The sequence below is a fragment of the Streptococcus sanguinis SK1 = NCTC 7863 genome (genome assembly GCF_000194945.1).
Classification (GTDB): Bacteria; Bacillota; Bacilli; order Lactobacillales; family Streptococcaceae; genus Streptococcus; species Streptococcus sanguinis.
Genome location: NZ_GL878507.1, coordinates 499981 through 557227 on the forward strand (window position 1 = coordinate 499981; position 57247 = coordinate 557227).

Below are 57247 nucleotides of genomic sequence, written 5' to 3' on the forward strand. Positions count from 1 at the left end.
TCTAGTATTTTTTACTACTTTTTAAAGCTTATTCATTTCTGTAAATAAAAACCCATAATAAAGAAATGCATAAACAGATTCTTTGATTCTTAAAACAAACTTAAGATAAGCTTAAAAAAGGCTTAAGATAAGCTTAAAATAAACTTAAATAAAAAATCGAAATGAGAGGGTGAGAAGTTTTTATAAATAAACAATAAAAATAATTTACACCATGTAAACCAAATTATAAACATTTTTCTATTATTTTGGTTCGTTAAAAAGAACATTTTATAGATTTTTAAAGCTAAAAAACAGGAAAATAAACAAAAAGACGAACTATAAAAAATTACCCATAAAAATAATTTACACCTTGTTAACTAAAATGCTTGCATTCAAAAATTTCTTGTGCTATAATTCGTCTTGAGGGTGAGATATGCATAAAAAAGTATTTTCAAGCATATTGACTTCTTTCTTTCTAAATCAAATGCTATAAAAACATTTATGTGCAACCTTTAATCGGGTGGATTCACTAACTAGTGATTCGTTTTTTTGCGTTTGATAATGATGGAGTAGTCAACTGTCGGCTGACAGTATTTTCGTGAAATTCTTTTTTATGAAGTTGTGCACAAAAAATAAATTCCCCCCACAAAAAAATAAAGTGATGTTGGTCACTTTGGAGGTTTAATTAATATGAACAATCGTTTCAGACTCTTATCAAGATCTGTTGTAGCGGCTGCGGCTATTATTCCAGCAATTGCTGTTGCGAATAATGCTCAGGCTCAAGATTATGGCTATAACTACTATCAACCAGGTTATAATTACTGGAATGGTGGTTACAACAATTATAGCTATGGTTATAACAACTATAATTACCGTAACAATCGCAACTACCGTTACAATAACTACAACTATGGTTACAACAATTATAACTATGGTTACAATAACTACAATTATGGCTATAATAACTATAACTATGGTTACAATGGCTATAATTATGACTATGGTTATAATAACTATTATCCAGGCTATAACAACTGGAATTATAACTATAGCAACAACTACGGATATAATGGTTGGAATAACTACAACAATCTGGCAAATGATGAGAATTATATTTACTGGAATGGTAACCATTACTACCGTATGACAGATGGTTCTTACCGTATCTATCGTGATGGTGAGTGGAAGCCATTGACAAATACTAACAATAACAGCACATCCAATAACAACCTGGAAAACGATCCACATTATCGTTATGAAAATGGTTATCATTACTATGTATTGGATAATGGCGACTATTACTACTATCAAAATGGTAAGTGGGTGTTTGTTAAGGATTCTGCTGATAACTCAACTAATCCAACAACTCCAAGCCAGCCGGAAGAACCAAAACCAGAAGTTCCAACTCCGACTCCAGCGGAACCAGAACAACCAACGCCAGCTCCTACTGATAAACCAGATGAGCCTACTACACCAGCAGAACCAAAACCAGAGGTACCAAGTGTTGATTTGCCAGAAAATCCTCCAATTAACGGTGCAGAAGGCGACCTCAATCCATTTGCTCCGAAACCAGAGCAACCAGCAGAACCAAAACCAGAAACTCCAACAAGACCTGATGTACCAGAGACTCCTGGTTTGGTAACAACTGATAAACCAAGTGAAGATCAAATCCCGCCGTATGTTGAAAAACCAGCAGAAGGTCTTGAACATTTGACATGGGCACCGAATGGACGAGCTCCAAAAATCATCTACCCAACTGGAAAACCAGGTGACAAGGCTCTCGAGTCAGATCCTAACTATTACTTTGATGGTTCAACCCATTATTACCGTATACCATCTGACTCAGAAGCAAATGGATACTCTCCATATTGGAAATGGTTTGGTGACAAATGGAAACTTCAAGGTATGACTGATCCAAACGATCCAGCTCTTGATCCAAAACTTCATGAAAACACTGCTGATGATGAATACATGTACAGTGATAAAGACTCTAGCGTGAAATTGTACTCAACTAACCTAGTGACAACTGCTAAAGCTGGTCAGCCGCTTCCATTCAAGAACGTTGAAGAGTTCAAGAACTACGTTATCGAAAAGATGAATCCTAAGTTCCTTGATAACGCAGGATGGGATGCCAAAGTTGAATGGGAAATCGAAGATCCAGAAATCTTTGAAAAAACCAAAGAAAACCCATATGCTAAGGATTATGTCTTGATTGCAAACCTTAAGAGTGGTGTTGAGGATAAGAAATACAGTGATGTAGAATTTGGTTATGTTAAGTTTGTTTACCGTGTTGAAGCAACAAACGATACAAACTATGACTATGTTTCAAAAGCTAAAGAAGCTTTCGCTAAAATCAATGAAGAGCGTAAAGCTCAAGGCTTGAAAGAGTTGACTTGGTCAGAAGACATTTATCAAAATCAAGCACTTCCAAAAGTAAATGAAATCTCACGTCAATATGATAGCTCAGGCTTTGTTGGACGTCGTGATGAAGATCCATCTGTTGTCGTTAAGAAATGGGCTAACAGCGGTCTGAGAGAATTGCTTCTTGATCCTAACGTAACTGAAGGGGCAGTAGCGACAGTTGTAGACGGAAACGGTGTTTACTACTGGGCATACAGCTATAAATAATAAGGAATTTTATTCTTAAACATCTGTGTTCTTAATCTTTGGTTGCATATAAACCATACTCCAAAAGTTAGATTTTCATCGTCTGACTTTTGGAGTTTTTTTGTTGAATTAACTAGGAAGCAAAAGTAGCGGTTGTGGATAGATTTTAAAGTTTAAAAAGGCGAAAAGAAATTTTGAGTACAAAAAAAGCACCGATTGGTGCTTATGATTATTTGAGACCGTATTTTTTGTTGAAACGATCCACACGTCCATCTGCTTGAGTGAACTTTTGACGTCCAGTGTAGAATGGGTGTGAGTCTGATGAAATTTCTACACGGATCAATGGGTAAGTTTCCCCTTCAAATTCAACTGTTTCGTTTGAACGCTTAGTTGAACCACTAAGGAACTGGTAGCCGGTAGAAGTGTCCATGAAGACAACTGGGCGGTATTCTGGATGAATATCTTTTCTCATTTTACAAAAATTTCCTTTCTGCCATGGTCTCTTTGCGAGCCATAGATTAGTTACTTTGATAGTTTATCAAATTCTGATTGATTTGACAAGACTTTTAGACTAATTTCTTACTTTTTTGCCAATTCTTTCATCTCGGTGTAGATTTGCTCTATTTCTGCCTTTGAAAATGCATTGGCTCCGCTGGCTAAGGGGTGTCCACCGCCGTGATGATTTTTAGCAATACCGTTGATAGGAATAACCTTGCTGCGCATGCGGACACGATAGTGCCCGTCTGGTTGCTCAACAAAGATAGCCCACAGACCGACTTCCTCGATTCGTCCAGGTGCCCCGACGATGGCTGCTGTATCAGCATCGGTTAGTTGATAGGCTTGTAAAACTTTCTGAGGCAGAATGACCCGCGCAGTTCCATTTTCATCTATTTCCAACTGCTCATATACGTAGCCCTGCAGTTTAGCGACTTGGCGGCTGATAGAGTCCATTTTGCGGGACAAGGCTGATAAGTCGAAATCGTACTGGCGCAGCTTGGCAGCTACTTCGAATGTGCGGGCGCTCGTAGAAGGATAAAGGAAGCGGCCAGTGTCGCCGATGATACCAGCATAGAGGAGTTCAGCAGCTTCCTTGCTCAAGTCTAAGTTATTTTCAAAGGCAAAGAGAGCAATCATCTCACTGGCACTGCTAGAGCTTGTATCTACCAGAGAAATATCTCCGTAAACCTCATCATCAGGATGATGATCAATTTTGATGAGGAAATCGCCTGTCGTGTAGCGTTGGTCGTCAATGCGAGCTGTATTAGCAGTGTCACAGACGATAACTAAGGCCTCTTGGTAATCTTCGTCTGCGACTTGGTCCATTTGTGCTAGCCACATGAGATTGGGCTCATCGTAGCCAGTCGCTTTGATTGTTTTTTCTGGGAAGTGGTACTGAAGCAGCTTTTTCAGTCCGACCTGACTGCCAAGAGCATCAGGATCTGGCCGCATATGGCGATGGATGATAATAGTATCGTATTCTTTGATCTTACTTAAAATATCATGATAAAGAGTCATAAATAACCTCGTCAACTTTCTTTACCCATTGTAGCATAAGAGTTTTTATTTTTAAAATAAAAAAGATATGATATAATGAGAGCAGATTAGAATTTGGAGGAAGATATGACCTTAGCGAAAATTGTATTTGCCAGCATGACTGGAAACACCGAGGAAATTGCTGATATTGTGGCGGATAAGCTAAGAGAACTGGATGTAGAAGTTGAAGTGGACGAGTGCACCACTGTCGATGCAGAAGATTTCTTGGAAGCAGATATTGCGATTGTAGCGACCTATACCTATGGTGATGGTGAGCTACCTGATGAAATGATGGACTTCTACGAAGACTTGTCTAGTTTGGATTTGTCTGGCAAGGTCTATGGGGTGGTCGGTTCAGGCGATACTTTCTATGATGAATTCTGCAAGGCTGTCGATGACTTTGATGCTGCTTTTGCTGCTACAGGAGCAGTGAAGGGTGCAGAAAGCGTTAAAGTGGATCTATCTGCGGAAGATGATGATATTGCACGCTTGGAAGCTTTTGCGGAAGGCTTGGTTAATAAAGTTTAAAGTGATAGATAAATGAAACGGCTGCGGCCGTTTTTGTTTTGCTAAAGTGTTATTTTCTGACAATTCTCATGATTAGGAGTATAATATAGGTAAGCGCTATCCATCAGATAAAGGAGAAGTTCCAATGAAAGAACGTGACTATGCTTTTGGCTTTCATGATGATGTCAAGCCGCTATTTTCGACTGGTAAAGGCCTGTCAGAAGAAGTTGTTCGAGAAATCTCAGAAATCAAGAATGAGCCCCAGTGGATGCTGGACTATCGTCTGCGCTCCTTGGAACTCTTTCATAAACTGCCCATGCCCGACTTTGGCCCTGATTTGTCAGGGATTCGCTTTGATGATGTTATCTACTACCAGAAGCTAAGCGGAGATCGGGCTCGCAGTTGGGATGAAGTTCCAGAAGAGATTAAGAAAACCTTTGACCGCTTGGGAATTCCAGAAGCTGAGAAGCAGTTCCTATCTGGAGCTGTTGCACAGTATGAATCTGAGGTGGTTTATCATAATATGAAGGAAGAGTTTGCCAAGCTGGGGATTATTTTCACCGATACGGATACGGCTGTCCAGGAATATCCGGACTTGGTCAAGCAGTATTTTGGTACTGTGATTTCAAATGCTGAGCATAAATTTTCTGCTCTTAATAGTGCAGTTTGGTCTGGCGGAACCTTTATCTATGTGCCCAAGAACGTCCAGTGCCAAGTTCCTGTTCAGACCTATTTTCGAATCAATGGCGAAAATGCCGGCCAGTTTGAGCGCTCTTTGATGATTATCGAGGAAGGCGGTTCTATCCAGTATATCGAGGGCTGTACAGCACCGACTTACACAAGCAATAGTCTTCATGCGGCAAATGTCGAAATCATTGTCAAAAAGGATGCCTTTTTCCGTTACACGACCATTCAAAACTGGTCGGACAATGTCTATAACCTCGTAACCGAGCGGGGGATTGTTGAGGAGGGTGGCACCTTAGAGTGGATTGATGGTAACTTAGGCAGCAAGGTTAACATGAAATATCCTTGCAGTATTCTCAACGGCCGTAACGCAAGGACTTCTGTCCTCTCTATGTCCTTTGCCAACTATGGCCAGCACTTGGACGCGGGCTGCAAGGTCTTTCATAATGCGCCCAAGACTTCCAGTACCTTAATTTCTAAATCAGTGGCCAAGGATGGTGGTAAGACAGACTATCGTGGTCAGGTTCGCTTTGGCAAGAATAGTGCAGGCTCCAAATCTCATATCGAGTGTGATACCATTCTGATGGATGGTGAGTCTAGTTCTGATACCATTCCTTTTAATGAAATCCATAATTCAAATGTCGCGCTAGAGCATGAAGCCAAGGTTTCCAAAGTATCTGAGGACCAGCTCTACTACCTAATGAGCCGAGGAATAAGCGAAGAAGAAGCCACAGCTATGATTATCAACGGATTTATGGAACCCATTACCAAAGAACTTCCAATGGAATACGCCGTCGAACTCAACCAACTCATCAATATGAGCATGGAAGGCTCAGTTGGTTAAAAAGGTTCGGGGAACCTTTTTAATCTGCGGATAAAAACTCGCTTTTGCGAGTTCTCCTTAATCCAAGGTTCGGTGGACTTTTTTAATCTGCGGATGAGAACCGACGGTAGTCGGTTTACCCTGAGACAAGCCTAACGGGTATTTTTAGGTTGTGGCTAAGCACTCGGTTAAGCGAGTGCTCTTTAATAAGGTTCGGGGAACCTTTTTAATCTGTAGATAGGGGCTCGCCTTTGCGAGTTCCCTTTAATCTGAGGTCCGAGGGACTGTTTTAGGTTGCGGATAAGAACCGACGGTAGTCGGTTTACCCTGAGACAAGCCTAACGGGTATTTTTAGGTTGTGGCTAAGCACTCGGTTAAGCGAGTGCTCTTTAATAAGGTTCGGGGAACCTTTTTAATCTATAGATAGGAGCTGTTTTAGGTTGCAGATAAAAACTCGCCCTTACGAGTCCCCTTTAATCATGGTCCATTGGACCTTTTTATTTAGAATTTAACTAGAAAATTTTACTATTTTTTGATATGATAGATAGAATATAAGGAGGAAGTAGATGACGTTAGAAGAAATCAGACAGGAAATTGATCAAGTTGATGATGCAATCGTTGCCCTGCTGGAGCAACGCATGAATCTGGTTGGCCAAGTCGTGGCTTTAAAGAAATTAACAGGCACAGCTGTCTTGGATAGCAAGAGAGAAGATGTGATTTTTGCCAGAGTGGCGGATAAGGTTGAAAATAAGGACTACAAGGAAACTGTTGTTGCGACCTTTTCTGACATTTTAAAACGTTCGCGTGAATTTCAGAATAAAAATATCTAATGAAAGAAGTACAGAATTCGATAGCTGTGGCTTTATCTGCGATGGTAGGCGGATGGCTGCGTTATCAGATAGCTCTTTTATTAGTTGTTGCTGACTCATTTCCGCTAGCTACCTTACTGGTCAATTATTTGGGAACTTTTTTGTTGGTCTATATTATCAAGGGCTATCTTAGCAGTAAAGTTAAGTCCCAGCGTCTAATTCTAGCGCTTTCGACCGGTTTTTGCGGAGGTTTGACGACTTTTTCTGGTCTTCTGCTAGACAGTATCAAACTAGCAGATTCAGGGCGTTATACGGAGCTTCTTATCTATCTAGTTTTAAGTGTAGGTGGTGGCCTTGCAATCGCCTTATGGGCTGGAAAGCAGGTGAAGGCATGATGTGGGCGATGTTAATCTGCTGTGTCGCTGGTGCTCTTGTGCGTTATGTTTTCTCCAAGGTCAATAGCAGAGCATCTCTTCCGATTGGGACTTTGGCGGCAAACCTTCTAGGTGCTTTTCTCATTGGATATTTTTATAATCATATAGAAGACAAGCAACTTTATGTCATTTTAGCAACAGGCTTCTGTGGTGGCCTGACGACCTTTTCCACCTTGAATGATGAGCTGGCAGAGCTCTTTTCGGAGCGAAAGAAATTTGTTCTCTATTTGGGTTTGACTTATATCCTCGGATTTTTAGCGATTCTTTTAGGAATTTTCGTTTAAACATCTTTACATTTTTAGAAATTTTGATATAATATAGTTTGTGCCTAATGGAAGCACAAAAAACGGCTAATCCGCTGCGGTCTTGAACCTTAAGATTAGTAAGATAGGAGTAGAAAAAATGAATCCATTAATCCAAAGTTTGACTGAAGGTCAACTTCGTACTGACATCCCTGCATTCCGTCCTGGTGACACTGTCCGCGTTCACGCGAAAGTTGTCGAAGGAAGTCGCGAACGTATCCAGATCTTTGAAGGTGTGGTTATCGCTCGTAAAGGTGCTGGTATCTCAGAAACTTACACCGTTCGTAAAATCTCTAACGGTATCGGTGTTGAACGTACTTTCCCAATCCACACTCCACGTGTTGACAAGATTGAAGTCGTTCGTTACGGTAAAGTCCGTCGTGCTAAATTGTACTACCTTCGTGCATTGCAAGGTAAGGCAGCGCGTATTAAAGAAATTCGCCGTTAATCTTAGAAAGACTCTGTCGTTGGGCAGAGTTTTTCTCTAAGTCCCCTTAGTTCAATGGATATAACAACTCCCTCCTAAGGAGTAGTTGCTGGTTCGATTCCAGCAGGGGACATTCTAAAAGCCTGTCTAAGGCTTTTTTCAATGCTCTCAGGAGGAAAAGAGATGGCTTATTACTTTATTGGCGGTCTGGGATGCAATGTTTATTACCCACAAGACTTTTTAACAGCTCTAGAGCTCCCTATTGTATATCTGGATTTATATTGTCGAGAAATTCGCCAAGAAGCAGATTTGGAAGAGTGGTTTGCTCTGCAAGTTGATTTGACTCAAGAAATGACTCTGATTGCACATTCTCTAGGTGCTGATTTCGCGGTCTATCTAGCTTCTGTCTTTCCTTCTGTTAAGAAATTAATTCTGCTGGATGGTGGTTTCTTAGATTTAGAAAAAATCTGCAGTTTAGAAGAGGAAATTACAGATGCAAAACTTTATTTAGAAAACACCAGCTACGTTAGCATAGATGAAGCTATTTCTTCAGAAAGAAAGGAAGCCAAGCATTGGTCACAAAACTATGCTAAGGCAGTCAAAGAAAATTTTATATTTGATGAAAAAGATCAGGTCTGGAAGTTGGGGGTGTCAGAGCAAGTAGTGACGAACTTGCTCAGGCTTCGGAGGTGTATTTACGGACATTTGACCAATCTCGGTGACCGCCAAATTAATTTATTTATTCCTAAAGCAACTGAAGTTGCTCCGAATTGGAAAGATCAGGCTTTGAAAGAATTACCTGATTATGTTCAGTTAATTGAAGTTGAAGATTGTGGCCACAATATTTATGTAGACAATCCTTTGGGGCTGGCTAAGATGGTAAGGTCTGTTTTAGATTGAGGGTTGGAATACTCTTCTTGATTTAAAGCCATAATTAATGACTTTGAAGAATTAAAATATTGCATTCGAAAAGAGACCTAAATTTTAGGTCTCTTGTTCTCTATTTCCCAAAGCAAAGTTGGTTAGGTATGCTTTATTTTTACTCTAGTTGTTTGATGATTTGGCTTTTTCTATAATCGCGTCAATATCAGCAGTTCCAGAAACTCCAAATTTTGCATAGACGTCATTAACTGGACCAGGATCAACATCAATGCTATTGATATTTCTACCTTCTGATGTGATAGACATATATTGTCCATCAGTTCTAATCATTACCCAAAGGCCTTGCGAAGCGAATAGATAGCCATCATCTTTCTTTACAACCTTTCCGATTTCAGGAAAAGTGATAAAAGCACCTTCGGAAGTAATAGAAACTTCCTTGCCATCTACTATAGTAGAGCTTGAGCTACTGTTAGTGCTTGGAATGCTGCTGGAGTCAGAAGATGAACTGGATGACGAAGAGCTATCAGATTTACTAGATGATTTAGAACTGACCTTACTGCTAGAGGATGATTTTTTGGAAGTTTTAGCCTTATCACTTGATTGAGGTGGCTTCTTTGATTGAGATTGGGCACAAGCGGCCAAACTTAATAGACTAGCTGCAAGTAAGAATACTTGATAGGTTTTTTTCATGGAGAATCTCCTTTTTGATATGATAGAATTATTTTATATGAATTTGAAGATTTTAGCAATAGTTTTAATTAGAGTGCAATGGAACTTGATGGAACTAGGGACAGTAGTTCAAGTGTAAGTTTGGAAATGACAGGTATTTATTGTTTCTCTATTTCCCCAAGCAAAATTGGCTGAAGAGTTGGGTGATGAGTTCGTCTGGTGCGGCGTCACCAGTGATTTCGCCGAGGATTTCCCAAGTGCGGGTCATATCGACTTGGAGAAGGTCAACCGGCATACCCATTTCCAAGCCTTGGTTGACGGCTTGCAGGCTTTCTAGGGCCTTTTCAATCAAGGAGATATGGCGAGCGTTGGACAGGTAGGTAGCGTCTTGCTCGACGATGCCAGCATTTTCAAAGAAGAGCTGATTGATGCGTTCTTCAATTTTATCAATATTTTGATTGTGGAGGACGGAAATCTTGATAGCATCAGTTGGCAGCTGGTCCAGCTCAATCTTCTCTTCAAGGTCAGTCTTGTTAAGCAGGACGATGCGATTACTGTCTTGGCTGATTTCCAGCAATTGTCTGTCTTGGTCTGTCAGAGGCTCGCTGGCATTGAGAACTAAGAGGACCAAGTCGGCTTCCTGCAGGGCTTTTTTAGAGCGCTCAACTCCAATCTGTTCTACAAGGTCGTCGGTTTCCCGAATGCCTGCGGTATCGATGAGCTTGAGCGGCACGCCCTTGATATTGACATACTCCTCGATCACATCACGAGTCGTTCCCTCGATATCAGTCACAATGGCCTTGTCCTCGCGCAGGAGATTGTTGAGCAGGCTGGACTTGCCAACATTAGGCCGTCCGATGATAGCAGTGGAAATACCTTCACGTAAAATTTTTCCTCGTCGTGCAGTATCGAGAAGATTGCTCAGCAGAGCCTCGAACTCAGCTGTTTTTTCTCGCATAAGCTGGGTCGTCATCTCTTCCACGTCGTCGTACTCGGGATAGTCAATATTGACTTCGACCTGAGCCAGTGTGTTGAGGAGTTCCTGACGGGTATTGTTGATAAGGTTGGAGAGGGAGCCATCCAGCTGCTTGACAGCATTGTTCATGGCTTTATCGGTCTTGGCGCGGATGATGTCCATAACGGCCTCGGCCTGAGTCAAATCTACGCGCCCATTGAGAAAGGCCCGCTTGGTAAACTCACCAGGCTCAGCCATTCTAGCGCCCTCGCGGATAGCAAGCTGCAGGATTTCATTAGTAACCGCAATCCCACCGTGAGTGTTAATCTCGATAATATCCTCGCGCGTGAAGGTCTTGGGAGAGCGCATAGCACCAAGCATGACCTCGTCTAGAATTTCCTGATTTTGAGGGTCAACGATATGGCCGTAGTTGAGCGTGTGGCTTTCTACTTCGCTTAGATTTTTCCCTTTGAAGATTTTTTGGGCAATAGCAAAGCTGTCAGTCCCGCTCAGTCTAACGATTCCGATAGCCCCTTCGCCAAGAGGCGTAGAAATCGCAGCGATTGTATCAAATTCTCTGGTAATCATACTGTATTTTTCCTTGTGTTTTAAAATCAATTACCCTAATTGTAACGCAAAAATTAAGGAGGAGCAAGGCTTTCGATTATCAAGCGGAAGGAATGCAATTTAAGTCTGGCAAAGAAAACACTTTCATGTTAGTGAGAATCATGATATAATAAAAGTAGTGTGATTCGAGGAGGTGCTATGGAAAATCTAAAGAAACTGGCAGGAATCAAGGCTGCTGAATTTGTCCAAAGCGGGATGATAGTTGGTCTCGGGACGGGTTCGACTGCTTATTATTTTGTCGAAGAGATTGGTCGGCGTATCAAGGAAGAAGGACTGCAGATTACAGCTGTTACGACTTCCAGTGTCACTAGCAAACAGGCTGAAGGGCTAGGCATTCCGCTCAAGTCTATCGACGATGTGGATCAGGTGGATGTCACTGTTGATGGTGCTGATGAGGTTGATTCAGCTTTTAACGGTATCAAGGGCGGTGGCGGCGCACTTCTCATGGAGAAAGTCGTGGCGGTTCCTACCAAGCACTATATCTGGGTAGTCGATGAAAGCAAGATGGTAGAGAAGCTAGGTGCCTTCAAGCTACCAGTAGAAGTTGTTCAGTACGGTGCTGAGCAGCTCTTTCGTCGCTTTGAACGTGCGGGCTATAACCCAGCCTTTCGTCAGAAGGACGGTCAGCGTTTTGTTACGGACATGCAGAATTTCATTATCGACTTAGATTTAGGTGTGATTGAAAATCCAGTCGAGTTTGCGCAAGAACTAGATCATGTAGTGGGCGTAGTGGAGCATGGACTGTTCAATCAAATGGTAGACAAGGTCATTGTTGCTGGAAAATCGGGTCTTCAAGTTTTAGAGGCCAATAAATAGAAAGAGGTATTTTATGCCAAAATTTAATCGTATTCACTTGGTAGTCATGGACTCAGTTGGTATCGGTGCTGCACCAGATGCTAATAATTTTGTCAATGCAGGGGTACCAGATGGTGCTTCAGATACTCTGGGACATATTTCCAAAACGGTAGGACTGAATGTACCAAATATGGCTAAGATCGGCCTGGGAAATATCGAGCGTCCTGCTCCTTTGAAGACAGTTCCTCAAGAAGAAAATCCTAGCGGCTACTATACCAAGCTGGAAGAAGTATCTCTTGGAAAAGACACGATGACAGGACACTGGGAAATTATGGGTCTCAATATTACTGAGCCTTTTGATACTTTCTGGAATGGCTTCCCAGAAGAAATCCTGACTCAGATTGAAGAGTTTTCTGGTCGCAAGGTCATTCGTGAGGCTAACAAGCCATACTCTGGTACAGCAGTTATTGATGACTTCGGCCCTCGTCAGATGGAAACAGGCGAGCTGATTATCTACACCTCTGCTGACCCAGTATTGCAAATTGCAGCACACGAAGAAGTGATTCCTTTGGAAGAGCTCTATCGCATCTGTGAGTTCGCCCGCTCTATTACCATGGAACGGCCTGCGCTTCTGGGACGTATCATCGCTCGTCCTTATGTAGGTGAGCCAGGCAACTTCACTCGTACAGCCAACCGTCACGACTATGCAGTTTCTCCGTTTAATCCAACTGTACTTGATAAGCTCAATGAAGCTGGAATTGATACTTATTCTGTTGGTAAGATAAATGACATCTTCAATGGCGCTGGAATCAACCATGACATGGGACACAATAAGTCTAACAATCATGGTGTAGATACTTTGGTCAAAGCCCTGAAAGACGAAAACTTCAAAGAAGGTTTCTCATTTACCAACTTGGTAGACTTTGATGCTCTTTATGGTCACCGCCGTAATCCACATGGCTACCGTGACTGCTTGGAAGAGTTTGATGCTCGTATCCCGGAAATCATTGAAAATATGCGTGAAGATGATCTGCTCATGATTACTGCTGACCATGGTAATGACCCAACCTATGCTGGAACCGACCACACTCGTGAGTACATTCCGCTCTTGGTCTTCGGAAAATCGCTGAGCGGTCATGGTCATATTCCTGTCGGACACTTTGCAGATATCTCAGCTACCGTTGCTGAAAACTTCGGAGTGGACAAGGCGATGATTGGTGAAAGCTTCTTGGACAAATTGGTATAAGCATTATAAGAGAGTGAGGAAAATGTTTTATGACAAGCTTATCAGAAAAAATCAAAGCAACAGCAGCCTTCTTAAAGGAAAAAGGGATGACAGAGCCTGAATTTGGTCTGATTTTGGGATCTGGTTTGGGAGAATTGGCTGAAGAAATCGAAAATGCTGTTAGTCTTGACTATGCGGATATTCCAAACTGGGGCCGCTCAACTGTTGTTGGCCACGCTGGTAAATTAGTCTATGGAGACTTGGCAGGACGTAAAGTCTTGGCACTGCAAGGCCGTTTCCATTTCTATGAAGGAAATCCTTTAGAAATCGTTACCTTCCCAGTGCGTGTGATGAAGGCTCTTGGTGCGACAGGTGTTATTGTGACAAATGCAGCTGGTGGTATCGGCTATGGCCCCGGTACGCTTATGGCCATCACTGACCACATCAATATGACTGGTCAAAATCCTTTGATCGGTGAAAACTTGGATGAATTTGGTCCGCGTTTCCCTGATATGTCTAAATCTTACACTCCAGAATACCGTGCCGTCGCTCATAAAGTTGCTGATAAGCTCGACATCAAGCTGGATGAGGGTGTTTATATCGGTGTAACTGGACCAACTTATGAAACACCTGCTGAAATTCGTGCTTACAAGAGTTTGGGTGCAGATGCAGTCGGCATGTCTACTGTTCCTGAAGTGATTGTAGCAGCACATTCTGGTTTGAAAGTCCTTGGAATTTCATGCATTACAAATTTTGCTGCTGGGTTCCAAGAAGAGCTTAATCATGAGGAAGTGGTTGAGGTAACAGAGCGTGTCAAGGGTGATTTTAAACGACTTCTTAAAGAAACACTTGCTGAATTGTAAAAAATGTTGAAAGGCGGAGTGTCTGGGTTGGTAATTAAACCCGGAACAGCCTTTCTATCTAGCTGATAAAATCATTAAACTAAAGAAAGCTAGAGTGTGTTCAGATTTGAACACGAGCGAAAAACTATCTTTCAAATAAACACAGAAAGGAAGGGCATCTGAGTTTGAATTGAACTCGGGCTAGAGGCGGTGCAAAAAAGATAAATCTACCTAGATGCAGTCGCATCTTCGTTCGTTTCCTATTTTTGCTTTGCCTCTTTTAAGCCCTTAGTATCTTATATTATGTCTATTCATATTGCTGCTAAACAAGGCGAGATTGCTGATAAAATCCTTCTTCCGGGGGATCCGCTTCGGGCTAAGTTTATTGCGGAAAATTTCCTTGAGGATGCTGTTTGCTTCAATGAAGTCCGCAATATGTTCGGTTACACTGGTACTTATAAAGGACAATGTGTTTCAGTTATGGGAACTGGGATGGGGATGCCATCAATCTCTATCTATGCGCGTGAGTTGATTGTTGACTACGGTGTGAAAAAGCTGATTCGTGTGGGAACTGCTGGCTCGCTGAATGCTGATGTCCATGTCCGTGAATTAGTACTGGCGCAGGCAGCTGCAACCAATTCCAACATTATTCGTAATGACTGGCCACAGTATGATTTTCCGCAAATCGCTAGCTTTGATTTGTTAGATAAGGCCTACCATATCGCCAAAGGTCTTGGTATGACAACCCATGTTGGGAATGTCTTGTCGTCTGATGTCTTTTACTCAAACTACTTTGAAAAGAATATTGAGCTTGGTAAATGGGGAGTTAAAGCTGTTGAAATGGAAGCGGCTGCTCTTTACTACTTGGCAGCTCAACACCATGTAGATGCTCTGGCAATTATGACTATTTCTGACAGCTTGGTCAATCCTGAAGAGGACACGACAGCTGAAGAACGCCAAAATACCTTCACCGATATGATGAAGGTTGGTTTGGAAACCTTGATTGCAGAAGCATGCAAGTAGATGTCAAAGAAGCTATTCTCTTTGCTATTTCCCGCTATGACTATGCTTATGCCCATAAACTGGCTGAGCGAGCAGGAAGCAGTGTCCAGTCTGACTTGGTCCTTCTTCTTGAGGCTTTAGCGGAGCGAAGAGAGCTCAACATCCAATCTATCATGAATCTAAAGTTGGAAATCACTAGGTCTGACCTAGCTGATTTTCAGCTTTTTTGCCATGAAAATGAAGCGGATGAGCAGCTGGTCAATTACCTTTATGATCTGGAAGCCAAGCTGAGAAATGAGCAGCTGATTGACTTTATCCGAGCAGTCAGTCCGGCTATTTATCGGATTTTTATGCGGCTGATTCGCATGCAAATACCAGATATTGACAGCTATATTCATAATTCTCGAGGGGCTAGTTACGACCGATGGAAGTTTGAAAAGATGCGACATTCAGATAATCCTGACCTACAAAATTTTCATGCAGAAAGCACGGTCAATTCTTCTAGTTTGACGGAGCTGATTTTGCAGTTGAATTTACCCGAATCTGTCAAAGAATCAGCACAGCAGCTAAGAGAGTTAGAAAAATCAGTCCGCAATCCACTGGCTCATCTTATCAAGCCTTTCGATGAGGAAGAATTGCACCGGACGACAGGTTTCTCATCTCAGCATTTTATGGCGCTTCTGGTTGATTTGGCGCAGGAGACAGGCATAGTTTTTCAGAGGGAGCCTTTTTACTTCGACCGAGCAAATGTGGTCATAGAAAGTCTCTTATAAGGAGTAGCAGGATGGATAAGATTGCAAGGCTGCAAGAATTGATAGACCAAAGCCAGAATATCGTCTTTTTTGGTGGAGCGGGGGTTTCGACTGAGTCCAATATTCCAGACTTCCGCAGCTCAGATGGGATATACAGCGTCGAGCTGGGTCGGCATTTTACAGCAGAGCAGCTGGTTTCTCACACGATGTTTGAGCGCTATCCGCAGGAGTTTTTTGACTTTTACAAGAAGTATCTGCTTTATCCGGATGCTAAGCCCAATGCGGCTCATGTCTACTTGGCAGACTTGGAGAAGACGAGCAAGCTCAAGGCTGTGGTGACTCAAAATATCGATAGCTTGCATGAAATGGCCGGTTCGAAAAAGGTTCTCAAGCTTCATGGCAGTGCGGATAGAAATTACTGTCTGAATTGTCAGCGATTCTATGATTTGGCCGGTTTTCTAGCTTTGAAGGGTACCGTTCCTCACTGTCTTGACTGTGGTGGCATTGTCAAACCAGATGTGACTCTCTATGAAGAACCGCTAGATATGGAAGTTTTCCAGCAGGCAGCTCAAGCTATCCATCAAGCAGACCTGCTGATAATCGGCGGGACTTCCTTAGTCGTCTATCCCGCAGCCAGCCTCATCCAGTATTTTGCAGGTAAGCATTTGGTTGTCATCAACAAGACCAGCATCCCTCAAGACAGCCAGGCAGATCTAGTCATTGAGGGTAAGATAGGGGAAGTGATGGGGAAGTTGAAACAATAGCGAAAACACCTGAAAAAGCTTTTTCGGGTGTTTTTTTGCAGTTTATTTATCAAACTTCACTTCTTCAATCAGATACTCAATGAAGCGTTCTCCCATTTTGGATAGGCTAGCTTTTTCGTGTTGGATGTAGACCAGCTCAATCGGATCATCAATGTCCAGTGGGATTGACACGATATTATCTCCGTTGAGGTTGCTGTTGAGGATACCGGTTGCAATTGTGTAGCCGTCCAAACCAATCAAAAGATTAAAGAGGGTCGCGCGGTCGCTGACGACGATAGATTTTTTATGGTGCTCCTGAGAGAGAATTTCCTCGGAAAAGTAGAAGGAGTTGTGAGTTCCTTGGTCGTAGCTGAGGTAGGGGAAGTTTTCTAAGTCAGATAATTGAACCAGCTTTTTCTTGGCCAGCGGATTGGACTTGCTGACAAAGATATGGGGCTGCGCTGTGAAGAGATGAGTGGCAATCAAGTGATTGTCATCCAGCATCTTGGATAGGACATCGCGGTTGTAGCTATTGAGAAAGAGGACGCCAATTTCGCTGCGGAAGTTTTTTACGTCGTCAATAATTTCCCAAGTCCGAGTTTCCCGCAGAAAGAGCTCGTATTTCTCCATATCGCTTTTTTTAAGCAGGGAGACAAAAGCGTTGACTACAAAAGCATAGTGCTGAGCAGACACGCTGAAAAGCTCGCGGTGGGCGACAGGGTTTTTGTATCGCTCCTCTAGAAGTTGCGTCTGCTCAACAACCTGCCGGGCATAAGAAAGAAACTCCATGCCGTCCTTGGTCAAGGTAATTCCTTTGGGATTGCGAATGAAAATCTCGATACCCATTTCATTTTCCAAATCCCGTACAGCGTTAGATAGGCTAGGCTGGGTAATGAAAAGCTGCTTGGCAGCTTCGTTCATGCTGCCAGTCTCGACGATTTTGATAATATAGTGTAACTGTTGAATTCTCATAGGACTATTTTATCACAAACTGGGGATTTTTTCCCAATAAATCAATGAAAGCTAGTAAGGTTTTATGATTGAATTTATTAAAATGGACAGATGGTAAAAGAAATTCTATTGGATATAGTGACATTTTTAAAGTTTATTCTTATCGGAATTATAGAGCGATTTTATCAAGTCTTTTATAATGAAACAGGTTTTGCAATTTCAAGTTATTCGTGATATGATGATTTTTAGAGTGTAAAAGGAGTAGTTATGAAGAGAAAAGAAGATTCTTTTGAAGATATTGCTCTTGAGTTAGAGAAGGAGACATCTAAGTCTAAGTTCTTACCATTCGTTCTATTAGCCATTATTGGCTTTTCTATCGTTGGAGCAGTTTTTTTGATGCTTTCTATATCGCAAAAGACTAAATCTAAGCAACCGGTGAGCCAGTCAAGTCAGATTATTTCACCATCAAAAAAATTAGAGGATAAGAAGACTGAAGTAAAAAAAATTCGCTGAAAGTCTTACAGTTCCTCCAGAAAAAAGTGGTTCCTTTCTTTGGACGGTTGACAAGGCAGTTTCTCTACCCATGGACAAAGCTAAAGGCGGAGCGGCCTTGGAAGATGTTTTAAGAGAATTTGGAAGACCTGTTGAAGCTGGTTCGTGGATTGATTTTTCATCAAATAATGAAATTCAAAAGCATATTCGTCTTTTTTGGAAAGAGAAGGATGGTGCTCTTGGTTATGTTTCTTTAACCTTTGCTGAATTTGATGGTGTCTATAAGCTCATTTCCAAGTACCATTCTAACCTTGCAAGTGATGAAATTAAGGTGGATCAAAATCCTAATAGAAACTTTTTATGGACACAAGAATATATAGATAGTCTTGTTATTGGTGCTAGAGAAGGTACTGACAAAGGTACGGTGTATGATGAGATTGTTTCAAATGTTGGTTTGCCGCTGTATCAGACGATTTTGGGAGAGGACAATCAACTTAAGATGCAGACTACTTATAACAATCCAAGGGGATGGAGATTTCCAGATGAATTGAAAACTGTTAATTTAGAATTTTATAAGCAAGAAGATGGATCGTGGCGTTTAGTTTCTAAACAAAGCCAGTAAACTAAATAAAAAGGAGAAGACTAACTTGAGAAAGAATAGCATGAAAAAACACGATGCCAATTCATTTAGAGATATAAAAAAAGAACTTTATAAACAACAAAAGATAAAAAGAGAAGAACTTACCATGATGGCCATACAGGAGGAGAAAAAATCGATTAATTCGACCTTTATTCTTCTTTGTTTGAGCATGTTATTTGCTTTGTTCTTTGGGGTCTATTATTTTTCTCAAAAGATTCCTAAAGCTAACCTTAAGTACAAATATAATAAGACAGTTTCGTCAGTTAGTAGAGAAAGCTCTACTACTCAGCAAGATGATGAATCAGAAATGTACAGAAAACAGGATGAACTTAGGATGAAAATTGTTGAGATAGTACAAAAAAAGTTTTCTTTTAACTGGACATTAGATAATTTTGTAGAACTAAAAATGGGAAAACCTGGAGAGTTGAGTTCTAATCCAACTTTAGAAGAAGTTGTTGCGAAATATGGTAAGGGTTCAGGCGTAAGTTTTATCGACAACGGATTGATTCTGACTTATAAGACAAGAATTGTAGATGTTCCGAGATATGGTTCGTCGGGACATCCTCAGGAGATAAGTTTAAGTTTTACTTCTCTTGATTCTAATGGGGAGAAGTACTATTTGACAAATAAAATGGCAATGTTTTTAAATGACAGTAATTATCTTTCAGCTACCAAAGATGAATTTGTTTTTAATTGGAAGCCAGAAGATATGGATACATTGATAGTAGGTGATAGAAATCATGGCAAAGGAGGAATGACTTATCAAGAAATTGTTGATCGATTTGGCCTACCTTCATATACTAATATTTCCGGAAATGATACAGATTATAGTCCCTTATCACTGCAAGCGAATTATTTGATTGCTCGTCGTTCTGAATCTGAACGAAAATTGGATAGGGTGTCTTTGATTTTCAAGAGGCAGGAGGATGGCAGCTTTCGTCTTGCGGATGCAAAGAGTGAATTTGACAAGGACTGGTAAAGCTGTGGTAGGTCGGAGATCTTAAAATTCTAATATTTTTTATGGCTTGACAATCCTTATCTCTAACGATATAATGTTTACAATTTAACCTTTAATCAAGTCCAGTGAGGCTGCAAGGTAAAAAACACTATAAGAGGCAATTGGCTGCCTTGTTTTTTGCGAAACCTTGCTGCGGCGAGGTTTTTTCTTGTAGAAAGTGAGGTTGTTATGGTTAGTGATAGTTGCAAAAGGAGATTTGGCAAGATTATGCTGGAGCAGATGGAGCTACTGGAGCAAGTAGAAATTGCACCTAATATTTTTTCTATGCTCCTAAAGGGGCAAATGGTCAGCCAGATGCAAGCTGGGCAGTTTTTACATATTCGGGTACCAGATGACAGCAAGCTTTTGCGTCGGCCTATCTCAATCGCAGAAATTGATCGTGACAATCTGACTTGTCGCATCATTTATCGGATAGAAGGCGGTGGGACGGCTATTTTTTCTCAACTGCCACTCGGCTCGTTTCTTGATGTTATGGGGCCTCAGGGAAATGGCTTTGATTTAAGTCCTGTGAGGGCAGGTGACCACGCTTTGATTATCGGTGGTGGGATTGGTGTTCCACCTCTGCTTGAGGTTGCTAAAGAATTGCATGCCAAGGGTGCTCAGGTGACGGCTGTATTGGGATTTGCTGATAAAGCTGCTGTCATTTTGGAATCAGAAATGAAAAAATACGCTGATGTCATTGTCACGACGGATAATGGTTCCTATGGTCGCAAGGGCTATGTATCAGCTGTGGTAGATGAGATGACTCAAGACTATGCGGCTGTCTATTCCTGTGGAGCGCCAGCCATGCTCCAGTATGTTGATCGTAAGTTTCAGGACCATCCGCATGCTTATCTCTCCATGGAGTCTCGTATGGCTTGTGGTATGGGCGCTTGCTATGCCTGCGTCGTTCATGTGGCAGGTCAGGACGAGTCAGTCAATAAGCGCGTTTGTGAAGACGGTCCGGTCTTTGAGACGGGCACGATTATTGTCTAGGAGGGGAAAGAATGAGTGACAAACGTTTAAAAGTTTCCTTGCCAGGCTTGGACCTAAAAAATCCTATTATTCCAGCATCTGGCTGCTTTGGCTTTGGTCAAGAATATGCCAAATACTATGACTTGGACTTACTGGGTTCTATCATGATAAAGGCTACGACTTTGAACCCCCGCTTTGGCAATCCCACTCCGCGGGTGGCAGAAACGCCAGCTGGTATGCTCAATGCCATTGGCCTTCAAAATCCAGGTGTTGAGGTTGTTCTAGCTGAAAAACTGCCCTGGTTGGAAAAACATTATCCCGACCTTCCAATCATCGCTAATGTAGCGGGCTTTTCCAATCAAGAATATGCCACAGTGGCTGGAAAAATTTCTTTAGCTACCAATGTCAAGGCTATCGAGCTCAATATCTCCTGCCCTAATGTTGACCATGGAAATGCTGGCCTTTTGATTGGTCAAGTTCCAGAGTTGGCTTACGGAGCAACCAAAGCAGCAGTAGAGACTTCTGCTGTACCAGTCTATGTCAAATTGACTCCGAGCGTAGCAGACATCACTCAGGTAGCTAAGGCTGTTGAAGACGCTGGTGCTGCTGGTTTTACCATGATTAACACCTTAGTAGGTATGCGGTTTGACTTAAAGTCGCGCAAGCCTATTATCGCTAATGGCACTGGAGGTATGTCAGGTCCGGCTGTCTTTCCGGTAGCTCTCAAGCTAATCCGTCAAGTGGCGCAAGCAAGCAAACTTCCCATCATTGGTATGGGGGGAGTTGATTCGGCGGAGGCTGCTCTGGAGATGTTTATAGCGGGCGCTTCAGCTATTGGAGTTGGAACTGCCAATTTTACGGATCCATATGCCTGCCCGACCATCATTGAGAACCTGCCTGATCTTATGGATAAATACGGCATCGAGAGTCTTGAAACTTTACGAAAAGAAGTTCGAGAGAATTTTCTTTAAAGTTATATTTTTACTTGACAATCCTGCTGTGAAATTATAGAATGAACTAAATATAACCTTTAAAGAAGTCCAGAGAGGCTACTAAGGTACATACGTTTGAATGGCAGATACTGCCACATTTTCGTGTAACCTTGCTCTCGGGCAAGGTTTTTTCTATATCTCTGAACCTAACGTGAAGGTTGGTTTTGAGATATAAATACCCAATGGGCTTCTTTAAAGATAAAAATTAAAAAGGAGATTCTCCCCTCATGCGTGAAGAACGGCCAATTATCGCCCTCGATTTTCCATCTTTTGACGATGTCAAAGATTTCTTGGAGCATTTTCCGGAAGATGAAAAACTCTATGTCAAAATCGGCATGGAATTCTTCTATGCCATCGGTCCTGAAATCGTTCATTATCTGAAAGGTCTTGGACACAGCATTTTCTTGGATCTGAAACTGCACGACATTCCCAATACTGTGCGCTCAGCCATGTCTGTCTTAGGTACATTTGGCATCGACATGGTGACGGTCCATGCAGCAGGTGGTGTGGAGATGATGAGCGAAGCCAAGAAGGTTTTGGGAGATAAGGCTAAGTTGGTTGCTGTGACTCAGCTGACCTCGACCAGCGAGGAAGATATGCGTAATTGCCAAAATATCCAGACTACGGTTCAGGAGTCTGTTGTCAACTACGCTCGGAAGGCCAAAGAAGCCGGTCTGGATGGCGTAGTTTGCTCAGCTCAAGAAGTGGAACTGATTAAGGCGGCAACTGCGGATGATTTCCTCTGTGTGACGCCGGGTATTCGGCCAGCTGGATCAGAAATTGGCGACCAAAAACGGGTCATGACACCGCAGGAAGCTCATCAAATCGGCAGTGATTATATTGTAGTCGGCCGTCCGATTATCCAAGCTGAAAATCCTTGGGATGCCTACCACGAGATTAAGAAGCAGTGGAATAGCTAAGTAAGAACAAGAGATACGATTTAAATCGATATACAAAATTAACAGCATCATAAACATTCAAATTTATAAGGAGCAAAAAATGACTTTAGCAAAAGAGATTGCGCGTGATTTATTGAAAATCAAAGCTGTGTATTTGAAGCCGGAAGAGCCTTTTACATGGGCGTCGGGCATCAAGTCACCTATATATACGGATAACCGAGTGACCTTGGCTTATCCAGAAACTCGGACCTTGATCGAGGATGGTTTTGTAGAAAAGATTCGGGCGGAATTTCCAGATGTAGAAGTCATTGCCGGAACTGCGACAGCGGGCATTCCTCACGGAGCCATTATCGCAGATAAGATGAACCTGCCATTTGCCTATATTCGCAGCAAACCAAAAGATCACGGAGCGGGCAATCAAATCGAAGGTCGCGTAGCACCTGGGCAGAAGATGGTTGTCATTGAGGATTTAATCTCAACTGGCGGTTCGGTCTTGGATGCGATTGCTGCCGCTAAACGTGAAGGTGCAGATGTGATTGGCGCAGCAGCTATCTTTACCTATGAGCTACCAAAAGCAGAAAAGAACTTTAATGAAGCGGGTGTGAAATTGGTGACCCTTTCTAACTACACTGAGCTAATCACTCTGGCTGAAGCAGAAGGTTATGTCAGTCCTGAGGGCTTGGCCTTGCTTGAGAAATTTAAGCACGACCAAGAAAATTGGCAGGCTTAGACCGAATACAAATAAAATGATCTGACTCTTATTCAGGTCATTTTTCTGTAAAACGTCCTTGTATTGCCTTTAAAAATGGCTTAAAGTCTTGGTGTTTGGTATAATAGAGCTATGTCTAAGATTTATCATCTATCCTTTTCGATATTACAGAAAGTTATGCTGATTACGGCTGTTCACTGGTTTCTGATTGCCATCTGGCATGTTGCAGAGCTGAATATTTTGGCTTTGTTTGCCTTTGCTGGCTTGGCTTATCTGGCCTATCGCTATCGGAATTTGCTAGGAAAAACTTATCATTGGCTGATGAAGCATAAACTTCTTGTTATGCTAGCTGCCTTTATTTTTCAGCTGATAATGCTCTTTTCAGCAGAGCTTTTGATTAGGCGGGATGCAGCAGTTGTCTTTACAGGAGCTTTCAAAACTCTGAAAGAAAGCTCTATTTCCAGCTATCTGACCCGCAACCCTAACAATGTCTCTCTCTTTCTATACGAGCGTTTTTTCTTTAATGTATTTGGGGGATCTGGTCTATGGGTCATGCAAGCCTTGAATATTGTTTATACTAACGTAACGGCCTTGATTCTCTACAAGGGCTGCCAAAAGTATTTTTCCCAAAAGGCTGCAGATGCTGTCTTTAGTCTTTATGTGCTTTTACTGGGCTTTTCTCCTTATTTCTTTTCAATGTATACCGATATTCCCCCCCTTCCTTTCATCAGTCTGCAGATTTTCCTAGTTCTGGGATTGCTGAAAGGAGAGGAATCAAGCCGACAGCTGGTTTGGCGCAGTATATTGCTTGGGCTAATGACTAGTCTGGCTTTCTTCTTTAGACCGACAGTAATGATTCTACTGATAGCTGTCTTCGGAGTCCTCTTTTTCAAAAAGAATTGGAAGAAGTTCTTTCTGACACTAGTCGTTTTTGCTTGCAGTTTTGCGATTAGCTATGCTCCGCTGCATTACTGGTCCAAGCATCAGACAGAGGTGCCAATTATGAAAGGAGAGGGACTAGCAAAGGGTCCCCTGCTCTTTATCAATCTAGGTCTGACCTTCAATGGCCACAATCAGGAAGATATGAAAGAAGGGCTCTTGCAGTATATTGAGCCCGATAAGCAGTATGACTATAACAATGGCATGTTTGCCAAGGAATATGTAATCAAGGAAATCAAGCGGCGCTTAAGTGGATATAATCCTTTGACTTTAGCTCATCATCTCTTCCATAAGCAGTCTCTGACTGTGGCAGAAGGAGATTTGGGCTGGCTCTACCGCAGTGTCGAAAATGAAAAGACGCCTTATATATCGCCTTTTTACCAAGATACGAAGAATAATCCTTTTACTCAGTTTGTCCGTGACTTCTTCCTGAACACTGACAAGTCAGAATTTGTCTATTTCTCATTGTCCAAGCAGGTGGTTTGGATTGTCATGGCAGCAGGACTTGTCTTTGCTCTTTGGAAATATCGCTCCAGTGATGAGCTGAATTTTCTAACCTTAGCTGTTTTTGGCGGCCTGCTCTTTTTGCAGATTTTCGAGGGAGGAAAGACGAGATACCTGATTCAGTTTTTGCCACAGATACTGATTCTGTCTGCTGTGGGCTTATCTCAGTACCCACAAGCCCTAAGGAAGTTTCGCTTTTGGACTAGAAAGAAGGAATCTTTGAAATGAAAAGACCTGTTCCTATCTATGAACCGCTTTATAGCTTGAAGCCCATTGCTGAGAATATCTGGATTGTCGACGGTGATTTGATTGAGATGGATGCGGTGCTGACAAAATTGCCTTTTTCTACCCGCATGACTGTCATCAAGTTAGCAAATGGCCAGCTCTGGTGCCATTCACCAATTCAGCCAAATCAAGCCTTGTTTGACCAGTTGGACGCTTTGGGACCAGTCGCACACCTCGTTTCACCTAATAAGATTCACTATGCCTATATAGCTGACTGGAAGAAGCGCTATCCGGAGGCAATTGCTTGGTCTAGCCCAGGAGTTGAGGAGAGAGCGGCCAAGCAGAAAATTCCAGTCTCTTTTGATGAAAAGCTGACGAATGAGGCTCCTGAAGCTTGGGCAGGCCAGATAGATCAGTTGGTTTTCAAGGGAAGTCCTTATATTGAGGAAGTTGTCTTTTTTCACAAGGACAGTCAAACTTTGATTTTGACAGATTTGATTGAGAATTTTGAAACAGACCGTTTTCCGAGTTCGCTTCGCAGCAAGGTTTATAAATTGGTTCGTGTTGCAGCTCCGGACGGCCAGACGCCTATTGACTACCGTATGACCTTTATTGGTCATCAAAAAGAAGCCAGAGAGTGTTTGAAGCAGATGTTGGCTTGGCAACCAGAAAAAATCATCCTAGCCCATGGTTCTTTTTTTCTGGAAAATGGCACAGCAGAACTCAGAAGAGCACTTAGGTGGATAAGGTGAGAGAATTTTATCGAAGGAAATGAGAGGAGACATATATGCAACATTCAGCTTGGCACGCTTTGATTAAGGAGCAGCTGCCGGAAGGTTATTTTGCAAAAATCAATCATTTTTTAGACGAAGTGTATGCTTCAGGGACCATTTACCCACCTCGGGAAAAGGTATTTAATGCGATTCAGACGACAGATTTAGCAGATGTTAAGGTGGTTATTTTGGGGCAGGACCCCTACCACGGACCTAGACAGGCACAGGGCTTGAGTTTTTCGGTACCTGATGACATTCCAGCTCCGCCTTCTTTGCAGAATATTCTTAAAGAACTGGCAGACGATATCGGAGTGAAGGAGTCGCATGATTTGACTTCATGGGCTAAGCAAGGGGTTCTCTTGCTCAATGCTGGTCTGACAGTGCCTGCTGGCCAGGCTAATGCGCATGCCGGCTTAATCTGGGAGCCTTTTACAGATGCTATTATCAAGGTAGTTAATGAGAAGAGCGATCCAGTTGTCTTTATCCTATGGGGTTCTTACGCCCGTAAGAAAAAAGCCTTGATTAGTAATTCCCAACATTTGATTATCGAGTCAGCTCACCCAAGTCCGCTGTCAGCTTACCGTGGTTTCTTTGGCAGCAAACCTTTTTCACGTACCAATGATTTCTTAGTGGCTAAGGGCTTGGAACCTATTGATTGGTTAGCTTAGGAGGTAGTATGGTTCAGTTAGCAACGATTTGTTATATCGATAATGGCCGGGAGTTTCTCATGCTGCACCGCAACAAAAAGCCCAATGATGTTCATGCTGGGAAGTGGATTGGTGTCGGTGGCAAGCTAGAGCGAGGAGAAACCCCGCAGGAATGCGCTGCACGCGAGATTCTAGAGGAAACAGGACTAAAGGCTAAACCTGTTCTCAAAGGCGTTATTACTTTTCCGGAGTTTACTCCCGACTTGGACTGGTACACCTATGTTTTTAAGGTGACTGAGTTTGAGGGTGAACTGATTGAATGCAACGAAGGGACTTTGGAATGGGTGCCCTATGACCAGGTTTTATCTAAACCAACCTGGGAAGGCGATCATACTTTTGTTGAGTGGCTTTTAGAAGACAAGCCTTTCTTTTCTGCAAAGTTTGTTTATGACGGAGATAAGCTATTGGATACGCAGGTGGACTTTTACGAATAAGGAGATAAGATGATGCTATTAATCAAAAACGGACGAGTTATGGATCCTAAGACTGGTTTTGACCAAATTACTGACCTCTTGGTCGAGGGGAAGAAAATTGTCAAAATCGGTCAAGATTTGCAGGCAGAAGGAGCAAAAGTTATTGACACGAGTGGTTTGGTTGTGGCTCCAGGTTTGGTGGATATACACGTTCATTTTCGGGAGCCGGGCCAGACTCATAAGGAAGATATTCACACGGGGGCCTTGGCAGCAGCAGCAGGTGGTTTTACGACCGTTGTAATGATGGCCAATACCAATCCGACCATTTCTACAGTTGAAACTCTGAAAGAAGTACTGGAGTCGGCTAGTCGGGAAAATATCCATATCAAGTCGGTTGCAACAATTACAGAGAATTTTGATGGACAGCATCTGACAGATTTTCAAGGTCTCTTGGCAGCTGGTGCAGTAGGTTTTTCTGATGACGGTATTCCACTGACCAACGCTGGCATTGTCCGCCAGGCGCTCGTAGAAGCACGTAAAAATGACACCTTTATCAGCTTGCACGAGGAAGATCCCAATCTCAACGGCATACTCGGTTTTAACGAGCATATTGCTAAAGAGCATTTTCATATCTGCGGCGCGACAGGTGTGGCAGAGTACAGCATGGTTGCTCGCGATGTCATGATTGCTTATGATGCAAAGGCTCATGTGCATATCCAGCATTTGTCCAAGGCTGAGAGTGTAAAGGTTGTGGAATTCGCTCAGAAGCTAGGCGCTCAAGTCACTGCTGAAGCAGCACCTCAGCACTTCTCTAAGACAGAAGCTTTGCTATTGACCAAGGGTAGTAATGCTAAGATGAATCCGCCTCTGCGCTTAGAATCGGACCGTCTGGCGGTTATTGAGGGGCTCAAATCAGGTATCATTTCTGTCATTGCGACGGACCATGCTCCACATCATGCTGACGAGAAAAATGTAGCCGATATCACTCAGGCGCCTTCTGGTATGACTGGGCTTGAGACTTCGCTTTCTCTGGGACTGACCTACTTGGTAGAGGCTGGTCATCTGAGCTTGATGGAGCTTTTGGAGAAAATGACATTTAATCCAGCTCAGTTGTATGGTTTTGATGCTGGATTCATCGCTCAGGATGGTCCTGCTGATTTGACAATATTTGATCCAGAAGCAGATAGACTTGTGACTGACCACTTTGCCTCCAAGGCAGCCAATTCACCTTTTGTTGGTGAAAAGCTTAAAGGCCAAGTGAAGTTTACTATCTGTGATGGGGAAGTTGTCTTTAAAGGATAATGCAGATTAGACTCTGATGAATTTCAGGGTCTTTTTTAACACAGAAAATTTTCTAGTAATTTTCTGAAAAAACGAATGTTTGTTAAAATAGTAGTGGTTTAGTTCCTTTTTAAGCAAAAAAGATGTATAATATAACAAAATACTAAAGAGGAGTGTTCGTTATATGAAGAAGAAATTTTTCATCTTACCTGTTCTATCAACGGTGCTTTTGGCACCTGCTTTTTTGGCCCATCAAGTCTCTGCAGAAGAGGCTCAGGCTAGTCCAGAGCCAGCAAAGGCTGAGTTGACCAATCAGCCAGCTGCTGAGACAGCTTCTGAAGTGCAACCAACTGCTCCAGCAGCTTCAGCAGAAGAAAAGCCAGCAGCAGATAGTCAGAATACAGCTGCTCCGGCTGGTCCAGCTGCGACAGAAGCCGCTGCAGCACCAGCTCAGTCTGAAAATCTGCCAGAGGCTACGATTCTTCATACCAACGATGTGCATGGCCGCATCGTAGAGGAAAAAGGCGTTATCGGTGATGCTAAGCTGGCAACTGTCATCAAGGAAGAGCGCGCTAAAAACCCTAAAGCGCTAGTTGTAGATGCGGGTGATGCCTTTCAGGGTCTGCCAATTTCCAATAGTTCAAAAGGGGAAGAACGGGCGAAAATCCTCAATGAAATAGGCTACGATGCTATGGCAGTCGGGAACCATGAGTTTGACTTTGGTCTAGATGAGGCAAAGAAATACAAGGAAATTCTTAAATTCCCACTTCTCAGTTCTAACACCTACGCCAACAATGCTCGAGTTTTCCAAGCATCTACTATTGTAGACAAGGATCCAGCGGTTGAGGGAGATGAGTTTGTGGTAATCGGTGTGACAACACCTGAAACTGCTACAAAAACTCACCCTAAAAACATCCAAGGTGTTACCTTCACTGATCCAATCACAGAGGTTAATCGAGTTATTGACGAAATTGAAGCACGCGCAGCAGCAGAAGGAAAGAACTACAAAAACTACGTTGTTCTAGCTCACTTGGGTGTTGACACGACAACTCCGACTGAGTGGCGCGGTTCAACCTTGGCTGAAGCTCTTTCTAAAAATCCTAAGCTCAAAGGCAAGCGCGTAACCGTTATTGACGGCCACTCTCACACAGTAGAGTCTACCACTTATGGCGATAATGTCACCTACAACCAGACTGGTAGCTACCTGCATAATATCGGAAAAGTAACTTTCAAGGCTAATCAGCTGCTAGGTAATCCTCAGCAAATCCCTGCTGAAACAGCTAAGAAAGTCGCTCCAGACCCAGTTGTAGCAGACATGGTCAGCAAGATTAAAGCCAGATACGACGCAGATAATGCCAAAGTTATCGTAGCAAACAGCCCAGTAGAGCTTAATGGTGACCGTGAAAATGTCCGAGTTCGCGAAACCAATCTGGGAAATGTTGTAGCCGATGCTCTCTACGATTATGGTCAAACTGGCTTTGCCAATAAAACAGACTTGGCTGTTACTAATGGCGGCGGTCTGCGCGAAACTATTGCCAAAGACAAGCCAATCACCAAGGGAGATGTCATCGCCGTATTGCCTTTTGGGAACACTATTTCTCAAATCAAGGTGACTGGTCAAAATATCGCAGATATGTTTGCCAAATCTCTGGGCTCTATTCTTCAGGAAAAAGATGGCAAGCCTGTGCTGGATGAGAACGGCCACCCCTTGCTAGAACCAAGCGGTGGCTACCTGCAAATCTCTGGAGCTAAAGTCTACTACGACACCACTCTGCCAGCTAATCAACGTGTCCTCCACATCGAGATTAAGAACAAAGAAACGGGTGTTTATGAGCCTCTTGATCCAAATAAGACCTACTATCTGACGACCAATGACTTCTTGGCTGCTGGTGGTGACGGCTATACCATGCTGGGTGGCCCTCGCGAGGAAGGACCATCTATGGATGTGGCCTTCGCAGACTATCTGGCAAAAGCTGATTTGACAGCCTATGCGGTTATCAATCCAAACTCACGCGCTATCTCTATTTCATCCACAAAGGATACAGACGGCGATGGCTACACAGATATTGAAGAAATCAAGCAAGGAACAGATCCGGCTAATGCAGCTTCCTACCCAGCTGGTGCTAAAGCAGCTGATCCTGCAAAACAGGCAGCTCCACTGGTTAATACTCCAAAACAAACCAAGCAAGTACCTGTCCATGTTGCCAAGACCTTCACTAAGGATCCTGCGGCTAAAGAACTGCCACAGACAGGCAGCGAATCAACAGTTGTCCTGAGCTTAGTTGGTATGGTTTTAGGATTCTTTGGGTTGGCAGGAATCAAGAAAAGTCATAAAGAAGACTAGTTAGAAGACACAATAAAACGGAAGTTGTTCACTTCCGTTTTATTTTTTAGCCTTAGGATTTTGATGTGTGATATTCAAGCCCCAAGGGATTAAATTTTCTTTTTTCTGTTTGATACGTTGGATATTGTCCTTGTGCCGGAGGATAATAATTAAAGCTAACGCAATAATAATCAGAGTAAAAAAGAGATCATAGCTGGGCAATATAAAGCCGACTAGAGGAAAGAGCAGCGCCGACAGGATAGCGATGACTGCTGAGAGCACACTTGCCAGAGAAATCATACTTCCCAGATAAAGGATGCTGGCAAAGATGACAATCAGATAGACAAAGAAGGCTGGTGAGAAGCCCAGAACAACCCCTGCACTGGTTGCCACGGCCTTGCCACCCTTAAAACCAGCAAAGATAGGAAAGGTATGGCCAATCACAGCCAAGAGGCCAAAGACAAGCGGCGAAACTCCCTCAATATGCAAAAAGAAAGGCAGCAGGGTCGCTGCAGTTCCTTTGAGAAAGTCGATAGCAAAAGTAGCCGTCCCAGCCGTCTTTCCCAAAATGCGGAAAGTATTGGTCGTTCCGGTATTGCCACTGCCGTATTCCCGCAGGTTCTTTTTAAAGAAAATTTGCCCAATCCAAAGTCCAGTCGGAATAGAGCCCAGTAAGTATGCTAGTATTAATCCAATTATCGTGTTCATCATGATTTTATTATACCATTATTTCGCTTTCTTACAATAGAAAAGGATAGAATTTATAGCAGGAAATGTCTACTCGGATATTGGATTGTTCTTCGTGTAAAATCAGTCCTCATCAGCAGTTTTTTCAAAAAAATCTTTGCAATATTTGCCAAAAACTTGTAAGATAGAAAAGATGAATCATTAGGAGGTTCTTGTGGCAAAAAAGGAAATCAATATTAACAATTATAACGACGATGCCATTCAGGTATTAGAAGGGTTGGATGCAGTCCGCAAACGTCCTGGGATGTATATCGGTTCAACCGACGGAGCAGGACTCCACCATCTGGTCTGGGAGATTGTGGACAATGCTGTCGATGAAGCTCTGTCAGGCTTTGGTGACCGGATTGATGTGACTATCAACAAAGACGGCAGTCTGACTGTCGCAGACCACGGACGCGGGATGCCAGTCGGCAAGCATGCTATGGGCATCCCCACGGTTGAAGTCATCTTCACCGTTCTCCACGCTGGCGGTAAGTTCGGCCAAGGTGGCTATAAGACCTCAGGTGGTCTCCACGGTGTAGGTTCCTCTGTTGTCAATGCCCTGTCCAGCTGGCTGGAAGTGGAAATCACACGAGATGGGACTGTTTATAAGCAGCGCTTTGAAAATGGCGGAAAACCTGTCACTACGCTCAAGAAAATCGGCACTGCACCTAAGTCTAAGTCTGGGACCAAAGTGACCTTCATGCCGGACGATACGATTTTTTCAACGACAGACTTCAAGTACAACACCATTGCTGAGCGGCTTAAGGAATCAGCCTTCCTGCTCAAGAATGTCCGTCTGTCACTGACCGATGCGCGGACTGGCGAAGAAGTAGAGTTCCACTATGAGAATGGGGTTGAAGACTTTGTCAGCTATCTCAACGAAGACAAGGAAACCCTGACTCCTGTCCTCTATTTCGAGGGTGAGGAGAGCGGCTTCCAAGTTCAGGTGGCCCTCCAGTACAACGACGGCTACGCCGATAATATCCTGTCCTTTGTCAATAACGTCCGCACCAAGGACGGCGGGACTCACGAGACGGGACTCAAGACCGCTATTACCAAGGCCATGAACGACTATGCCAGAAAGACCGGCCTGCTCAAGGAAAAGGACAAGAATCTGGAAGGATCGGACTACCGCGAAGGTTTGGCTGCTGTCCTGTCCATCCTGGTCCCTGAGGCTCACCTGCAGTTTGAAGGCCAGACCAAGGACAAGCTGGGCAGTCCTTTGGCTCGTCCAGCCGTGGACTCTATCGTTTCTGACAAGCTGACTTTCTTCCTTTTGGAAAATGGCGAGTTAGCTTCTAATCTTATCCGCAAGGCTATCAAGGCCAGAGATGCTAGGGAAGCAGCCCGTAAGGCGCGTGACGAAAGTCGGAATGGCAAGAAGAATAAGAAAGACAAGGGCTTGCTGTCTGGTAAGCTGACTCCGGCCCAGTCCAAGAATCCAGCCAAGAACGAACTCTATCTGGTCGAGGGAGATTCTGCCGGCGGCTCTGCCAAGCAAGGCCGTGACCGTAAGTTCCAAGCCATCCTCCCCCTGCGCGGTAAGGTTATCAATACTGCCAAGGCTAAGATGGCCGACATTCTCAAGAACGAAGAAATCAACACCATGATTTACACGATTGGAGCTGGCGTTGGGTCAGACTTTACCCTTGAGGATGCCAACTATGACAAGATCATCATCATGACTGATGCGGACACCGACGGTGCCCATATCCAGACCTTGCTGCTGACCTTTTTCTATCGCTATATGCGGCCGCTGGTCGAGGCTGGCCGCGTCTATATCGCCCTGCCGCCTCTCTACAAGATGTCCAAGGGCAAGGGCAAGAGCGAAGTCGTCGAGTATGCCTGGACCGATGGCGAGCTGGACGACCTGCGCCGCAAGTTTGGCAAGGGGGCCATGCTTCAGCGCTACAAGGGGCTCGGTGAAATGAACGCTGATCAGCTCTGGGAGACGACCATGAATCCCGATACCCGTACCCTCATTCGTGTCACCATCGAAGACCTAGCACGCGCAGAACGCCGCGTTAATGTCCTCATGGGAGACAAGGTCGAACCACGCCGCAAGTGGATTGAGGATAATGTGAAGTTTACGTTGGAAGAAGCGACAGTGTTTTAAGAAGAAACTATTTGCATAAGAAGATATGGCTTACCAATTTTAAACTAAAGAATTTAGAAAATAAATATCCACATAATAAGGAGTAGTTTATGGATTTTACCGTTCAACCTATAAAAATAAGCGATTTATTATCGAAAAAAACTTATTTAATTCCTAGATACCAAAGAGAGTATTCGTGGAATAGCAAGGAATTGATAGATTTCTGGAATGATATATTAGGTCAATTAACTGAACAAGAAGGAGATATTAAGACAAGTGAGTATTTTTTTGGTACAATCATTTTGATAGGTGATATGATACAACCTAATAAACCAATAGAAATCGTTGATGGTCAACAAAGAATGACAACTTTTACGATCTTTTTATCGGCTTTGTCTGCGTCATTTTTAGATATCAGAGAAACATTGGCTAATAAGGTTTGGGACTATGTGATTGCTGAAAATGATGATGGGGAAGAATTTGTTATTTTAAAAAACGATACAGCAGGAAGTTATTTTGCGGATAAGATCCAAAAAAGATTATATGTAAATGATAATGGGAAATTTCAAGATTATTATAAGAATTATCAGCATATTCTTAATCGGGAGAAGAATGAAGATGATCTGACTGATGAGGAACGTTGTATAAAATACGCCTATGAATTTTTTATTGAGAAACTTAGAGAGAATAATTTAAAGGATATATTAGAAAAATATAATCTTTCGCATGAAGAGTTATTGAAGCTATTACGAGATCAACTATTAAATAGTCAAGTTATATATATTTCTTCACAGCAGGAAGAAAGTGTAAATGTTATTTTTGAAAATATAAATTCTAAAGGTAAGAGTTTGTCTTCTTTAGATATGATAAAAAATGAAATTTTTTCTGTAGAGGATAAGATCGTTCCCAAAGATGATGCTAGAGAAACTTGGAAAAATATAACAGATAATTTATCTAAATTTAAAGGACCAATTTCAAAAGAGAAATTTTATAGATATTACTGGATTTCAAGAAATACAAATAGTACAGAATCAGAATTATATAAAAATTTCAAGAAAAAAATTAATAAAAATGACTACCTAGAGTTTTTACAACAACTTGAAAAATCTTCCGAATTATATGTAAAAGTTTTTAATAAAGACGAAGATTTGTTTAAAAAACATAACTGGTCTGATAAAGATATTAAAAGATTCAATTATTCAATTACTTGTTTGACCGACTACTTCTCTATACAACAATCCCAGTTACTTATTCTTGTACTATGTGAAAGATATAATGTGATTGATCCTAAGAAGCCCAAAATAAAGAAGAAGATTTTAAATGGTTTTATAAAAAGTTTAGAAAACTTTCACTATTTGTATAATGCAATTACTTCAAGTCCAAATAATAAATTAGAAACACGGTATGCCAATACTGCAAGAAAAATCTATAAAGCCAGTAATGAAGAGTTACCAAAAATTCTGGAAGATTTTAAAAAGGAATTATTTGCTTTATTGCCATCAAGGGAGAAATTTGTGGATAATTTTGGTAAGTTGTCTTATCAAAAAGAAACGAGATCTAAAAAGGATAAGAAATCAAACCTTATAACAAAATATTCATTGCGGAGATTTGAAGAAATCTTAGGGGGAAATGAAAGTTTACTGGGATATTCAATAGAACATATTATTCCTGAATCAAAAGATAATCCAGATAAGGTAAATAACATTGGGAATATGATCTTGCTGGAAGAACGTCTAAATAATCTCGCCGATGATAAATCAGTTAAGGAGAAAGAGGTTATCTATAAAAATAGTCGGTATAGCAATGTTAAGCTATTTTTAGATACTTTTAAAAAGGATGGTGTTATTCAATTTAATGAAGATGACTTTGCTCAAAGGCGAAAGTACATGGCTGATTTTTTATACGATCATATTTCTGATGAACTAAAGTAATAGATGATGTAATACATAATTATATGCATGTCAATAAACTAACTGATTAAAAATCACCTGACTAAAAACTTGCCAGCGGTTTATTTTCAAAAAAACGGCTGGCAGAAAAAGGTCAGCTTGGAGGGACTGGCGCAAATTTATCAACAAGAAAGAAGGTAGCCGTGGTTTTAGATAATAAATGGGGATAACCAGTAGCGCGGAACTGGCACGCGAGGAGGAGCGCCTGACTAAGGTCAGAGTCAAGCAACTCTTTGGGAGCGGGCAGTTGTTTGCCTTTGAGGTCGGCACCTTTGTTGGCTTGTCGGCTATCCACGCCCAGCTTTTTGGCGACATCTACGATTTCGCTGTACACATTCGCGACGTCAATATCGGCAAGGACGATTTTCAGTTTGCGCCCCGCATGTTTTTGGAGCAATCGCTACGCTACATTAACAAGCTCCCTCAGAGAATTTTGACTAGATTGTCGATAAATACGCGGATATGAACATTGCTCATCCTTTCCGAGAGGGGAATGGACGCGCCATGCGGATTTGGCTAGATTGTATGCTTCGTCAGAAGCTGGGTAAAGTGGTAGATTGGAACGCCATTGATAAGGATGAATACCTGAATGCCATGAAGCGTAGTGCAGTGTCGACTGGAGAACTCAAGTATCTCCTCTTGAATAATCAAACTGATGACCTCACTCAGGCCCGTTTCTTTAAAGGTGTGGATGCTTCATATTATTACGAAGGGTAGACAAGGGATTTATGAAGTTCAAGTAAAGGTGACGATCATCTTTTGTATGTAAACAATCGCTAAAACTATTGGAGGTGAGGTATTGATTACGTTATTAATGTTGCCTTTTTTCCTTGTTCTCCTAGCCGTTTTTGGAATTATATATGATTTAATGACCAATAAAGGTAGAAAAGAGTGTGCTCGCACAGTATCCTTGTTTATATTGAACATCCTCACTATTGGTATCTGTCTATTAGATCTACCAATGGAAAGTAAACCATACTCAGGAATAGGGTTTATCTTATTTTATGCACTTGCTTTCACCCCTTTGATGATTGTTTTCTCATTATATACCCTCTATAGGATTGGAAAACATTATAGGTATTTTAAGAGTAAGTTTGCTATAATACTCCTATTCAATGCTATTTTACTTTTCCTTCTTTCATTAGTAAATACTTTTGTATTATGGAGAAGCTTTAAAATATATCATAGAAACGATATTAAATTGTTTTATTTTGTTTTAATTGTTTTAGGGATTTGTTCAACTATCCAATTCATTGTAGGGGAGCTTGAGAAGAAAAGAATACGAAGCATCCAAAAACAAGAGGAGCAAGACGGCTATGAAAAATAACTCTATAAAAGATATGTGCGGACAACATAGAAGTGAAGCGCAAATGCTGAGGTTGATTTCACAGACTGCTAAAACTTTACAAGTCGAGGCTGTCGCCATGTCTGGTTCACGGACAAATCCAAAAGCGCCAAAAGACGAGTTTCAAGACTATGATGTTGTTTATGTCATGGACGATTTAGATAATCTGACGAGGGATCTTTCTTGGTTGGACCAGTTTGGCAAACGTCTGATTGAACAGTATAATGTACTTGGACACCGTCGTCTCTATCTCATGCTTTTTGAAGATGGCAATCGGATAGATTTGACCCTCTGCCCAAAAGAGCACATGCAAGAGTGGGTGGATAGTGAGGCTGGGTTCACCGTTTTAGAAGATCCTAAGGGTTTGTTTGAACCTTATCTACCTAGTCCTCAGCGCTTTTGGACAAGTCCAGCTAGTACGATAGATTTTGAAAAAACTTGTAATGAATTTTGGTGGGTATCAGCCTACGTGGTCAAAGGGATTTGTCGTAAGCAAGTTCTCTACGCGACGGATCATCTCTACGGCATTTGTCAACAAGAACTCTTGAAGGTCTTAGCTTGGCAAGTAGCAGCAGATAAGGGAACAGTTGATGTTGGCAAGAACTACAAGTACCTCTTTCAGTATTTGCCTGCCGAGAAAGAGAAAAATTTCTCAAAACTGCTTGCCTTTTCTGATCAGAAAAAACTCATCAAGTCTCTCTTGGCTACCATGGACTTTTTCCACAAAGAAGCACAAGCTTTCTCTCTCAAAACTGGCTTCCACTATGACAAAGCAACTGCAGAGAAAATGATTGAGTATGCTGAGGAGAGACTTGAAACAAATGAAATATTTACAAAATAATAAGATAGCTAAATTTTTACTGATTAGTTTTCTCATTTCTTGGGGATTTGGTTGGGGATTGCTCGCTTTTCTGACGCAAATGAGCCTCTTAAGTCTAACAAGTCCGCTGGGGGTTTTTCTCCATCTGCTAGGAGGTTTCGGTCCAACCATTGCAACCATTTCTTGTTTGCCTCAAAAATCAATTAAAAGCATAGTCTCTTTTATCTTAGGGGACTCAAAGAAATATATTTTGTTATTTCTTATACTAATTTTCGTGCAGACGGGTGTTATTGCTGTCTCGTCTAAGGAGATTAATCCAGCTTTTCCACTAGGAAATTTGTTTGTTGTTTTTTTGAGTGCAGTCTGTGTTTATGGTGGCGAAGAAGAATTGGGATGGCGAGGCATCTTGCAACCAACTTTGGAAACTAGATTCTCCTTTTGGATTTCCGGTTTGATAACAGGTTGTATTTGGGCAGTATGGCATGTACCTTTATGGTTTGTGATTGGAAGCTCTCAAAGTAGGATGCCTTTTATATTATTCAGTCTATTCGCAATTTATCTCAGCATTCTTCTAGCGGCTGTTTTCAAAAAGACTAAGTCGGTCCTCTTTTGCGCCATTTTTCACGGTCTAATTAATACCCTACTTAGCTTATTTGTTATTAAAATTAATCTTTTATTCATTCTAGGATTAGTAGGATTGCTCTTCTTTTCTCACTACCTACAAAGAAACAGTTAAATTTATAAAATATAGATTTACTTTGCAACTAAACATTAAAAAGAGAATTATTATGTCTAACATTCAAAATATGTCCCTTGAGGACATCATGGGAGAGCGCTTTGGTCGCTACTCCAAATACATTATTCAGGAGCGGGCCTTGCCGGACATTCGCGATGGCTTGAAGCCTGTTCAGCGCCGTATTCTTTATTCGATGAACAAGGACGGCAACACCTTTGACAAGGGCTACCGCAAGTCAGCCAAGTCTGTCGGGAATATCATGGGGAATTTCCATCCCCACGGTGACAGCTCCATCTACGATGCCATGGTTCGTATGTCTCAGGACTGGAAAAACCGTGAGATTCTCGTTGAGATGCACGGGAACAATGGTTCCATGGATGGTGATCCACCGGCGGCTATGCGTTATACTGAGGCGCGGCTGTCTGAGATGGCTGGCTATCTTTTGCAGGATATCGAGAAAGATACCGTTCCTTTTGCTTGGAACTTCGACGATACCGAGAAGGAGCCAACTGTTCTGCCGGCAGCCTTTCCTAATCTTTTGGTCAATGGAGCAACTGGGATTTCTGCTGGTTATGCGACTGATATTCCACCTCATAATCTAGCTGAAGTTATTGACGCGGTTATCTATATGATTGATCATCCGTCTGCCAAGGTGGGCAAACTCATGGAGTTTCTGCCTGGTCCAGACTTCCCGACAGGAGCCATTGTCCAAGGCCGTGATGAGATCAAGAAAGCCTATGAGACTGGTAAAGGTCGCGTCGTGGTGCGTTCCAGAACTGAGATTGAAAAGCTGAAGGGCGGAAAAGAGCAAATCGTCATCACCGAGATTCCTTACGAGATTAATAAGGCGGTCTTGGTCAAGAAGATAGACGATGTACGGGTCAATAATAAGGTGGCTGGCATTGCTGAGGTACGGGACGAATCCGATCGGGACGGTCTTCGCATTGCTATCGAGCTCAAGAAAGACGCCAATACCGAGCTGATTCTCAACTATCTTTTCAAGTATACTGATTTGCAAGTTAATTATAACTTCAATATGGTGGCGATTGACAATTTCACACCTCGTTTGGTGGGGATTGTGCCAATCTTGACCAGTTATATTGCCCACCGCAAGGAGATTATTCTGGCACGCAGCCGTTTTGACAAGGCTAAGGCTGAGAAACGACTGCATATCGTGGAAGGACTGATTCGGGTTATTTCCATCTTGGACGAAGTGATTGCCCTGATTCGTGCTTCAGAAAACAAAGCAGATGCCAAGGAAAATCTTAAGGTCAGCTATGATTTCACTGAGGAGCAGGCTGAGGCTATTGTCACTCTCCAACTCTACCGTTTGACCAATACAGACGTAGTGGTTCTGGAAGAGGAAGAAGCAGAGCTGCGTGAGAAGATTGCGATGCTGGCTGCCATTATCGGCGATGAGCGCACCATGTATAACCTCATGAAGCGAGAGCTCCGCGACGTCAAGAAGAAGTTTGGCAATCCTCGTCTCAGTGAGCTGCAGGATACGGCAAACGCTATTGAGATTGATACGGCTAGTCTGATTGTTGAGGAAGAGACCTATGTCAGCGTGACACGTTCTGGCTATATCAAGCGGACCAGTCCGCGTTCTTTCTCTGCTTCAACCCTAGAGGAGATGGGCAAGCGTGACGATGACCGACTGATTTTCGTCAGCCCAGCCAAGACGACCCAGCATTTATTGATTTTCACCAGCCTGGGAAATGTTATTTATCGGCCTGTTCATGAGCTGTCAGACATCCGCTGGAAAGAAATCGGAGAACACCTCAGCCAGACCATCAGCAACTTTGATACCAAAGAAGAAGTGATCTACACGGAATTGCTGGACAGTTTTGAGGAGGGCACTTACTTTGCAGCGACCAAACTGGGACAAATCAAGCGTGTAGAGCGCAAGGAATTCAGTCCTTGGCGGACCTACAAGTCTAAGTCACTTAAGTTCGCTAAACTGAAAAATGAAGACGATCAGGTTATTGCTCTGGCGCCGATTAAGCTGGATGATGTTATGCTCGTGACCAAGAATGGCTATGCTCTTCGCTTCAATATTGAAGAAGTACCAGTCATCGGAGCTAAGGCGGCTGGAGTTAAGGCTATCAACCTCAAGAAAGACGATGTTCTAGCGGCTGCCTTTATTGCCAATACAGACTCTCTTTACCTCCTGACTCAGCGCGGCTCGATTAAGCGTATGGCCGTCGCAGATATTCCTGTTACCAGTCGGGCAAATCGCGGTCTCCAAGTTCTGAGAGAGCTTAAGACCAAGCCGCACCGTGTCTTTGCGGCTGGACCAGTCTTTGGCGAAGCAGTGGACTTTGACCTCTTCACAACAGAAGCAGAAGCCAGTGAGGAGCAGATTTTGCAGGTACTTTCTAATAAAGGAACGGCCTATGAGATCAATCTAGCCGACCTCAGCTTGTCTGAGAGAACTAGCAACGGCAGCTTCATTTCTGATACTATTTCAGACGAAGAAGTCTTCTCAGCTTATATCAAGTAATCATAAAACCAGTTCGCGAGAGCTGGTTTTTTTCAATTTCTAAAATTTTGATAGCAGGAAAAAGTCTGAATAACAAAATTTTCTGAAAATTGAAAATAATACTTGAAAATATCTTAAAAAGGTGTAAAATAGGGAGTATCTAAAAATGAAGTTTGGAAGAAGAGGAGAAAGACAATGACTGTAAATCTTGACTGGGAAAATCTAGGATTCTCATATATGAAACTGCCTTATCGCTACATAGCATACTATCGCAACGGCCAGTGGGAAGAAGGAACGTTAACAGAGGACGCTACGCTCCATATCTCTGAGTCGTCTCCTAGCCTTCACTACGGCCAGCAGGCTTTTGAGGGGCTTAAGGCTTATCGAACTAAGGATGACAGTATTCAGCTTTTCCGTCCAGATAAAAATGCGGAACGTTTACAGCAGACAGCTGATCGCTTGCTCATGCCGCAAGTTCCTACAGAAATGTTTGTGGATGCAGTTAAGCAGGTTGTCCGAGCTAATGAAGAATATGTGCCACCTTATGGAACGGGCGGAACTCTTTATATTCGTCCGCTCTTGATTGGAGTCGGCGATATTATTGGAGTGAAACCAGCTGAAGAATACATTTTTACGATCTTTGTAATGCCGGTCGGCAATTACTTCAAAGGCGGTCTGACTCCGACTAACTTCATTGTGTCAGATGACTATGATCGCGCGGCACCGCACGGAACAGGTGCAGCAAAAGTGGGAGGCAATTATGCTGCTAGCTTATTACCAGGAAAGATTGCCAAGGATAAGCATTTTTCAGATGTGATTTATCTGGATCCAGCAACCCATACCAAGATTGAAGAAGTAGGTTCTGCCAACTTCTTTGGTATCACCAAGGATAATGAGTTTGTGACACCGCTTAGTCCGTCTATCTTGCCATCTATTACCAAGTACTCTTTGCTTTATCTGGCAGAGCATAGACTAGGGCTCAAACCAGTCGAAGGAGATGTTCCACTGGCAGACTTGGGTAAATTCACTGAAGCTGGCGCTTGTGGAACAGCTGCAGTCATCTCTCCTATCGGTGGTATCCAGCACGGCAATGATTTCCATGTCTTTTATAGCGAGACGGAAGTTGGTCCAGTCACTCGCAAGCTATATGACGAATTAACTGGTATTCAATTCGGCGATGTTGAAGCGCCAGAAGGTTGGATTGTAAAAGTATAATCTAAAAACTGTCCTTGATTGGGCAGTTTTCTGTGATTCTAGCCTAAGATAGCTTGCGTACTCAGCTATTTTCGTGTACAATAGAAATTTGAAAGAGGTAAGTTATGAGTAAAAAAGATAAAAAAATTGAAATTCAAATCACAGACAGCAAAGTGAAGGTCGGAGCAGACCAATTTGACGGTTATAGTCTTGCTATTGGCAAGAAGGTTATCGGAGAGATTGCCGAACTAGATGGCCAGTTTGCAATTATCAAAAATGGAAATGCTGAAAGTTTTTATAAAAAACTTGAAAGAGCTGTGGAAACTTTGATTGAAACCTATAATTTAAGCAAATAGGGCTTGCATTTTCATTGTATCAATGTTATAATAGATAGCGTTGATTGTCGGAGAGATAGCGAAGAGGCTAAACGCGGCGGACTGTAAATCCGCTCCTTCGGGTTCGGGGGTTCGAATCCCTCTCTCTCCATTCTTTGTATTAATGGGGTATAGCCAAGCGGTAAGGCAAGGGACTTTGACTCCCTCATGCGTTGGTTCGAATCCAGCTACCCCAGTTCTTAGGTAATAGATCTGATAAAATAATAAAATGTCTTCTGGTGTTTTATTTCTTTATAGGATGGAAATCGTTAACGATAGATCATTGTCATTTGCGGGTGCTTAGGAAAATAAATAAGTAGTATGTCAAGCGAAAGCTTGATTGTTGGAGGATTTTTTTAGATGAATGAATTTGAAGATTTGCTAAACAGTGTTAGCCAAGTTGAGCCAGGTGACGTCGTTACTGCCGAAGTATTGACTGTTGACGCTAACCAAGCTAATGTTGCAATCGCTGGAACTGGTGTTGAAGGTGTTTTGACTCTTCGTGAGTTGACAAACGACCGAGACGCTGATATCAACGACCTTGTAAAACCAGGTGAAACACTTGAATTGCTTGTTCTTCGTCAAGTAGTGGGTAAAGATACAGACACAGTAACTTACCTGGTATCTAAAAAACGTTTGGAAGCTCGCAAAGCTTGGGACAAATTGGTTGGTCGTGAAGAAGAAGTTGTCACTGTTAAGGGCACTCGTGCTGTTAAAGGTGGACTTTCAGTTGAGTTTGAAGGACTCCGTGGATTTATTCCTGCTTCAATGCTTGATACTCGTTTCGTTCGTAACACTGAGCGTTTTGTAGGTCAAGAGTTTGATGCTAAGATTAAAGAAGTAGATCCAAAAGAAAACCGCTTCATCCTTTCACGTCGTGAAGTTGTAGAAGCTGAAGCTGCAGCAGCACGTGCTGAAGTCTTTGGTAAATTGAATGTTGGTGATATTGTAACTGGTAAAGTTGCTCGCATCACTAGCTTCGGTGCTTTCATCGATCTTGGCGGAGTTGACGGATTGGTTCACTTGACTGAATTGTCACATGAGCGCAACGTATCACCTAAGTCTGTTGTATCAGTTGGCGATGAAATCGAAGTGAAAGTTCTTGACCTGAACGAAGAAGAAGGACGCGTATCCCTCTCTCTTAAAGCAACAACACCTGGACCATGGGATGGCGTTGAGCAAAAACTTGCTGCAGGTGATGTGATTGAAGGAACTGTAAAACGTTTGACTGATTTCGGTGCTTTCGTTGAAGTATTGCCAGGTATCGATGGATTGGTTCATATCTCACAAATTTCACACAAACGTGTTGAAAGCCCTAAAGATGCCCTTAAAGTTGGTCAAGAAGTAACTGTTAAGGTTCTTGAAGTGAATGCTGCTGATGAGCGTGTATCACTTTCTATCAAGGCTCTGGAAGAACGTCCAGCTCAAGAAGAAGGACAAAAAGATGAGAAACGTCAATCACGTCCTCGTCGTCCAAAACGTCAAGAAAAACGTGACTTTGAACTTCCAGAAACTCAAACTGGATTCTCAATGGCTGATTTGTTTGGCGATATTGAATTGTAATTAGGTAAAAGAAGTTGAGAAATCTCAACTTCTTTTTCTGATTTTCACTTGTATTTTCAGAGAAAATCAGTTATAATGAATTAGTTGCCACCCTTAGTGTAATGGATATCACGTAAGATTCCGGTTCTTGAGATGGGAGTTCGATTCTCTCAGGGTGGATGACTTAAAATTGGACTCTTCGGAGTCTTTTTTTTCTTTCTTGGAGGAACACATGCAATGACAGTAAAATTAATCGCCCATACCTTAATTGAGAAAGACGGGAAGTATTTACTTATCAAGCGCTCTAAAATAAAGCGTGGCCTCCCTAATGTCTATCCATCTTATTGGGATATTCCCGGTGGGAGTGTAGAAGAGAATGAACTGCCTAGAGAGGCGGCTCTACGTGAGGCTATGGAGGTGGTTAATCAAAAGATTCGGATTGATAGGATTACCCACGAAGATAGTCAGTTTGATTCTGAAAAAGATACTGTTTTCACACGCTTGGTTTATACGGGTAGGATTTTTGAAGAGCGTGATATTATATTAGATCCAGAAGAGCATACAGACTTTGCCTGGATTTCTTCTTTGAAAGACCTAGAGGAGCAGCTCATCGTACCTTATTTGTTTGATATTTTTGCTGACAAATCTATATAAAACAACTAAAAAACATCCCCTTTTATTAGGAGATGTTTTTTTATAATTAGTTTTTAGATGCTTCTTGGAATTCAGGATTCTTCCATGCTTCATCAATAATTGCTTGCAATTCTTTAGCAGAAGCTTGCATTTTTTGAGTCTCAGCATCGTTCAATGGGATGTTTACTGGACGTACGATACCGTGAGCACCAACGATAGCAGGTTGGCCAATGAAGACATTTTCAACACCGTATTGTCCTTCTTGGAAGACTGATAATGGCAATACAGCATTTTCATCGTCAAGAATAGCTTTTGTGATACGAGCCAAAGCAACCGCGATACCGTAGTAAGTTGCGCCTTTTTTGTTGATGATTGAGTATGCTGCGTCACGAACGGAGATGAAAAGATCAACCAAGTCTTGTTCGTTCAAGTCGCGGTTAGCTTGCAACCATTGCTCCAATTTCACACCTGCAACGTTAGCATGTGACCAAACCGCAAACTCAGAGTCACCGTGCTCACCCATGATGTAGGCATGGACAGAACGAGCATCGATACCAATCTTTTCAGCAAGAGCTTGACGGAAGCGAGCTGAATCAAGTGAAGTACCTGAACCAATAACACGCTCTTTAGGGAAACCAGAAAATTTCCAAGTTGAGTAAGTCAAAACGTCAACTGGGTTAGCAGCAACGAGGAAGATACCGTTGAAGCCTGATTCTACGACTTGAGTAACGATAGATTTGTTGATAGCCAAGTTTTTACCAACAAGGTCAAGACGAGTTTCACCTGGTTTTTGAGGTGCACCTGCAGTGATAACAACGAGGTCGGCATCCGCACAGTCTGCATAAGTAGCTGCATAGATTTTTTTAGGTGAAGTGAAAGCGAGGGCGTGGCTAAGGTCTTCAGCATCACCGACAGCCTTTTCAAATAATTGAGGGATTTCAATGATACCAAGTTCTTGAGCAATACCTTGGTTTACAAGAGCAAATGCGTAAGATGAACCTACAGCACCGTCACCGACAAGGATGACTTTTTTATGTTGTTTAGTAGCAGTCATTTCTAAACATCTCCTTATTTTTTTAGGGAAGTTTTCCCGTACACATTCATTCTACCACTTTTGACATATTTTGTCACGGTCAACTTGTATATCTAGCGATGTAAACGTTTTTACAAACGGTTCAAAATACTGAAAAATTAAAGAAAATGTGGTATAATAAAGGGTAGTTTAATATGAAAGAAAGGCATTTTTTAATGCAAGACAGAAACTTAGTAAATGTTAATCTGACTAGTGAAATGAAGACTAGTTTCATTGATTACGCGATGAGCGTTATCGTGGCTCGGGCACTTCCAGATGTTCGTGATGGTCTAAAGCCAGTTCACCGTCGGATTCTCTATGGTATGAATGAGCTGGGCGTGACACCTGAGAAGCCTCACAAGAAATCAGCTCGTATCACAGGGGATGTCATGGGTAAGTATCACCCGCATGGTGACTCTTCTATTTATGAAGCGATGGTGCGGATGGCTCAATGGTGGAGCTATCGCTATATGCTTGTAGATGGCCATGGAAACTTCGGTTCTATGGACGGAGACGGGGCTGCTGCTCAACGTTATACAGAAGCACGTATGAGCAAGATTGCTCTTGAGATGCTTCGTGATATTAATAAAAACACTGTTGATTATATTGACAACTATGATGCCAGCGAGAGAGAGCCTGTAGTTCTTCCTGCTCGCTTCCCTAACTTACTTGTAAATGGTGCGACAGGGATTGCAGTTGGGATGGCGACCAATATCCCACCTCATAATCTTGGTGAGTCTATTGATGCAGTTAAGCTTGTCATGGACAATCCGGATGCAACAACTCGCGATATCATGGAAGTCCTTCCTGGACCAGATTTTCCTACAGGTGCACTTGTTATGGGTAAGTCTGGTATTCACCGGGCTTATGAAACAGGGAAGGGTTCGATTGTTCTTCGCTCTCGCACTGAAATCGAAGAGATGAAAAATGGCCGAGAGCGAATTGTCGTAACCGAGTTTCCATACATGGTTAATAAGACCAAGGTCCATGAGCATATTGTTCGTCTGGTGCAGGAAAAACGTATTGACGGTATCACAGCTGTTCGTGATGAGTCCAACCGTGAAGGGGTCCGTTTTGTCATTGAGGTACGTCGTGATGCCTCTGCTCATGTCATTCTAAATAACCTTTTCAAGCTGACTCAGATGCAGACCAATTTCAGCTTCAATATGCTGGCTATTCAAAATGGTGTGCCGAAGATTCTGTCTCTGCGTGAGATTTTGTTGGCCTACATTGAGCACCAAAAAGAAGTGGTGACTCGACGGACTGTCTTCGATAAAGAAAAGGCAGAAGCTCGAGCTCATATCTTGGCTGGTTTGCTGATTGCATTGGATCATATTGATGAAGTGATTCGCATTATCCGTAATAGCGAGACAGACGCAGAAGCACAGGCTGAATTGATGGCTAAGTTTGAGCTGTCTGAGCGCCAGAGTCAGGCTATCCTCGATATGCGTCTGCGCCGTCTGACTGGTTTGGAACGTGATAAGATCCAGTCAGAATACGATGAGCTGATTGCCTTGATTGCAGACCTGGCTGATATTTTGGCTAAGCCAGAGCGCGTTATCGCTATTATCAAGGAAGAGTTAGATGAGGTCAAGCGTAAATTTGCGGATGACCGCCGTACTGAGCTGATGGTGGGAGAAGTTCTTTCTCTTGAAGATGAAGATTTGATTGAGGAAGCGGATGTTTTGATTACCCTGTCTAATAAAGGTTATATCAAACGTCTGAATCAGGCTGAATTCACTGCTCAGAAACGCGGGGGCCGCGGTGTTCAAGGAACTGGTGTCAAAGATGATGACTTCGTCAAAGAGCTGGTTTCAACAAGCACCCATGATAGACTGCTCTTCTTTACAAATAAAGGTCGAGTTTATCGTCTCAAAGGATATGAAATTCCTGAGTACGGTCGGACAGCCAAGGGCTTGCCAGTAGTCAATCTCTTGAAGCTTGATGAAGGAGAGACTATTCAGACTATCATAAATGTTCAGCAAGACCGAAGTGATGATTCCTATCTCTTCTTTACTACCCGTCATGGGGTGGTCAAACGGACCAGTGTGACAGAATTTGCTAATATTCGTCAGAACGGTCTTAAGGCTTTGAATTTGAAAGATGAAGACGAGTTAATCAATGTCTTTCTGACGGACGGCGCTGCAGATGTTATCATTGGTACTAAGTTTGGTTATTCTGTCCGCTTCAATGAGACAGCTGTCCGGAGCATGAGCCGTATAGCGACTGGTGTTCGCGGAGTTAATCTTCGAGATGGTGACCAGGTCGTTGGAGCTGGTGTGATTGCTGAGGGAGACGAAGTGCTTGTCATCACCGAAAAAGGCTATGGTAAGCGAACTCTTGCTAGTGAGTATCCAACCAAGGGCCGTGGTGGTAAAGGGATTAAAACAGCCAATATCACTGATAAGAATGGACCTCTCGCTGGTCTGATGACTGTTACTGGAGAGGAAGATTTGATGATTATCACTAATACAGGCGTCATCATTCGGACCAGTGTGGCTAATATTTCTCAGACAGGCCGCTCAACTATGGGTGTTAAGGTCATGCGTCTGGACCAAAATGCACAAATTGTCACCTTTACAAGCGTCGAAGCAGACGATAAAGAAGATGTAGCAGAGGAAGAAAACGAATCGTAAAAGAGGACCTCTATATGGTACAAGGAAAAAGAAGTCGAAAAAGAAAACAAAAAAGTAAAAGAAATATTTTTATCAATATTGTTGCGACATTATTAATTTTTGTGGCCCTAGGCTTAATCTTTAATGCGCAAATCCGAAACATGATTATGGTTTGGCATACCAACCAATATCAGGTCAGCAAGGTTTCCAAAGACTCTATTAATAAAAATAAAAATGCTGAGACTAGCTTTGATTTTAATAAGGTAGAGTCGCTTTCTACAGAAGCAGTTATCAATGCTCAGTGGAAAGCCCAGAAGCTGCCTGTTATCGGAGGTATCTCAATTCCAGAAGTATCCATGAATTTGCCGATCTTCAAAGGGCTGGATAATGCTGGATTGTATTATGGTGCTGGTACGATGAAAGAGACTCAGCAGATGGGACAGGGAAATTACGCCTTGGCTAGCCACCACGTCTTTGGCATCACAGGGGCTAGTAACATGCTCTTTTCCCCACTGGATCGTGCTAAGGCTGGTATGAAAATCTATATCACCGATAAAGAGCAAGTCTATACTTATGTAATCACCAGTGTTGAAACGGTAACTCCAGATCGAACGGATCTGATTGAGGATACTGAAGGCGTTACAGAGATTACTTTAGTTACTTGTGAGGATGCCGCGGCAACCAACCGGACTATTGTCAAGGGAACGTTAGAAGGCTCTGTCGAGTATGACAAGGCTCCTAAGGAAGTTATTGAATCTTTCAGTAAGTCTTATAACCAAATGCAGATTTAAAGACGAAAACTAAAAAAATTCACTCCAAAGGTTAGGAAGAACTCTAATTTTTGGAGTTTTTTTATATCAATTCTTGCTGATTTTGACTCTTTTTCCGAATTATAAGGTAAGGAGGTTTCTATGTATAGCATTTCATTTCAAGATGATATTAGTATGATGCCGCGGGAGCGATTGATGAGAGAGGGGGCTGAAAAACTCAGTAACCAGGAGCTCCTATCAATCTTTCTCAGAACAGGGAACAAAAAAGAAACTGTTTTTCAAGTTTCTCAGAGAATTTTATCATCTATTTCTAGTTTGAACGATCTCAAGTATTTAACTTTGCAGGAATTGCAGACTATTTCTGGAATCGGTCCGATTAAGGCTGTGGAGCTACAGGCCATTATCGAATTAGGTCGTCGGATTAATCGAGCAGAGGTTCTGCAGAAAGAGCAGATTATGGGCAGTCAAAAGTTAGCACAGAAAATGCAGCAAGAACTTGGAGATATGAGGCAGGAGTGCTTGGTTGCTATTTATCTTAATAGTCAAAATCAAATTTTGCACCAGCAGACTATTTTTATGGGGACAGTCAGCAGAAGCATTGCAGAGCCGAGAGAGATTCTCCACTACGCTCTTAAGCATCTGGCGACATCTATCATACTGGTACACAATCATCCATCAGGCTCAGTCGTTCCCAGCAGGAATGATGATGAGGTGACCCAGCATATGAAAGAAGCATGTGAGATGATGGGCTTGGTTCTTTTGGATCATTTGATTGTGTCTAAGTCCAACTACTATAGCTACCGAGAAGAGACAGATATGATATAATTTGATTTACTTGAATATAAAAAACTTCTATTCGTGTAGAACAGAAGTTTATCTAGGAATAGAAGCTTTTAAAGAATATTGACAACATAATCAAACAGAGCTAAGTCTCCTTCTCTGGAGCCGAACAAGAACTCTGGGTGCCATTGGACGCCAAGGAAAGGACTGCCGTCAGTAGAGGTGATGGCTTCAATGATCTTATCGCGCGGATCATAGGCGATGACTTCTAGGCCAGCCGCTAAATCCTTGATACTTTGGTGGTGGAAGGAGTTGATTTCAGATGCTGGTCCATAGATTTCGTGCAGAATAGAACCATTCTTGGTCACCATGCTTTGGGTTGTGTACTCAGCAGAGCTATCTTGCCAATGATCTTCAATATCTTGATGAAGCGTACCGCCTAAAGCGACATTATAAAGTTGGGTTCCGCGGCAGACAGTGAAGATTGGTTTATTTTGGCGGCGAGCTTCCTTGATTAAAGCTAACTCAAAAATGTCTCGCTTGAGTAAATAATCATCGCTGTCAATGGTTTTCTCTTCACCATAGAATTGAGGGCATACATTTTGACCTCCTGTGATGATTAATTTATCGACAATGGAAACATACTGTTTAGCCATTTCTTCATCACCGATTGGCAAAATCATTGGAATTCCGCCAACTTCTTTGACACCCTCAACGAATCCTGTCGCTGTATAGCTCATATGGATGAAGTGATCGTCTGGGATTTCTCTTTCATTTCCGGTTATTCCAATAATAGGTTTACTCATAGAGTGTTTAATACCTCTTTCAAATTAATAATCATTTTTTCTCATGAAGTAGAGCAAAGTCTGCAGTTCGCTAGTCAGGTCAACATACTGGACGACCACATCCTTAGGCAGGGATAGGTTTACAGGTGAGAAACAGAGAATGCCCTTGACACCAGCCTGAACTAAGATAGATGCGACTTCTTGAGCTTTTACGCTAGGTACAGTTAGGATGGCAGTTTGCACATTTCCTGACTGTATTTTTTCTTTGATTTGGGAAATTCCATAGATAGGAATCCCATCGCTGGTTGTGCTGCCAACTTCTGGATGGTCATCTGTGTCAAAAGCCATTACAACCTTCATTTTATTGCGCTCATGAAAACGATAGTGCAGCAGAGCCCGCCCCATATTACCAACACCAACAATCATGACATTGGTAATAGCATTGTCGTTTAAGAGGTCAGCAAAAAAGTTCATCAATTTCTTGACATCATAACCAAATCCTCTGCGGCCAAGCTCACCGAAATAAGAAAAATCTCGTCTGACAGTAGCAGAGTCAATACCAATGGCTTCAGCGATTTGCTTGGAGTTGGCTTTTTCGATCTTCTCAGCATTAAAACGTTTAAAAATACGATAGTAGAGCGAAAGCCTTTTAGCAGTAGCTCGGGGAATTGTAGTATTTTTTTCAGTTTTCACAAAATCACAACCTTTCTAATTCTATTTTATAGGAAGTTTGTGAAAAAATCAACTAATTAAGGATGTTTAATGCACTAAAAAAGAAAAGAGTTAACGTTTAAGTTATGTTGCAGTTGCGAAGGATTAGTCCTGATAGGGAGTTAAGTCCAACTGGTACATCTGGCGGTACAAGTCTCCAATTAGCCCTGCAAAAGGCAGCTGGTGTCCCTTATACGTAACAGAAAGCACCTTGAGCGAGTCAGGAACCGTAACGCAGCCAGAGAAGGCTAGAAGAAATTCATCGAAATCTTCATAGGTAAGTGTTCGTTTTACCTTATATGAGTCCAAATAGGTCAGTTCAACCATCGTTAATCCTTTCCTTTGGTTCGATTAGTCATTTGATATTTTCAAGAGTTCTAAGCAGAAGTCAAGCTTGTTTGGTTTTTTAAAGAGTCTAAATCAAAAAAGCAAAATTGCGAGAATCTTGCTTATTGTGGTGTCTTTTCAAAAATATTTCTTTCAACCAAGCTATCCATCAAGAAATAAAATTTTTGCTGGATAATGTGATGGTCTTCTGATTTGAAAATATTGACCAAGCGCAGGCCTGATTTGTCAGTGATGTTGATTTTGAAACCATTCAAATCTTTATTGACGATGATTTTCAGCAGAAAACCATTTCCGCTATTGGGTACAGATTCCAACAGACGAGAGAGTTCATAGTTGCCAACCTTGCTTTCAGCGAAAGTATTGTCGCGCAAGGTGAATTTCTTGACATTTGGGTGAAGTGAATAGGTATATTCACAGTTTGCTAAGCTAACAGATGTTTGAAAGGCCATCTTATCCTCCTAAAATTTCTTTTAATTTCTTTGTAAATGATTGAATCTCTTGCAGGGTCGTTTGGTCCGAAGTACTGATTCGAATAGACTCATGCAAGCGGTTGGAATCCTTGCCGTACATAGCCTGCAAGACATGACTAGGTTGTATAGCTCCGGCTGTGCAGGCTGAGCCTGTTGAAATGGAAAATCCATTTAAATCCATTTGAAGCAGAAGCAGGTCATTTTTTTGATTAGGAAATCCCAAATTGATGACATAAGGCAAGCTGGGCTGGCTTTCATTTAAGTAAAAGTCAATGTCCGATAAGTCAGCAAGTAAGCTGTTTTTTAAGTCTTGCGCACGCTCTAGATTTTCCTCTAGATGTTCCATGCTCTCTGACAGAGTTGCCGCCATGCCTGTGATAGAGATTAGATTTTCAGTTCCGGCCCGGTGTTTTTCTTCCTGGTCACCACCATGCATGAAATTGTCAAAATCCATCTTCTCGGCATAAAGGAAGCCAACGCCTTTGGGACCATGAAACTTATGTGCTGATGCAGAGAGGAAGTCAATCCCTAGCTCGTCTGGGTAGATGGGAAGTTTACCAATTGCTTGAACAGCATCAACGTGAAAAGCAGCAGGATGTTCTTGTAGTAATTCACCAATTTCCTTAATGGGGAGCATGGCACCCGTCTCGTTATTAACCGCCATGGCAGATACAAGAATAGTGTCAGGCCTAAGAGCCTTCTTAATATCCTCTGCTCGAATCTGACCATCCACCGGCTGAACAAAAGTAGCTTCGAAGCCGAATTTATCTACTAAGTACTCTACCACTTCCAAGACGGCATGGTGCTCAATAGCAGTGGTAACAATATGCTTCCCTTGGTTCTGGTGACGAAGGGCATAGCCTTTGATAACAGTATTATTGCTTTCAGTGCCGCCTGACGTAAAAAGAATCTTATTGCTTTGAGTATGCAGAGATTGAGCAACATCCTCACGCGCCTGTCTGAGCAGTTTACTAGCCTCTCGGCCATAGCTATGCGTACTGGAAGGATTCCCAAAGACAGTCATCGTCTTGGTCATTGCTTGAATTGCAGCGGGCGACAAAGCAGTTGTAGCGGCATTATCTAAATAAATCACTCCGGTTACCTTATTTCTTTTGATAGGCAAAGAGTGGACTGACTGGTTTTCTCTCTTGAATGCGGACAATAGCATCACCAATCAGTTCACTAGCTGTAATATAGTGGAGATTCTTAGGTGTTTTTTCTTTGGTATCAACAGAGTCAGTCACAAGAATTTCCCTGATAGGAGAATCATCCAGCAATTCCGCAGCTTTATCCGCAAAGAGACCATGACTAGATACAGCATAGATTTCGACTGCGCCTTCGCGACAGACAATTTTAGCTGCTTCAGAGAAAGTCCGACCGGTATTTAAAATGTCGTCGATTAGAATAGCTTTCTTACCTTCGACATCTCCGATAATATAGCCCTCGGAGCGACCCGCCTCATCTTCGCCATAATCAATGATAGCGATAGGGGCATCCAGATATTCAGCCAAATTGCGGGCGCGTTTTACACCAGAGTTTTTAGGGCTGACGACAACGACATCATCGCCAGTAAGGCCCATGTTGCAGTAGTGTTTGGCAAAGAGTGGGATAGTGAAGAGGTTATCTACTGGGATATCAAAGAATCCTTGGACCTGCACGGCATGAAGATCCAGAGAAATCACGCGATCCACTCCAGCACCGACAAGCATATTGGCAACCAGTTTAGCTGTGATTGGCTCGCGAGGAGCAGCAGTCCGATCCTGACGGGCATATCCAAAATAAGGCATCACAACATTAATCGTATTGGCACTGGCACGCTTGCAGGCATCCACCATAATCAAGAGCTCCATCAAGTGATTATTGACAGGGAAGCTAGTAGACTGAATGATGTAAATATTATAGCCACGAACGCTTTCTTCAATGTTAATCTGAATCTCGCCGTCCGAGAATTGGCGGGAGGAAAGTTTTCCCAAAGGAACCCCAGCAGCCTCAGCGATTTTTTCAGCTATGGAATGATTGGAGTTGAGGGAAAAAAGCTTCATATTTTTTTTATCTGACATGAGTTGGACCGTCCTCTTTTTGTGTCATTTCTATAATCTAATGCTCCATGAAATTTAGATTTCAATAGTCTTTAGATTGCTACCTTTTATTTTACCAAAAAAATTAGATTATTTCAGCTATTTTGTGGTCGTTGATTTACAAGTTTTCAGAAAATCTTGCTATCTTGCTCTTACCAGGTTTGTAGTCGATCTTGTGCTGTTTTAGGAAGTTGAGGAAATTTTCTTTTCCTTTTTCGAAATCTTCAACTTCGACTTCGAGTTCGAAGTCTTTTTTGTCCAAGTAGTGACTCTCATCCAGAGCAAGGAGGCCAATTTCGTCTTCTTTTTCATAGCGGATAGTCTCTAGAGAGCCTAGAATCTTCAAGTCTTGGATAGGAATTTCTTTTTGAAGCAGTGTTTCTAAAATCTCTCCCGTAGGAAATTCATTGTTCTGCAAAATATTTTCAGTTTCTTCTGGTGTCAGGTTCTGATTAAGTTCCAAGGCTCCGACTTCTTGAGGAATCTTGAGCGTCAGCTCAGCTTCGCGATGGTTAAAAGTTCGTACTCGAAAAGCCATATGGGCGTGTCGAATACTTTGCTGATCTGAATCGATGTAGTGGTTGGTTTGGCTAATAGGCGAAATATCAGCAAAAAACTGGAGCAGACGGTCGTGCTTTTCTTTTGTCAGCATGGTTTTGAATTCAATTTCTAAGTGATTCATTTTCATATCCTTTTCTTTTTTTTGAAAGCGATTTATGTTATAATAACAGTTGTGTTTATTTTATACAAAAAATAATGATATGACAAGGTAAGTGTATGACAATAGAATGGGAAGAGTTTTTAGACCCCTATATTCAAGCAGTTGGAGAGCTGAAAATTAAGTTGCGTGGGGTGCGAAAGCAATACCGTAAGCAGCAGCGCCATTCTTCGATTGAGTTTGTGACCGGACGTGTCAAGCCGATTGAGAGCATTAAAGAAAAGATGATTCTGCGAGGTATTCGCGAGGAAAATATTGAGCAGGAGATGCAGGATATTGCAGGCTTACGGGTCATGGTTCAATTTGTCGATGATGTGGATGAAGTTTTAGAAGTCTTGCGAAATCGGACTGATATGCGGATTATTCAAGAGCGGGATTACATCAAAAACAAAAAAGCCAGTGGCTATCGGAGCTACCATGTGATTGTAGAGTATCCAGTTGATACGATTAATGGTCATAGGCTTATTCTGGCTGAGATTCAGATTCGCACCCTTTCGATGAATTTTTGGGCTACGATTGAGCATTCTTTGAATTACAAGTATAAAGGAGAATTTCCCGAGGAAATCAAATGTCGCTTGGAAACGACAGCTAATCTTGCCTATCAGCTGGATGAGGAGATGGGAGAAATCCGTGATGCTATCCAAGAGGCGCAGGCTCTTTTTGATCCTCTTCACCGTAAGTTAAATGACGGTGTAGGAAATAGTGATGATACAGATGAAGAATACAGATAAAAAAATAGCGATTATCCGCAATCGGAAAAGACAGAGCGAACAAGTTTATCAAGATTTAAAGCAGAAGCTTAAACAGAATGGCTTTATTTTAACTCCTAAGAATCCCGACATCGTGATTTCGGTAGGCGGTGACGGCATGCTGCTATCAGCTTTTCATATGTATGAAGAACAGCTGGATCGGGTCCGCTTTGTTGGTGTGCATACAGGACATCTCGGCTTCTATACGGACTACCGTGATTTTGAATTGGATAAGCTAGTCGAAAATCTTAAACTGGATACTGGTGCTCAGGTTTCTTATCCAATTTTAAATGTGAAAATTACTTTTGAAAATGGTGATACACGCACCATTCGTGCTTTAAACGAAGCAACAATCAAGCGTTCGGATCGGACTATGGTAGCTGATGTCATTATCAATCGGGTTCATTTCGAGCGTTTCCGAGGAGATGGGATTTCCGTTTCTACTCCGACAGGCAGCACAGCCTATAACAAATCTCTGGGCGGAGCAGTATTACATCCGACGATTGAAGCCTTGCAAGTGACAGAAATTGCCAGTCTCAACAATCGGGTTTATCGGACTTTAGGATCTTCGGTCATTGTTCCTAAAAAGGATAAGATTGAGTTAGTGCCGACCCGCAGTGACTATCATACTATTGCGGTCGATAATCAGACTTTCTCTTTCAAAAACATTGTTCGCATTGAGTATCAGATTGACAATCACAAGATACATTTTGTGGCTTCGCCAAGCCATACCAGCTTTTGGAATCGTGTCAGAGACTCCTTTATTGGAGAGTGCCAGGAATGAGGTTTGAGTTTATTGCTGATGAGCATGTCAAGGTAAAGACTTTTTTGAAGCGACACGAAATTTCCAAAGGCCTCTTGGCTAAGATAAAATTTTCCGGCGGAAACATTCTCGTCAACCATCAACCTCAGAACGCTGTTTATCTCTTGGATATTGGCGATAGGGTGACGATTGATATCCCGTCTGAAAAGGGATTTGAGAGTCTGAAGGCTGTTGATAAGGACTTGTCTGTCATCTATGAAGATGAGCATTTCTTGGTTTTGGATAAGCCGGCAGGGGTGGCTAGTATTCCCAGTGTTAACCATTCCAATACTATGGCTAATTTCGTCAAGGCTTACTATATTCGTCAGGGCTATGAAAACCAGCAGGTGCATATCGTGACGCGTCTGGATAAGGATACAAGTGGGCTCATGCTCTTTGCCAAGCATGGCTATGCTCATGCCAGATTGGACAAACAGTTGCAGAAGAAGCTGATAGAAAAGCGCTATTACGCTCTAGTTCGGGGGACTGGTGACTTAGAAGAGCAAGGTGAGATTATTGCTCCGATTGGACGCAATCCTGAGAGTATCATTACGAGGCGCGTGACAGAGGATGGTAAGTACGCCCATACCAGTTACAAGGTCATAGAGCGAATTGGAGATGTCTATCTGGTGGATATTCATCTGCATACTGGGAGGACTCATCAAATCCGTGTTCATTTTTCACATATTGGCTTTCCGCTTTTGGGTGACGACCTTTATGGAGGGAGTTTGGAATACGGAATAGAGCGTCAGGCTTTACATTGTCATTCTTTGAAATTTTATAACCCATTTAGCGGACAGGAAGTTGAGCGTGCCAGTCCTTTGCCAGAAGATTTTAAACAAGTTATTGAGAAATTAAAAGAATAAGAGATAAAGGAGTTTTAAGAGACATGAAAATTTTTGATTCAATTCGTGAAGCTTTGAAAGATAAGGAAGTAAAAATTGTCTTGCCGGAGGGTGAAGAGCCACGGATTTTGCAAGCAACTAAACGTTTGGTGAAAGAAACTGATATTACACCAGTTCTTTTGGGTAAT

At 42.3% G+C, this 57247-nt stretch carries 55 protein-coding genes, 4 tRNA genes and 3 pseudogenes (1 of these 62 cut by a window edge); 48 read left to right on the forward strand and 14 right to left on the reverse strand.

What is annotated here, in order from left to right; genetic code table 11:
• Positions 1 to 669: 669 nt before the first annotated feature.
• Complete coding sequence (locus tag HMPREF9378_RS08340) at positions 670 to 2607, forward strand: cell wall protein (RefSeq protein WP_080557338.1); 1938 nt, start codon at positions 670 to 672, stop codon at positions 2605 to 2607.
• 208 nt (positions 2608 to 2815) lie between these two features.
• Here the strand turns inward: HMPREF9378_RS08340 and HMPREF9378_RS08335 are convergent, their stop codons facing one another.
• Together HMPREF9378_RS08335 and HMPREF9378_RS08330 are read right to left on the reverse strand one after the other, a co-directional pair.
• On the reverse strand, positions 2816 to 3058 hold the full coding sequence (locus HMPREF9378_RS08335) for a type B 50S ribosomal protein L31 (RefSeq protein WP_002895374.1): 243 nt from the start codon (positions 3056 to 3058) through the stop codon (positions 2816 to 2818).
• Between the two features lie 107 nt (positions 3059 to 3165).
• Positions 3166 to 4101: a DHH family phosphoesterase gene (locus HMPREF9378_RS08330; protein WP_002900252.1), complete on the reverse strand. Its 936-nt coding sequence runs from the start codon at positions 4099 to 4101 to the stop codon at positions 3166 to 3168.
• Between the two features lie 105 nt (positions 4102 to 4206).
• Here HMPREF9378_RS08330 and HMPREF9378_RS08325 point away from each other — a divergent pair, with 105 nt between their 5' ends.
• From HMPREF9378_RS08325 to HMPREF9378_RS08290, 8 genes are all read left to right on the forward strand, one after another.
• On the forward strand, positions 4207 to 4647 hold the full coding sequence (locus tag HMPREF9378_RS08325; protein ID WP_002913524.1) for a flavodoxin: 441 nt from the start codon (positions 4207 to 4209) through the stop codon (positions 4645 to 4647).
• Positions 4648 to 4771: 124 nt separating this feature from the next.
• A complete protein-coding gene (sufB, locus tag HMPREF9378_RS08320; protein ID WP_002900254.1) occupies positions 4772 to 6154 on the forward strand; it encodes a Fe-S cluster assembly protein SufB in 1383 nt (460 codons plus the stop codon).
• Between the two features lie 545 nt (positions 6155 to 6699).
• The gene (locus HMPREF9378_RS08315; protein ID WP_002913526.1) at positions 6700 to 6963 is read left to right on the forward strand and encodes a chorismate mutase; all 264 of its coding nucleotides are present in this window, start codon (positions 6700 to 6702) and stop codon (positions 6961 to 6963) included.
• The gene (crcB, locus tag HMPREF9378_RS08310) at positions 6963 to 7337 is read left to right on the forward strand and encodes a fluoride efflux transporter CrcB (RefSeq protein WP_002913528.1); all 375 of its coding nucleotides are present in this window, start codon (positions 6963 to 6965) and stop codon (positions 7335 to 7337) included. The genes HMPREF9378_RS08315 and crcB (HMPREF9378_RS08310) overlap by 1 nt, the downstream gene beginning before the upstream one ends.
• Positions 7334 to 7660, forward strand: coding sequence for a fluoride efflux transporter CrcB (gene crcB / locus HMPREF9378_RS08305; RefSeq protein WP_002913529.1), 327 nt, complete (start codon positions 7334 to 7336; stop codon positions 7658 to 7660). Before crcB (HMPREF9378_RS08310) ends, crcB (HMPREF9378_RS08305) begins: the two co-directional genes overlap by 4 nt.
• Positions 7661 to 7778: 118 nt before the next feature.
• A complete protein-coding gene (rplS, locus tag HMPREF9378_RS08300) occupies positions 7779 to 8126 on the forward strand; it encodes a 50S ribosomal protein L19 (protein ID WP_002900259.1) in 348 nt (115 codons plus the stop codon).
• 40 nt (positions 8127 to 8166) lie between these two features.
• Positions 8167 to 8238: transfer RNA gene (locus HMPREF9378_RS08295), tRNA-Arg, on the forward strand.
• A 29-nt stretch (positions 8239 to 8267) separates the two neighbouring features.
• Positions 8268 to 9005: an alpha/beta hydrolase gene (locus HMPREF9378_RS08290; protein WP_002900260.1), complete on the forward strand. Its 738-nt coding sequence runs from the start codon at positions 8268 to 8270 to the stop codon at positions 9003 to 9005.
• Between the two features lie 144 nt (positions 9006 to 9149).
• Here HMPREF9378_RS08290 and HMPREF9378_RS08285 read toward each other — a convergent pair whose 3' ends face one another.
• Entirely contained in the window at positions 9150 to 9677 is a 528-nt protein-coding gene (locus HMPREF9378_RS08285; RefSeq protein WP_002900261.1) for a hypothetical protein, read from the reverse strand.
• 148 nt (positions 9678 to 9825) lie between these two features.
• Positions 9826 to 11199 carry a tRNA uridine-5-carboxymethylaminomethyl(34) synthesis GTPase MnmE gene (gene mnmE, locus HMPREF9378_RS08280; protein WP_002913531.1) on the reverse strand — a complete coding sequence of 458 codons (1374 nt, stop codon included), beginning with the start codon at positions 11197 to 11199 and terminating at the stop codon, positions 9826 to 9828.
• Between the two features lie 177 nt (positions 11200 to 11376).
• On the opposite strand from mnmE, the gene rpiA reads away from it, so the two are divergent.
• The 6 genes from rpiA to HMPREF9378_RS08250 all read left to right on the forward strand — a co-directional run bounded on the left by rpiA (position 11377) and on the right by HMPREF9378_RS08250 (position 16618).
• Entirely contained in the window at positions 11377 to 12054 is a 678-nt protein-coding gene (gene rpiA, locus HMPREF9378_RS08275) for a ribose-5-phosphate isomerase RpiA (RefSeq protein ID WP_002913533.1), read from the forward strand.
• A gap of 13 nt (positions 12055 to 12067) precedes the next feature.
• Positions 12068 to 13279 (forward strand): phosphopentomutase, encoded by a 1212-nt coding sequence (locus tag HMPREF9378_RS08270; RefSeq protein ID WP_002913535.1) that lies wholly within the window; start codon positions 12068 to 12070, stop codon positions 13277 to 13279.
• Between the two features lie 29 nt (positions 13280 to 13308).
• Positions 13309 to 14121, forward strand: coding sequence for a purine-nucleoside phosphorylase (locus tag HMPREF9378_RS08265; RefSeq protein WP_002913536.1), 813 nt, complete (start codon positions 13309 to 13311; stop codon positions 14119 to 14121).
• A gap of 282 nt (positions 14122 to 14403) precedes the next feature.
• Positions 14404 to 15123, forward strand: coding sequence for a purine-nucleoside phosphorylase (gene deoD, locus HMPREF9378_RS08260; RefSeq protein ID WP_002900270.1), 720 nt, complete (start codon positions 14404 to 14406; stop codon positions 15121 to 15123).
• Positions 15114 to 15875 carry a hypothetical protein gene (locus HMPREF9378_RS08255; RefSeq protein WP_002900271.1) on the forward strand — a complete coding sequence of 254 codons (762 nt, stop codon included), beginning with the start codon at positions 15114 to 15116 and terminating at the stop codon, positions 15873 to 15875. The genes deoD and HMPREF9378_RS08255 overlap by 10 nt, the downstream gene beginning before the upstream one ends.
• A gap of 11 nt (positions 15876 to 15886) precedes the next feature.
• Entirely contained in the window at positions 15887 to 16618 is a 732-nt protein-coding gene (locus HMPREF9378_RS08250; RefSeq protein WP_002900272.1) for an NAD-dependent protein deacylase, read from the forward strand.
• 42 nt (positions 16619 to 16660) lie between these two features.
• Here the strand turns inward: HMPREF9378_RS08250 and HMPREF9378_RS08245 are convergent, their stop codons facing one another.
• On the reverse strand, positions 16661 to 17569 hold the full coding sequence (locus HMPREF9378_RS08245) for a LysR family transcriptional regulator (RefSeq protein ID WP_002897493.1): 909 nt from the start codon (positions 17567 to 17569) through the stop codon (positions 16661 to 16663).
• Positions 17570 to 17815: 246 nt separating this feature from the next.
• Between HMPREF9378_RS08245 and HMPREF9378_RS11840 the strand changes: the two are divergent.
• The 12 genes and pseudogenes from HMPREF9378_RS11840 to nt5e all read left to right on the forward strand — a co-directional run bounded on the left by HMPREF9378_RS11840 (position 17816) and on the right by nt5e (position 30438).
• Positions 17816 to 18662 (forward strand): annotated as a pseudogene (locus HMPREF9378_RS11840) (hypothetical protein).
• A gap of 40 nt (positions 18663 to 18702) precedes the next feature.
• Positions 18703 to 19659, forward strand: a complete 957-nt coding sequence (locus tag HMPREF9378_RS08240; RefSeq protein ID WP_002900275.1) for a hypothetical protein — start codon at positions 18703 to 18705, stop codon at positions 19657 to 19659.
• A gap of 207 nt (positions 19660 to 19866) precedes the next feature.
• Positions 19867 to 20673: a dihydroorotate dehydrogenase electron transfer subunit gene (locus tag HMPREF9378_RS08235; protein ID WP_032909550.1), complete on the forward strand. Its 807-nt coding sequence runs from the start codon at positions 19867 to 19869 to the stop codon at positions 20671 to 20673.
• 11 nt (positions 20674 to 20684) lie between these two features.
• Complete coding sequence (locus HMPREF9378_RS08230) at positions 20685 to 21623, forward strand: dihydroorotate dehydrogenase (RefSeq protein WP_002900278.1); 939 nt, start codon at positions 20685 to 20687, stop codon at positions 21621 to 21623.
• Between the two features lie 248 nt (positions 21624 to 21871).
• On the forward strand, positions 21872 to 22564 hold the full coding sequence (gene pyrF, locus HMPREF9378_RS08225) for an orotidine-5'-phosphate decarboxylase (RefSeq protein WP_002900279.1): 693 nt from the start codon (positions 21872 to 21874) through the stop codon (positions 22562 to 22564).
• 79 nt (positions 22565 to 22643) lie between these two features.
• Complete coding sequence (pyrE, locus tag HMPREF9378_RS08220) at positions 22644 to 23273, forward strand: orotate phosphoribosyltransferase (protein ID WP_002900280.1); 630 nt, start codon at positions 22644 to 22646, stop codon at positions 23271 to 23273.
• Positions 23274 to 23384: 111 nt separating this feature from the next.
• Positions 23385 to 24923 carry a glycosyltransferase family 39 protein gene (locus HMPREF9378_RS08215; RefSeq protein WP_002913539.1) on the forward strand — a complete coding sequence of 513 codons (1539 nt, stop codon included), beginning with the start codon at positions 23385 to 23387 and terminating at the stop codon, positions 24921 to 24923.
• Positions 24920 to 25672 (forward strand): DUF4336 domain-containing protein, encoded by a 753-nt coding sequence (locus tag HMPREF9378_RS08210; protein WP_002900282.1) that lies wholly within the window; start codon positions 24920 to 24922, stop codon positions 25670 to 25672. Before HMPREF9378_RS08215 ends, HMPREF9378_RS08210 begins: the two co-directional genes overlap by 4 nt.
• A 35-nt stretch (positions 25673 to 25707) precedes the next feature.
• On the forward strand, positions 25708 to 26361 hold the full coding sequence (locus tag HMPREF9378_RS08205) for a uracil-DNA glycosylase (protein WP_002900283.1): 654 nt from the start codon (positions 25708 to 25710) through the stop codon (positions 26359 to 26361).
• 8 nt (positions 26362 to 26369) lie between these two features.
• Positions 26370 to 26834: an NUDIX hydrolase gene (locus tag HMPREF9378_RS08200; RefSeq protein ID WP_002900284.1), complete on the forward strand. Its 465-nt coding sequence runs from the start codon at positions 26370 to 26372 to the stop codon at positions 26832 to 26834.
• Positions 26835 to 26846: 12 nt separating this feature from the next.
• On the forward strand, positions 26847 to 28115 hold the full coding sequence (locus HMPREF9378_RS08195; protein WP_032905790.1) for a dihydroorotase: 1269 nt from the start codon (positions 26847 to 26849) through the stop codon (positions 28113 to 28115).
• A gap of 163 nt (positions 28116 to 28278) precedes the next feature.
• On the forward strand, positions 28279 to 30438 hold the full coding sequence (nt5e, locus tag HMPREF9378_RS08190) for a cell surface ecto-5'-nucleotidase Nt5e (protein ID WP_002913540.1): 2160 nt from the start codon (positions 28279 to 28281) through the stop codon (positions 30436 to 30438).
• A 39-nt stretch (positions 30439 to 30477) separates the two neighbouring features.
• On the opposite strand, the gene plsY is transcribed toward nt5e, so the two are convergent.
• Positions 30478 to 31128, reverse strand: a complete 651-nt coding sequence (gene plsY / locus HMPREF9378_RS08185; RefSeq protein ID WP_002900287.1) for a glycerol-3-phosphate 1-O-acyltransferase PlsY — start codon at positions 31126 to 31128, stop codon at positions 30478 to 30480.
• A gap of 190 nt (positions 31129 to 31318) precedes the next feature.
• Between plsY and parE the strand changes: the two genes are divergently transcribed.
• From parE to HMPREF9378_RS08120, 14 genes and pseudogenes are all read left to right on the forward strand, one after another.
• The gene (parE, locus tag HMPREF9378_RS08180) at positions 31319 to 33262 is read left to right on the forward strand and encodes a DNA topoisomerase IV subunit B (protein ID WP_002900288.1); all 1944 of its coding nucleotides are present in this window, start codon (positions 31319 to 31321) and stop codon (positions 33260 to 33262) included.
• Positions 33263 to 33351: 89 nt separating this feature from the next.
• Positions 33352 to 35172 (forward strand): DUF262 domain-containing protein, encoded by a 1821-nt coding sequence (locus HMPREF9378_RS08175; protein ID WP_002900289.1) that lies wholly within the window; start codon positions 33352 to 33354, stop codon positions 35170 to 35172.
• A gap of 161 nt (positions 35173 to 35333) precedes the next feature.
• Positions 35334 to 35907: pseudogene (gene fic / locus HMPREF9378_RS11720) on the forward strand (protein adenylyltransferase Fic).
• A gap of 97 nt (positions 35908 to 36004) precedes the next feature.
• On the forward strand, positions 36005 to 36517 hold the full coding sequence (locus tag HMPREF9378_RS08170; protein WP_002900292.1) for a hypothetical protein: 513 nt from the start codon (positions 36005 to 36007) through the stop codon (positions 36515 to 36517).
• On the forward strand, positions 36507 to 37376 hold the full coding sequence (locus tag HMPREF9378_RS08165; RefSeq protein ID WP_002900293.1) for an aminoglycoside 6-adenylyltransferase: 870 nt from the start codon (positions 36507 to 36509) through the stop codon (positions 37374 to 37376). The genes HMPREF9378_RS08170 and HMPREF9378_RS08165 overlap by 11 nt, the downstream gene beginning before the upstream one ends.
• Entirely contained in the window at positions 37357 to 38091 is a 735-nt protein-coding gene (locus HMPREF9378_RS08160) for a CPBP family intramembrane glutamic endopeptidase (protein WP_002900294.1), read from the forward strand. The genes HMPREF9378_RS08165 and HMPREF9378_RS08160 overlap by 20 nt, the downstream gene beginning before the upstream one ends.
• Positions 38092 to 38143: 52 nt before the next feature.
• Entirely contained in the window at positions 38144 to 40594 is a 2451-nt protein-coding gene (gene parC, locus HMPREF9378_RS08155) for a DNA topoisomerase IV subunit A (RefSeq protein ID WP_002900295.1), read from the forward strand.
• 168 nt (positions 40595 to 40762) lie between these two features.
• A pseudogene (locus tag HMPREF9378_RS08150) lies at positions 40763 to 41788 on the forward strand (branched-chain amino acid aminotransferase); the annotation flags it as partial.
• Positions 41789 to 41892: 104 nt separating this feature from the next.
• Positions 41893 to 42123, forward strand: coding sequence for a DUF2969 domain-containing protein (locus HMPREF9378_RS08145; protein WP_002895433.1), 231 nt, complete (start codon positions 41893 to 41895; stop codon positions 42121 to 42123).
• 49 nt (positions 42124 to 42172) lie between these two features.
• Positions 42173 to 42253: transfer RNA gene (locus tag HMPREF9378_RS08140), tRNA-Tyr, on the forward strand.
• 13 nt (positions 42254 to 42266) lie between these two features.
• Positions 42267 to 42338, forward strand: a tRNA-Gln gene (locus HMPREF9378_RS08135).
• Positions 42339 to 42501: 163 nt separating this feature from the next.
• Positions 42502 to 43704, forward strand: coding sequence for a 30S ribosomal protein S1 (gene rpsA, locus HMPREF9378_RS08130; RefSeq protein WP_002897515.1), 1203 nt, complete (start codon positions 42502 to 42504; stop codon positions 43702 to 43704).
• 87 nt (positions 43705 to 43791) lie between these two features.
• Positions 43792 to 43863: transfer RNA gene (locus HMPREF9378_RS08125), tRNA-Arg, on the forward strand.
• Positions 43864 to 43920: 57 nt separating this feature from the next.
• Positions 43921 to 44337 (forward strand): NUDIX hydrolase, encoded by a 417-nt coding sequence (locus HMPREF9378_RS08120; RefSeq protein WP_002913541.1) that lies wholly within the window; start codon positions 43921 to 43923, stop codon positions 44335 to 44337.
• A gap of 46 nt (positions 44338 to 44383) precedes the next feature.
• On the opposite strand, the gene HMPREF9378_RS08115 is transcribed toward HMPREF9378_RS08120, so the two are convergent.
• The gene (locus HMPREF9378_RS08115; protein WP_002895436.1) at positions 44384 to 45370 is read right to left on the reverse strand and encodes an L-lactate dehydrogenase; all 987 of its coding nucleotides are present in this window, start codon (positions 45368 to 45370) and stop codon (positions 44384 to 44386) included.
• Between the two features lie 194 nt (positions 45371 to 45564).
• Here HMPREF9378_RS08115 and gyrA point away from each other — a divergent pair, with 194 nt between their 5' ends.
• The 3 genes from gyrA (at position 45565) to radC (ending at position 49598) form a co-directional block, all read left to right on the forward strand.
• A complete protein-coding gene (gyrA, locus tag HMPREF9378_RS08110) occupies positions 45565 to 48024 on the forward strand; it encodes a DNA gyrase subunit A (RefSeq protein WP_032911143.1) in 2460 nt (819 codons plus the stop codon).
• Positions 48025 to 48038: 14 nt separating this feature from the next.
• The gene (locus tag HMPREF9378_RS08105) at positions 48039 to 48794 is read left to right on the forward strand and encodes a class A sortase (protein WP_002912535.1); all 756 of its coding nucleotides are present in this window, start codon (positions 48039 to 48041) and stop codon (positions 48792 to 48794) included.
• Positions 48795 to 48914: 120 nt separating this feature from the next.
• Positions 48915 to 49598, forward strand: a complete 684-nt coding sequence (radC, locus tag HMPREF9378_RS08100) for a RadC family protein (protein ID WP_002900302.1) — start codon at positions 48915 to 48917, stop codon at positions 49596 to 49598.
• Between the two features lie 68 nt (positions 49599 to 49666).
• Here the strand turns inward: radC and HMPREF9378_RS08095 are convergent, their stop codons facing one another.
• From HMPREF9378_RS08095 to HMPREF9378_RS08065, 7 genes are all read right to left on the reverse strand, one after another.
• A complete protein-coding gene (locus tag HMPREF9378_RS08095; protein WP_002900303.1) occupies positions 49667 to 50359 on the reverse strand; it encodes a gamma-glutamyl-gamma-aminobutyrate hydrolase family protein in 693 nt (230 codons plus the stop codon).
• 24 nt (positions 50360 to 50383) lie between these two features.
• Positions 50384 to 51031, reverse strand: a complete 648-nt coding sequence (locus HMPREF9378_RS08090) for a redox-sensing transcriptional repressor Rex (protein WP_002900304.1) — start codon at positions 51029 to 51031, stop codon at positions 50384 to 50386.
• 123 nt (positions 51032 to 51154) lie between these two features.
• On the reverse strand, positions 51155 to 51376 hold the full coding sequence (locus HMPREF9378_RS08085; protein WP_002900305.1) for a DUF4649 family protein: 222 nt from the start codon (positions 51374 to 51376) through the stop codon (positions 51155 to 51157).
• A 122-nt stretch (positions 51377 to 51498) separates the two neighbouring features.
• On the reverse strand, positions 51499 to 51846 hold the full coding sequence (locus tag HMPREF9378_RS08080) for a DUF1831 domain-containing protein (protein WP_002902952.1): 348 nt from the start codon (positions 51844 to 51846) through the stop codon (positions 51499 to 51501).
• A 1-nt stretch (position 51847) separates the two neighbouring features.
• A complete protein-coding gene (locus HMPREF9378_RS08075; protein ID WP_032911145.1) occupies positions 51848 to 52960 on the reverse strand; it encodes a cysteine desulfurase family protein in 1113 nt (370 codons plus the stop codon).
• A 10-nt stretch (positions 52961 to 52970) separates the two neighbouring features.
• Positions 52971 to 53927, reverse strand: coding sequence for a ribose-phosphate diphosphokinase (locus HMPREF9378_RS08070; RefSeq protein ID WP_002913544.1), 957 nt, complete (start codon positions 53925 to 53927; stop codon positions 52971 to 52973).
• Positions 53928 to 54063: 136 nt separating this feature from the next.
• Entirely contained in the window at positions 54064 to 54627 is a 564-nt protein-coding gene (locus tag HMPREF9378_RS08065) for a CYTH domain-containing protein (protein ID WP_050540605.1), read from the reverse strand.
• A 95-nt stretch (positions 54628 to 54722) separates the two neighbouring features.
• Between HMPREF9378_RS08065 and HMPREF9378_RS08060 the strand changes: the two genes are divergently transcribed.
• The 4 genes in view from HMPREF9378_RS08060 to pta are tightly spaced (at most 23 nt apart) and all read left to right on the forward strand, a layout consistent with a single transcriptional unit that may run on beyond the window.
• A complete protein-coding gene (locus tag HMPREF9378_RS08060; RefSeq protein WP_002913546.1) occupies positions 54723 to 55394 on the forward strand; it encodes a GTP pyrophosphokinase in 672 nt (223 codons plus the stop codon).
• Entirely contained in the window at positions 55378 to 56196 is an 819-nt protein-coding gene (locus HMPREF9378_RS08055; protein WP_284431856.1) for an NAD kinase, read from the forward strand. Before HMPREF9378_RS08060 ends, HMPREF9378_RS08055 begins: the two co-directional genes overlap by 17 nt.
• Positions 56193 to 57080 (forward strand): RluA family pseudouridine synthase, encoded by an 888-nt coding sequence (locus HMPREF9378_RS08050; protein WP_002913548.1) that lies wholly within the window; start codon positions 56193 to 56195, stop codon positions 57078 to 57080. The genes HMPREF9378_RS08055 and HMPREF9378_RS08050 overlap by 4 nt, the downstream gene beginning before the upstream one ends.
• 23 nt (positions 57081 to 57103) lie before the next feature.
• Positions 57104 to 57247 carry the 5' portion of a phosphate acetyltransferase gene (pta, locus tag HMPREF9378_RS08045; RefSeq protein WP_002900314.1) on the forward strand. It continues 834 nt past the right edge of the window, so only the first 144 of its 978 coding nucleotides appear in the window; its start codon is at positions 57104 to 57106; its stop codon lies off the right edge, out of view.

Coding starts and splice junctions, on each gene's coding strand:
- HMPREF9378_RS08340 (WP_080557338.1), top strand. CDS start 670: ATGAACAATCGTTTCAGACTCTTATCAAGATCTGTTGTAGCGGCTGCG.
- HMPREF9378_RS08335 (WP_002895374.1), bottom strand. CDS start 3,058: ATGAGAAAAGATATTCATCCAGAATACCGCCCAGTTGTCTTCATGGAC.
- HMPREF9378_RS08330 (WP_002900252.1), bottom strand. CDS start 4,101: ATGACTCTTTATCATGATATTTTAAGTAAGATCAAAGAATACGATACT.
- HMPREF9378_RS08325 (WP_002913524.1), top strand. CDS start 4,207: ATGACCTTAGCGAAAATTGTATTTGCCAGCATGACTGGAAACACCGAG.
- sufB (WP_002900254.1), top strand. CDS start 4,772: ATGAAAGAACGTGACTATGCTTTTGGCTTTCATGATGATGTCAAGCCG.
- HMPREF9378_RS08315 (WP_002913526.1), top strand. CDS start 6,700: ATGACGTTAGAAGAAATCAGACAGGAAATTGATCAAGTTGATGATGCA.
- crcB (WP_002913528.1), top strand. CDS start 6,963: ATGAAAGAAGTACAGAATTCGATAGCTGTGGCTTTATCTGCGATGGTA.
- crcB (WP_002913529.1), top strand. CDS start 7,334: ATGATGTGGGCGATGTTAATCTGCTGTGTCGCTGGTGCTCTTGTGCGT.
- rplS (WP_002900259.1), top strand. CDS start 7,779: ATGAATCCATTAATCCAAAGTTTGACTGAAGGTCAACTTCGTACTGAC.
- HMPREF9378_RS08290 (WP_002900260.1), top strand. CDS start 8,268: ATGCTCTCAGGAGGAAAAGAGATGGCTTATTACTTTATTGGCGGTCTG.
- HMPREF9378_RS08285 (WP_002900261.1), bottom strand. CDS start 9,677: ATGAAAAAAACCTATCAAGTATTCTTACTTGCAGCTAGTCTATTAAGT.
- mnmE (WP_002913531.1), bottom strand. CDS start 11,199: ATGATTACCAGAGAATTTGATACAATCGCTGCGATTTCTACGCCTCTT.
- rpiA (WP_002913533.1), top strand. CDS start 11,377: ATGGAAAATCTAAAGAAACTGGCAGGAATCAAGGCTGCTGAATTTGTC.
- HMPREF9378_RS08270 (WP_002913535.1), top strand. CDS start 12,068: ATGCCAAAATTTAATCGTATTCACTTGGTAGTCATGGACTCAGTTGGT.
- HMPREF9378_RS08265 (WP_002913536.1), top strand. CDS start 13,309: ATGACAAGCTTATCAGAAAAAATCAAAGCAACAGCAGCCTTCTTAAAG.
- deoD (WP_002900270.1), top strand. CDS start 14,404: ATGTCTATTCATATTGCTGCTAAACAAGGCGAGATTGCTGATAAAATC.
- HMPREF9378_RS08255 (WP_002900271.1), top strand. CDS start 15,114: ATGCAAGTAGATGTCAAAGAAGCTATTCTCTTTGCTATTTCCCGCTAT.
- HMPREF9378_RS08250 (WP_002900272.1), top strand. CDS start 15,887: ATGGATAAGATTGCAAGGCTGCAAGAATTGATAGACCAAAGCCAGAAT.
- HMPREF9378_RS08245 (WP_002897493.1), bottom strand. CDS start 17,569: ATGAGAATTCAACAGTTACACTATATTATCAAAATCGTCGAGACTGGC.
- HMPREF9378_RS08240 (WP_002900275.1), top strand. CDS start 18,703: ATGAAAAAACACGATGCCAATTCATTTAGAGATATAAAAAAAGAACTT.
- HMPREF9378_RS08235 (WP_032909550.1), top strand. CDS start 19,867: ATGGTTAGTGATAGTTGCAAAAGGAGATTTGGCAAGATTATGCTGGAG.
- HMPREF9378_RS08230 (WP_002900278.1), top strand. CDS start 20,685: ATGAGTGACAAACGTTTAAAAGTTTCCTTGCCAGGCTTGGACCTAAAA.
- pyrF (WP_002900279.1), top strand. CDS start 21,872: ATGCGTGAAGAACGGCCAATTATCGCCCTCGATTTTCCATCTTTTGAC.
- pyrE (WP_002900280.1), top strand. CDS start 22,644: ATGACTTTAGCAAAAGAGATTGCGCGTGATTTATTGAAAATCAAAGCT.
- HMPREF9378_RS08215 (WP_002913539.1), top strand. CDS start 23,385: ATGTCTAAGATTTATCATCTATCCTTTTCGATATTACAGAAAGTTATG.
- HMPREF9378_RS08210 (WP_002900282.1), top strand. CDS start 24,920: ATGAAAAGACCTGTTCCTATCTATGAACCGCTTTATAGCTTGAAGCCC.
- HMPREF9378_RS08205 (WP_002900283.1), top strand. CDS start 25,708: ATGCAACATTCAGCTTGGCACGCTTTGATTAAGGAGCAGCTGCCGGAA.
- HMPREF9378_RS08200 (WP_002900284.1), top strand. CDS start 26,370: ATGGTTCAGTTAGCAACGATTTGTTATATCGATAATGGCCGGGAGTTT.
- HMPREF9378_RS08195 (WP_032905790.1), top strand. CDS start 26,847: ATGCTATTAATCAAAAACGGACGAGTTATGGATCCTAAGACTGGTTTT.
- nt5e (WP_002913540.1), top strand. CDS start 28,279: ATGAAGAAGAAATTTTTCATCTTACCTGTTCTATCAACGGTGCTTTTG.
- plsY (WP_002900287.1), bottom strand. CDS start 31,128: ATGATGAACACGATAATTGGATTAATACTAGCATACTTACTGGGCTCT.
- HMPREF9378_RS08175 (WP_002900289.1), top strand. CDS start 33,352: ATGGATTTTACCGTTCAACCTATAAAAATAAGCGATTTATTATCGAAA.
- HMPREF9378_RS08170 (WP_002900292.1), top strand. CDS start 36,005: ATGTTGCCTTTTTTCCTTGTTCTCCTAGCCGTTTTTGGAATTATATAT.
- HMPREF9378_RS08165 (WP_002900293.1), top strand. CDS start 36,507: ATGAAAAATAACTCTATAAAAGATATGTGCGGACAACATAGAAGTGAA.
- HMPREF9378_RS08160 (WP_002900294.1), top strand. CDS start 37,357: ATGAAATATTTACAAAATAATAAGATAGCTAAATTTTTACTGATTAGT.
- parC (WP_002900295.1), top strand. CDS start 38,144: ATGTCTAACATTCAAAATATGTCCCTTGAGGACATCATGGGAGAGCGC.
- HMPREF9378_RS08145 (WP_002895433.1), top strand. CDS start 41,893: ATGAGTAAAAAAGATAAAAAAATTGAAATTCAAATCACAGACAGCAAA.
- rpsA (WP_002897515.1), top strand. CDS start 42,502: ATGAATGAATTTGAAGATTTGCTAAACAGTGTTAGCCAAGTTGAGCCA.
- HMPREF9378_RS08120 (WP_002913541.1), top strand. CDS start 43,921: ATGACAGTAAAATTAATCGCCCATACCTTAATTGAGAAAGACGGGAAG.
- HMPREF9378_RS08115 (WP_002895436.1), bottom strand. CDS start 45,370: ATGACTGCTACTAAACAACATAAAAAAGTCATCCTTGTCGGTGACGGT.
- gyrA (WP_032911143.1), top strand. CDS start 45,565: ATGCAAGACAGAAACTTAGTAAATGTTAATCTGACTAGTGAAATGAAG.
- HMPREF9378_RS08105 (WP_002912535.1), top strand. CDS start 48,039: ATGGTACAAGGAAAAAGAAGTCGAAAAAGAAAACAAAAAAGTAAAAGA.
- radC (WP_002900302.1), top strand. CDS start 48,915: ATGTATAGCATTTCATTTCAAGATGATATTAGTATGATGCCGCGGGAG.
- HMPREF9378_RS08095 (WP_002900303.1), bottom strand. CDS start 50,359: ATGAGTAAACCTATTATTGGAATAACCGGAAATGAAAGAGAAATCCCA.
- HMPREF9378_RS08085 (WP_002900305.1), bottom strand. CDS start 51,376: ATGGTTGAACTGACCTATTTGGACTCATATAAGGTAAAACGAACACTT.
- HMPREF9378_RS08080 (WP_002902952.1), bottom strand. CDS start 51,846: ATGGCCTTTCAAACATCTGTTAGCTTAGCAAACTGTGAATATACCTAT.
- HMPREF9378_RS08070 (WP_002913544.1), bottom strand. CDS start 53,927: ATGTCAGATAAAAAAAATATGAAGCTTTTTTCCCTCAACTCCAATCAT.
- HMPREF9378_RS08065 (WP_050540605.1), bottom strand. CDS start 54,627: ATGAATCACTTAGAAATTGAATTCAAAACCATGCTGACAAAAGAAAAG.
- HMPREF9378_RS08060 (WP_002913546.1), top strand. CDS start 54,723: ATGACAATAGAATGGGAAGAGTTTTTAGACCCCTATATTCAAGCAGTT.
- HMPREF9378_RS08055 (WP_284431856.1), top strand. CDS start 55,378: ATGAAGAATACAGATAAAAAAATAGCGATTATCCGCAATCGGAAAAGA.
- HMPREF9378_RS08050 (WP_002913548.1), top strand. CDS start 56,193: ATGAGGTTTGAGTTTATTGCTGATGAGCATGTCAAGGTAAAGACTTTT.